The sequence below is a fragment of the Gordonia sp. (in: high G+C Gram-positive bacteria) genome (assembly GCF_049647785.1).
Taxonomy (GTDB): Bacteria; Actinomycetota; Actinomycetes; order Mycobacteriales; family Mycobacteriaceae; genus Gordonia.
Genome location: NZ_JBARYI010000081.1, coordinates 1 through 55,052 on the forward strand (window position 1 = coordinate 1; position 55,052 = coordinate 55,052).

At 62.7% G+C, this 55,052-nt stretch carries 61 protein-coding genes (1 of these 61 running past the window's edge); 35 read left to right on the plus strand and 26 right to left on the minus strand.

All coding sequences use genetic code 11. From position 1 onward, the window contains the following. The 5 genes from WBA38_RS13450 to WBA38_RS13470 all read left to right on the plus strand — a co-directional run. Window positions 1–365 (plus strand): HNH endonuclease signature motif containing protein (locus tag WBA38_RS13450; RefSeq protein WP_424322895.1); only part of this gene is annotated, 365 nt, incomplete at its 5' end. 279 nt (window positions 366–644) lie between these two features. Next, on the plus strand, window positions 645–1,307 hold the full coding sequence (locus WBA38_RS13455; protein ID WP_424322896.1) for a M23 family metallopeptidase: 663 nt from the start codon (window positions 645–647) through the stop codon (window positions 1,305–1,307). A 112-nt stretch (window positions 1,308–1,419) separates the two neighbouring features. After that, window positions 1,420–1,989: a YdeI/OmpD-associated family protein gene (locus WBA38_RS13460; protein ID WP_424322897.1), complete on the plus strand. Its 570-nt coding sequence runs from the start codon at window positions 1,420–1,422 to the stop codon at window positions 1,987–1,989. 175 nt (window positions 1,990–2,164) lie between these two features. After that, window positions 2,165–3,457, plus strand: a complete 1,293-nt coding sequence (locus tag WBA38_RS13465; protein WP_424322898.1) for a glutaminase — start codon at window positions 2,165–2,167, stop codon at window positions 3,455–3,457. A 119-nt stretch (window positions 3,458–3,576) separates the two neighbouring features. Then, window positions 3,577–4,425 carry a 3-hydroxybutyryl-CoA dehydrogenase gene (locus WBA38_RS13470; RefSeq protein ID WP_424296618.1) on the plus strand — a complete coding sequence of 283 codons (849 nt, stop codon included), beginning with the start codon at window positions 3,577–3,579 and terminating at the stop codon, window positions 4,423–4,425. A gap of 72 nt (window positions 4,426–4,497) precedes the next feature. On the opposite strand, the gene WBA38_RS13475 is transcribed toward WBA38_RS13470, so the two are convergent. Next, window positions 4,498–5,715: a hypothetical protein gene (locus WBA38_RS13475; protein ID WP_424296620.1), complete on the minus strand. Its 1,218-nt coding sequence runs from the start codon at window positions 5,713–5,715 to the stop codon at window positions 4,498–4,500. Between the two features lie 174 nt (window positions 5,716–5,889). Here WBA38_RS13475 and WBA38_RS13480 point away from each other — a divergent pair, with 174 nt between their 5' ends. Continuing rightward, window positions 5,890–7,557 (plus strand): ABC-F family ATP-binding cassette domain-containing protein, encoded by a 1,668-nt coding sequence (locus WBA38_RS13480; protein ID WP_424322899.1) that lies wholly within the window; start codon window positions 5,890–5,892, stop codon window positions 7,555–7,557. A 77-nt stretch (window positions 7,558–7,634) separates the two neighbouring features. Here WBA38_RS13480 and WBA38_RS13485 read toward each other — a convergent pair whose 3' ends face one another. Together WBA38_RS13485 and WBA38_RS13490 are read right to left on the minus strand one after the other, a co-directional pair. Next, window positions 7,635–8,246 (minus strand): heme-binding beta-barrel domain-containing protein, encoded by a 612-nt coding sequence (locus WBA38_RS13485; RefSeq protein ID WP_424296624.1) that lies wholly within the window; start codon window positions 8,244–8,246, stop codon window positions 7,635–7,637. Between the two features lie 157 nt (window positions 8,247–8,403). Further along, window positions 8,404–8,871, minus strand: coding sequence for a MarR family winged helix-turn-helix transcriptional regulator (locus tag WBA38_RS13490; RefSeq protein WP_424296626.1), 468 nt, complete (start codon window positions 8,869–8,871; stop codon window positions 8,404–8,406). 127 nt (window positions 8,872–8,998) lie between these two features. Here WBA38_RS13490 and WBA38_RS13495 point away from each other — a divergent pair, with 127 nt between their 5' ends. Next, entirely contained in the window at window positions 8,999–9,346 is a 348-nt protein-coding gene (locus WBA38_RS13495; protein ID WP_424322900.1) for a hypothetical protein, read from the plus strand. Window positions 9,347–9,349: 3 nt separating this feature from the next. Here WBA38_RS13495 and WBA38_RS13500 read toward each other — a convergent pair whose 3' ends face one another. The 4 genes from WBA38_RS13500 to WBA38_RS13515 form a co-directional block, all read right to left on the minus strand. Beyond that, a complete protein-coding gene (locus WBA38_RS13500; protein WP_424322901.1) occupies window positions 9,350–10,384 on the minus strand; it encodes an NAD(P)-dependent alcohol dehydrogenase in 1,035 nt (344 codons plus the stop codon). A gap of 188 nt (window positions 10,385–10,572) precedes the next feature. Continuing rightward, window positions 10,573–12,243: an ABC transporter permease gene (locus WBA38_RS13505; protein WP_424322902.1), complete on the minus strand. Its 1,671-nt coding sequence runs from the start codon at window positions 12,241–12,243 to the stop codon at window positions 10,573–10,575. Between the two features lie 2 nt (window positions 12,244–12,245). Continuing rightward, a complete protein-coding gene (locus WBA38_RS13510; RefSeq protein WP_424296632.1) occupies window positions 12,246–13,286 on the minus strand; it encodes an extracellular solute-binding protein in 1,041 nt (346 codons plus the stop codon). Between the two features lie 49 nt (window positions 13,287–13,335). Continuing rightward, window positions 13,336–14,412, minus strand: coding sequence for an ABC transporter ATP-binding protein (locus tag WBA38_RS13515; protein WP_424296634.1), 1,077 nt, complete (start codon window positions 14,410–14,412; stop codon window positions 13,336–13,338). A gap of 84 nt (window positions 14,413–14,496) precedes the next feature. Between WBA38_RS13515 and WBA38_RS13520 the strand changes: the two genes are divergently transcribed. The 3 genes from WBA38_RS13520 (at window position 14,497) to WBA38_RS13530 (ending at window position 16,982) form a co-directional block, all read left to right on the plus strand. Next, window positions 14,497–15,285: a DUF1542 domain-containing protein gene (locus WBA38_RS13520; protein WP_424322903.1), complete on the plus strand. Its 789-nt coding sequence runs from the start codon at window positions 14,497–14,499 to the stop codon at window positions 15,283–15,285. Window positions 15,286–15,347: 62 nt separating this feature from the next. Then, on the plus strand, window positions 15,348–15,995 hold the full coding sequence (locus WBA38_RS13525; RefSeq protein WP_424322904.1) for a HEAT repeat domain-containing protein: 648 nt from the start codon (window positions 15,348–15,350) through the stop codon (window positions 15,993–15,995). Between the two features lie 3 nt (window positions 15,996–15,998). Then, entirely contained in the window at window positions 15,999–16,982 is a 984-nt protein-coding gene (locus WBA38_RS13530) for a MerR family transcriptional regulator (RefSeq protein WP_424322905.1), read from the plus strand. Here the strand turns inward: WBA38_RS13530 and WBA38_RS13535 are convergent. After that, window positions 16,961–18,061: a CapA family protein gene (locus tag WBA38_RS13535; protein ID WP_424322906.1), complete on the minus strand. Its 1,101-nt coding sequence runs from the start codon at window positions 18,059–18,061 to the stop codon at window positions 16,961–16,963. The two genes, WBA38_RS13530 and WBA38_RS13535, sit on opposite strands and share 22 nt — an antisense overlap. Window positions 18,062–18,251: 190 nt before the next feature. On the opposite strand from WBA38_RS13535, the gene WBA38_RS13540 reads away from it, so the two are divergent. The 4 genes from WBA38_RS13540 (at window position 18,252) to WBA38_RS13555 (ending at window position 21,200) form a co-directional block, all read left to right on the plus strand. After that, window positions 18,252–18,686, plus strand: coding sequence for a YciI family protein (locus tag WBA38_RS13540; protein WP_424296643.1), 435 nt, complete (start codon window positions 18,252–18,254; stop codon window positions 18,684–18,686). Further along, window positions 18,679–19,527, plus strand: coding sequence for a Cof-type HAD-IIB family hydrolase (locus WBA38_RS13545; RefSeq protein WP_424322907.1), 849 nt, complete (start codon window positions 18,679–18,681; stop codon window positions 19,525–19,527). Before WBA38_RS13540 ends, WBA38_RS13545 begins: the two co-directional genes overlap by 8 nt. Further along, window positions 19,524–20,183, plus strand: a complete 660-nt coding sequence (locus WBA38_RS13550; RefSeq protein WP_424322908.1) for a YoaK family protein — start codon at window positions 19,524–19,526, stop codon at window positions 20,181–20,183. The genes WBA38_RS13545 and WBA38_RS13550 overlap by 4 nt, the downstream gene beginning before the upstream one ends. A 72-nt stretch (window positions 20,184–20,255) precedes the next feature. Then, on the plus strand, window positions 20,256–21,200 hold the full coding sequence (locus WBA38_RS13555; protein WP_424322909.1) for a hypothetical protein: 945 nt from the start codon (window positions 20,256–20,258) through the stop codon (window positions 21,198–21,200). A 57-nt stretch (window positions 21,201–21,257) separates the two neighbouring features. On the opposite strand, the gene WBA38_RS13560 is transcribed toward WBA38_RS13555, so the two are convergent. The 4 genes from WBA38_RS13560 to WBA38_RS13575 all read right to left on the minus strand — a co-directional run bounded on the left by WBA38_RS13560 (window position 21,258) and on the right by WBA38_RS13575 (window position 25,134). Beyond that, window positions 21,258–22,046, minus strand: coding sequence for an amino acid ABC transporter ATP-binding protein (locus tag WBA38_RS13560; RefSeq protein ID WP_424296650.1), 789 nt, complete (start codon window positions 22,044–22,046; stop codon window positions 21,258–21,260). Window positions 22,047–22,051: 5 nt separating this feature from the next. Next, the gene (locus WBA38_RS13565; RefSeq protein ID WP_424296652.1) at window positions 22,052–23,797 is read right to left on the minus strand and encodes an ABC transporter substrate-binding protein/permease; all 1,746 of its coding nucleotides are present in this window, start codon (window positions 23,795–23,797) and stop codon (window positions 22,052–22,054) included. A 110-nt stretch (window positions 23,798–23,907) separates the two neighbouring features. Next, a complete protein-coding gene (locus WBA38_RS13570; protein WP_424296654.1) occupies window positions 23,908–24,243 on the minus strand; it encodes a histone-like nucleoid-structuring protein Lsr2 in 336 nt (111 codons plus the stop codon). 156 nt (window positions 24,244–24,399) lie between these two features. Then, entirely contained in the window at window positions 24,400–25,134 is a 735-nt protein-coding gene (locus WBA38_RS13575; RefSeq protein ID WP_424322910.1) for a hypothetical protein, read from the minus strand. 1 nt (window position 25,135) lies between these two features. Between WBA38_RS13575 and WBA38_RS13580 the strand changes: the two genes are divergently transcribed. The 5 genes from WBA38_RS13580 to WBA38_RS13600 all read left to right on the plus strand — a co-directional run bounded on the left by WBA38_RS13580 (window position 25,136) and on the right by WBA38_RS13600 (window position 29,910). Beyond that, window positions 25,136–25,993 (plus strand): rhodanese-related sulfurtransferase, encoded by an 858-nt coding sequence (locus WBA38_RS13580; protein WP_424296657.1) that lies wholly within the window; start codon window positions 25,136–25,138, stop codon window positions 25,991–25,993. After that, a complete protein-coding gene (locus WBA38_RS13585; RefSeq protein ID WP_424296659.1) occupies window positions 25,990–27,078 on the plus strand; it encodes a CobW family GTP-binding protein in 1,089 nt (362 codons plus the stop codon). Before WBA38_RS13580 ends, WBA38_RS13585 begins: the two co-directional genes overlap by 4 nt. Window positions 27,079–27,255: 177 nt before the next feature. Then, complete coding sequence (locus WBA38_RS13590) at window positions 27,256–28,350, plus strand: N-acetylmuramoyl-L-alanine amidase (RefSeq protein WP_424296661.1); 1,095 nt, start codon at window positions 27,256–27,258, stop codon at window positions 28,348–28,350. Window positions 28,351–28,369: 19 nt separating this feature from the next. Beyond that, entirely contained in the window at window positions 28,370–29,347 is a 978-nt protein-coding gene (locus WBA38_RS13595) for an SDR family oxidoreductase (protein ID WP_424296663.1), read from the plus strand. Further along, a complete protein-coding gene (locus WBA38_RS13600; protein ID WP_424296665.1) occupies window positions 29,344–29,910 on the plus strand; it encodes a nucleosidase in 567 nt (188 codons plus the stop codon). The genes WBA38_RS13595 and WBA38_RS13600 overlap by 4 nt, the downstream gene beginning before the upstream one ends. Window positions 29,911–29,925: 15 nt before the next feature. On the opposite strand, the gene WBA38_RS13605 is transcribed toward WBA38_RS13600, so the two are convergent. From WBA38_RS13605 to WBA38_RS13615, 3 genes are all read right to left on the minus strand, one after another. After that, window positions 29,926–30,828, minus strand: a complete 903-nt coding sequence (locus WBA38_RS13605) for a DUF6542 domain-containing protein (RefSeq protein ID WP_424296667.1) — start codon at window positions 30,826–30,828, stop codon at window positions 29,926–29,928. Between the two features lie 64 nt (window positions 30,829–30,892). After that, window positions 30,893–31,966 carry a DNA recombination protein RmuC gene (locus tag WBA38_RS13610; protein WP_424322911.1) on the minus strand — a complete coding sequence of 358 codons (1,074 nt, stop codon included), beginning with the start codon at window positions 31,964–31,966 and terminating at the stop codon, window positions 30,893–30,895. Window positions 31,967–32,044: 78 nt separating this feature from the next. Then, a complete protein-coding gene (locus WBA38_RS13615; protein WP_424296671.1) occupies window positions 32,045–32,590 on the minus strand; it encodes a methylated-DNA--[protein]-cysteine S-methyltransferase in 546 nt (181 codons plus the stop codon). Between the two features lie 149 nt (window positions 32,591–32,739). On the opposite strand from WBA38_RS13615, the gene WBA38_RS13620 reads away from it, so the two are divergent. Further along, window positions 32,740–34,017 carry an AI-2E family transporter gene (locus WBA38_RS13620; RefSeq protein ID WP_424296673.1) on the plus strand — a complete coding sequence of 426 codons (1,278 nt, stop codon included), beginning with the start codon at window positions 32,740–32,742 and terminating at the stop codon, window positions 34,015–34,017. Between the two features lie 6 nt (window positions 34,018–34,023). Then, window positions 34,024–35,103, plus strand: a complete 1,080-nt coding sequence (gene ychF, locus WBA38_RS13625; protein WP_424322912.1) for a redox-regulated ATPase YchF — start codon at window positions 34,024–34,026, stop codon at window positions 35,101–35,103. Between the two features lie 69 nt (window positions 35,104–35,172). On the opposite strand, the gene WBA38_RS13630 is transcribed toward ychF, so the two are convergent. After that, complete coding sequence (locus WBA38_RS13630; protein WP_188712414.1) at window positions 35,173–35,835, minus strand: FadR/GntR family transcriptional regulator; 663 nt, start codon at window positions 35,833–35,835, stop codon at window positions 35,173–35,175. 188 nt (window positions 35,836–36,023) lie between these two features. Between WBA38_RS13630 and WBA38_RS13635 the strand changes: the two genes are divergently transcribed. Next, window positions 36,024–37,265: an MFS transporter gene (locus tag WBA38_RS13635; RefSeq protein ID WP_188712413.1), complete on the plus strand. Its 1,242-nt coding sequence runs from the start codon at window positions 36,024–36,026 to the stop codon at window positions 37,263–37,265. After that, window positions 37,258–38,052 carry an ABC transporter ATP-binding protein gene (locus WBA38_RS13640; protein WP_424322913.1) on the plus strand — a complete coding sequence of 265 codons (795 nt, stop codon included), beginning with the start codon at window positions 37,258–37,260 and terminating at the stop codon, window positions 38,050–38,052. Before WBA38_RS13635 ends, WBA38_RS13640 begins: the two co-directional genes overlap by 8 nt. An 83-nt stretch (window positions 38,053–38,135) precedes the next feature. On the opposite strand, the gene WBA38_RS13645 is transcribed toward WBA38_RS13640, so the two are convergent. The 4 genes from WBA38_RS13645 to WBA38_RS13660 all read right to left on the minus strand — a co-directional run bounded on the left by WBA38_RS13645 (window position 38,136) and on the right by WBA38_RS13660 (window position 42,440). Then, on the minus strand, window positions 38,136–38,918 hold the full coding sequence (locus WBA38_RS13645) for a MerR family transcriptional regulator (protein WP_424322914.1): 783 nt from the start codon (window positions 38,916–38,918) through the stop codon (window positions 38,136–38,138). 41 nt (window positions 38,919–38,959) lie between these two features. Then, the gene (locus tag WBA38_RS13650; protein WP_424322915.1) at window positions 38,960–39,868 is read right to left on the minus strand and encodes a DUF2268 domain-containing protein; all 909 of its coding nucleotides are present in this window, start codon (window positions 39,866–39,868) and stop codon (window positions 38,960–38,962) included. Between the two features lie 217 nt (window positions 39,869–40,085). Continuing rightward, window positions 40,086–41,075: a Clp protease N-terminal domain-containing protein gene (locus WBA38_RS13655; protein WP_424322916.1), complete on the minus strand. Its 990-nt coding sequence runs from the start codon at window positions 41,073–41,075 to the stop codon at window positions 40,086–40,088. Window positions 41,076–41,492: 417 nt separating this feature from the next. After that, window positions 41,493–42,440: an alpha/beta hydrolase family protein gene (locus WBA38_RS13660; protein ID WP_424322917.1), complete on the minus strand. Its 948-nt coding sequence runs from the start codon at window positions 42,438–42,440 to the stop codon at window positions 41,493–41,495. Between the two features lie 221 nt (window positions 42,441–42,661). On the opposite strand from WBA38_RS13660, the gene WBA38_RS13665 reads away from it, so the two are divergent. From WBA38_RS13665 to WBA38_RS13680, 4 genes are all read left to right on the plus strand, one after another. Then, a complete protein-coding gene (locus WBA38_RS13665; protein WP_424322918.1) occupies window positions 42,662–43,201 on the plus strand; it encodes a hypothetical protein in 540 nt (179 codons plus the stop codon). 122 nt (window positions 43,202–43,323) lie between these two features. Continuing rightward, the gene (locus WBA38_RS13670) at window positions 43,324–44,193 is read left to right on the plus strand and encodes an AraC family transcriptional regulator (protein ID WP_424297468.1); all 870 of its coding nucleotides are present in this window, start codon (window positions 43,324–43,326) and stop codon (window positions 44,191–44,193) included. A gap of 324 nt (window positions 44,194–44,517) precedes the next feature. Further along, complete coding sequence (locus WBA38_RS13675) at window positions 44,518–45,141, plus strand: hypothetical protein (RefSeq protein WP_424322919.1); 624 nt, start codon at window positions 44,518–44,520, stop codon at window positions 45,139–45,141. Between the two features lie 144 nt (window positions 45,142–45,285). Further along, window positions 45,286–46,038, plus strand: a complete 753-nt coding sequence (locus tag WBA38_RS13680) for an SDR family NAD(P)-dependent oxidoreductase (protein WP_424297471.1) — start codon at window positions 45,286–45,288, stop codon at window positions 46,036–46,038. A gap of 17 nt (window positions 46,039–46,055) precedes the next feature. On the opposite strand, the gene WBA38_RS13685 is transcribed toward WBA38_RS13680, so the two are convergent. Beyond that, entirely contained in the window at window positions 46,056–46,436 is a 381-nt protein-coding gene (locus WBA38_RS13685; RefSeq protein ID WP_424322920.1) for a hypothetical protein, read from the minus strand. A gap of 118 nt (window positions 46,437–46,554) precedes the next feature. Here WBA38_RS13685 and WBA38_RS13690 point away from each other — a divergent pair, with 118 nt between their 5' ends. Both WBA38_RS13690 and WBA38_RS13695 read left to right on the plus strand, forming a co-directional pair. Next, complete coding sequence (locus WBA38_RS13690) at window positions 46,555–47,319, plus strand: ArsR/SmtB family transcription factor (RefSeq protein WP_424322954.1); 765 nt, start codon at window positions 46,555–46,557, stop codon at window positions 47,317–47,319. Continuing rightward, window positions 47,316–47,627, plus strand: coding sequence for a hypothetical protein (locus WBA38_RS13695; RefSeq protein ID WP_424322921.1), 312 nt, complete (start codon window positions 47,316–47,318; stop codon window positions 47,625–47,627). Before WBA38_RS13690 ends, WBA38_RS13695 begins: the two co-directional genes overlap by 4 nt. Before the next feature lie 15 nt (window positions 47,628–47,642). Here WBA38_RS13695 and WBA38_RS13700 read toward each other — a convergent pair whose 3' ends face one another. Beyond that, window positions 47,643–48,080: a VOC family protein gene (locus WBA38_RS13700; protein ID WP_424322922.1), complete on the minus strand. Its 438-nt coding sequence runs from the start codon at window positions 48,078–48,080 to the stop codon at window positions 47,643–47,645. Window positions 48,081–48,161: 81 nt separating this feature from the next. On the opposite strand from WBA38_RS13700, the gene WBA38_RS13705 reads away from it, so the two are divergent. From WBA38_RS13705 to WBA38_RS13725, 5 genes are all read left to right on the plus strand, one after another. Next, window positions 48,162–49,073: an alpha/beta hydrolase gene (locus WBA38_RS13705; protein WP_424322923.1), complete on the plus strand. Its 912-nt coding sequence runs from the start codon at window positions 48,162–48,164 to the stop codon at window positions 49,071–49,073. A gap of 74 nt (window positions 49,074–49,147) precedes the next feature. Next, window positions 49,148–50,227, plus strand: coding sequence for an arabinofuranosidase (locus WBA38_RS13710; protein ID WP_424322924.1), 1,080 nt, complete (start codon window positions 49,148–49,150; stop codon window positions 50,225–50,227). A gap of 29 nt (window positions 50,228–50,256) precedes the next feature. Next, window positions 50,257–50,613 (plus strand): zinc ribbon domain-containing protein YjdM, encoded by a 357-nt coding sequence (locus tag WBA38_RS13715; protein ID WP_424322925.1) that lies wholly within the window; start codon window positions 50,257–50,259, stop codon window positions 50,611–50,613. 22 nt (window positions 50,614–50,635) lie between these two features. After that, the gene (locus tag WBA38_RS13720; protein WP_424322926.1) at window positions 50,636–51,199 is read left to right on the plus strand and encodes a dihydrofolate reductase family protein; all 564 of its coding nucleotides are present in this window, start codon (window positions 50,636–50,638) and stop codon (window positions 51,197–51,199) included. An 84-nt stretch (window positions 51,200–51,283) separates the two neighbouring features. Continuing rightward, a complete protein-coding gene (locus WBA38_RS13725) occupies window positions 51,284–51,586 on the plus strand; it encodes a YiaA/YiaB family inner membrane protein (protein WP_424322927.1) in 303 nt (100 codons plus the stop codon). A gap of 64 nt (window positions 51,587–51,650) precedes the next feature. Here WBA38_RS13725 and WBA38_RS13730 read toward each other — a convergent pair whose 3' ends face one another. Continuing rightward, window positions 51,651–52,277 carry a DUF2461 domain-containing protein gene (locus tag WBA38_RS13730; protein ID WP_424322928.1) on the minus strand — a complete coding sequence of 209 codons (627 nt, stop codon included), beginning with the start codon at window positions 52,275–52,277 and terminating at the stop codon, window positions 51,651–51,653. A gap of 121 nt (window positions 52,278–52,398) precedes the next feature. Between WBA38_RS13730 and WBA38_RS13735 the strand changes: the two genes are divergently transcribed. Next, window positions 52,399–52,860 (plus strand): carboxymuconolactone decarboxylase family protein, encoded by a 462-nt coding sequence (locus tag WBA38_RS13735; protein ID WP_424322929.1) that lies wholly within the window; start codon window positions 52,399–52,401, stop codon window positions 52,858–52,860. A gap of 20 nt (window positions 52,861–52,880) precedes the next feature. Here the strand turns inward: WBA38_RS13735 and WBA38_RS13740 are convergent, their stop codons facing one another. The 3 genes in view from WBA38_RS13740 to WBA38_RS13750 are tightly spaced (at most 15 nt apart) and all read right to left on the minus strand, a layout consistent with a single transcriptional unit that may run on beyond the window. Beyond that, window positions 52,881–53,540 (minus strand): tetratricopeptide repeat protein, encoded by a 660-nt coding sequence (locus tag WBA38_RS13740; RefSeq protein WP_424322930.1) that lies wholly within the window; start codon window positions 53,538–53,540, stop codon window positions 52,881–52,883. 15 nt (window positions 53,541–53,555) lie between these two features. Further along, window positions 53,556–54,374 carry an ABC transporter permease gene (locus WBA38_RS13745; RefSeq protein ID WP_424293195.1) on the minus strand — a complete coding sequence of 273 codons (819 nt, stop codon included), beginning with the start codon at window positions 54,372–54,374 and terminating at the stop codon, window positions 53,556–53,558. Then, window positions 54,374–55,052, minus strand: the 3' portion of a protein-coding gene (locus WBA38_RS13750; protein WP_424293194.1) for an ABC transporter ATP-binding protein. It continues 230 nt past the right edge of the window; only the last 679 of its 909 coding nucleotides appear in the window; its start codon lies beyond the right edge, outside the window; its stop codon occupies window positions 54,374–54,376. The genes WBA38_RS13745 and WBA38_RS13750 overlap by 1 nt, the downstream gene beginning before the upstream one ends.

Sequence of the window (55,052 nt, forward strand, 5' to 3'; positions counted from 1 at the left end):
TTTTCGCCCGCGACCGCGGGTGCACCGCACGCCGGTGTAATGCCCCGTTCGCCCGGACCGAGGCGCACCATTTCCCGGATTGGGCCGATGGTGGTCCCACGGATGTGGACCATTTGGGTGCCGCGTGTGGGCGGCACAACCGCAGCGTGGGCAAGACCGTCGGGGCGTGGGAAACCAAACTCGTTGTGGACGGCCCCGCCCGGGGCCGGGTCGCTTGGCGGCCCCGCCAGCCGGGGCGCCCGGCGGTGTGGCGGGTCAACCCGACCCACCACGCGGAGTTGTTGCCGGTGAACGGCCCGCACGGCCCGCCGGCTCCGGAGGATTCTCGGCTCGAGGCCCACCTCGAGCGCCTGTTGGGGGCGTAACCTGCCCGACCAGCCGGACACCCCGGCCGGTCGGGGGTTTCGTCGTGCCCGGATGGTCCACCGTGCACTCGGTGTCGTCCTGTGGCCGGTTCCCAGCCGTTGCCACGTCCCCGGTACGAAGGGCGGTGCAGGGCCTCGGTCGGCGAGCGTCGTCGCCGCCCTTTGTTGTCTCTGCTCAGAAGATTAGGTAACCTCGCCGTGTCTTTGTCGATTCCAAATCGTTACCAAATTCGAACGGACGTGATTGTGCCGCAGTACCGCGTGAACGCTGTCAACTCTATGAACCCCGCTGCCGGCCAGCCCGCGCGCCGCGGCCGCCATCGCGTGGCCCGGACCGGGATGTCCATGCCGATCCGTGTCGGCGCGGTGGCCGCGTTCGCCGGTGCCGTCGGACTGGCCACCGTCTCGGCCGGTGAGGCCGCGGCGAAGCCGGCGAAGAAGTCGGAGGCACCGATTGTGCTGCCCGGGAACATCACGTTGCCGGAGAACCTGGAACTGCCGAAGGAACTCGACGACGCGGTCCGCGGTCTGGCGGTGCCGAATGTTTCCTTCCCCGGCCGTGCGGTGAAGCCGGCGTCGGGCACCGTCACCTCGCACTATGGCCCTCGCTGGGGCACGCACCACAACGGCGTCGACATCGCAGCCAAGATCGGCACCCCGGTCTACGCGGTGACTGACGGCGTCGTGCTTGAATCCGGCCCGGCCTCGGGTTACGGGCTGTGGATCCGTGTCAAGCAGGACGACGGCACCACCGGCATTTTCGGTCACGTCAACGAGAGCTTTGTGCACAAGGGGCAGCGGGTGATCGCCGGTCAGAAGATCGCCACCGTGGGCAACCGCGGCAACTCGACGGGCCCCCACCTGCACTACGAAGTCTGGAACGCACAGGGTAATCCGGTCAATCCGCAGGCTTGGCTGTCCAAGCGCGGCGTCGGCCTCTAAAGGCAGACGACCTCCATTCCCAAGGAGTGCTTGCGGCATTCGTCCGAATCCTCCCATGGGCACCCCATAGCGACGAGTCGTCACGACCGCAGGCGAGTGGCAGTATCGCAGGATGGACCGCGACGGGATCCTCGCCTTCACTGACGGTGACGAGTGGGAAGCGTGGCTCGACGAGCACCACGCGGACCGGTCGGATGCCTGGTTGCGGATCGCGAAGAGTCGATCGGCCATGCCCGGTCTAACAATCGGGGACGCTCTTGACGGTGCCCTGTGCTTCGGGTGGATTGACGGGCAGCGCCGCGCGAACGACGACGACTCCTTCCTCCAGCGGTATTCGCCGCGGCGGGCAACGAGTTCGTGGTCGAAGATCAACGTCGGCAAATTCGAGGCCCTCGCGGCTGCGGGTCGGGTACGTCCGGCGGGATTCGCGGAGGTGGAGCGCGCCATGGCCGACGGCCGGTGGGACGCCGCCTACGAGTCGCAGCGGACGGCGGAACCACCGGACGATCTGGTCGCGGCACTCGCGGCTAGCCCGATGGCGGCCTCGGCGTTCGACGCGTTGGGCCGGTCGGATCGGTACGCGATCATCCTGGAGATCCTGAAGGCGCGGACACCGCGACGGCGGGCCGAGGTGATCGGGCAGGCGGTCGTCAGCCTGGCAGCTACGCGAGCATGTCCTTGACTATCTATCGGGACCCTTGTCGCCGAGCAGCACGGGGAACACCAGCAGGTTGTACCCGCAGAGTCGGCAGCCCTGGCCCGCCCGGCTTCAGTTGTCGCACCAGATGTGGTTGTCGCACTTTGGCGCGACAACCACAACCGGTGCGATAACTGGGGTCGCGCCGTACGCTGCGATCGTGCGATCACCAATCCCTGATTACCTCGCGTCAGCACTTTCCTCGGTCGAACCGGATCACTCCGGTGCCACTGCCGACTACATTCCGGAACTGCGCGACGCCGACCCCGATCGACTCGCTGTCGCAGTCTGTACCGAGGACGGCCAGATGTACTCGCAGGGCGACTGCGAGGTGGAGTTCAGCATCCAGTCGATCTCCAAGCCCTTCGTCTATGCGCTGGCCCTCGCAGACCGCGGATTCGACGAGGTGCTGGGCAAGGTCGGCGTGGAACCCAGCGGTGACGCGTTCAACGAGATGTCGTTCGACACGGAGTTCGGGCGACCGCTCAATCCGATGATCAACGCGGGTGCCATAGCGACTCACTCGCTAGTTGGCCGACACGATGCGACGGCAGATCAGCAGGTGGAACGGATCGTCGACGGTCTCAGCGCCTTTGCCGGTCGTCGACTGGAAGTCGACGAGTCGGTATTCGAGTCGGAGATCAGCACCTCGTTCCGCAATCGGGCATTGGCAAACATGTTGCGGGCCAACGGGACCATCCACGATGATCCGCTCATTGCTGTCGCGGGCTACACGCGGCAGTGCTCACTTCTGGTGACCGTCGAAGATCTTGCGCGGATGGCGGCGACACTCTCGAACCGAGGCGTCAACCCGGTGACCGGTGCACCGGTGGTCCCCGCGGCGGTCGTCAGGCAAACGCTCAGCGTGATGGCGACGTGCGGCATGTACGACGGTGCCGGTGATTGGATGACGAGGGTCGGTGTCCCGGCCAAGAGTGGCGTGGCGGGCGGCATGATCGGCGCGTTGCCGGGACAAGCAGGTATCGCAACCTTTTCTCCGCGCCTGGACAAGCATGGCAACAGCGTGCGCGGGGCCGAACTCTTCCAACGCTTCACGTCAGAGATGGGCATGCATCTGATGGACGTAGCGCCCCCCGGACTGGCTGCCGTCCGTGGCCGCCGAATTGTCGGTGAAGGCGACGAGGCGATAACGATAGTTTCGCTGCAGGGCAACCTTGCTTTTGCCGGAGCGGAACGCTTCCTTCGGAACCTCGTCGAAGAGCCGCTAACCACCAAACGGGTAGGAATCGGAATCGTCCGAGTCGGGTCAATCGCGGACGTTGGTCGCCGCATGATTCTCGAAGCTATTCGGCGACTCACACTCGACGGCCACGACGTCTACCTCATTGATGCCGACGGACTCCTGCCCGATCCCGACCCGGGCCATGGTGGACGAGTGACTATTGTGAACGCACCCGGCGACATTCTGCGGATTAACGGGCTTGACCTGTGATGAATGTTGCAACGCTCGGGGCAGGATTCGAAATGCCAGGTGATTGACCACTATTCTGTTCAATCGACAGCAATGAATCCGGGCACTGATTTTCTGGCCCGCTCAGTTTGGAGTTATTTGTGAATCTCATTGGCGTGATCGGCGGAGGCACCATGGGTGCCGGTATTGCTGAAGTGTGTGCAAAGGCCGGAAGCGACGTGCTGGTTCTAGAAACCAAGCAGGAATTCGCTGACGCAGCGACCGCGCGAATCACCAAGTCGATCAGCCGCGGCGTCGCCAAGGGCAAGATCTCGCAGGAAGACGCCGACGCAGCCATCGGCCGCGTCAAGGTGACCCTCGACGTCAACGAGTTCGCAGACCGCGAGCTGGTCATCGAGGCGGCCCCCGAGGTCGAGGCCATCAAGCACGACATCTTCGCCAAGCTCGACGCCGTCGTGAAGCCGGAGACGATCCTCGCCACCAACACCTCGTCGATCCCGATCATCAAGATCGCCGCAGCCACGGCGCATCCCGAGCGCGTCGTTGGCGTGCACTTCTTCAACCCCGTCCCGGTGATGCCGCTCGTCGAGATCATCTCCGCCCTGACCACCGCACCGGAAACGGCCGCCGCTGTCACCGAGTACGCGGGAACCGTCCTCGGCAAGACCACCGTCCAGGCTGGCGACCGTTCGGGCTTCATCGTGAACGCCCTGCTGATTCCGTACCTGTGCCAGGCCATCCGCATGTACGACTCCGGCTACGCCAGTGCCGAGGACATCGACGCAGCAATGAAGGGCGGCTGCGGCTACCCGATGGGCCCGCTGACGCTGTGCGACACCGTCGGCCTCGACATCTGCCTCGCTGCCGCGGAGTCGCTGTACGCGGAGTTCGCTGAGCCGCACTTCGCGCCGCCAGCACTGCTGCGTCGTATGGTCGACGCCGGTCGTCTGGGCCGCAAGACCGGTCGTGGGTTCTACGACTACAGCTAGAGCGCAAGTACGCAAAAACACCGGTGGCGGGAGATGGTTATCCATTTCCCGCCACCGGTGTTTTGACTGTCGTTACGCGGCGGCGTCGATTTCGATGGGCACGTCGGCCGGGGCCGCGTCCGAACCTGTGCTCGGGGTTGTGTCCGCACTCGGTGCAGGCGCGTCGTCGACGGGTGTCGACACAGTTGGGTCCGTCGGCGCACCAGGGTCAGTCGGCATAGGCAGCTCGGGAGCGACCGGCGCCTCGGCTGGCACCTGCGGCGCGGGATCTGCCGCCAACTCGGGTACATCTGCCGTCCGCGACAGAGCATTCGGGTTTACCGACGACGTCGACTGCGGGCTCAGCAAATCACCCGTCGACAGTTCTGGGATCGTCACCCCGGGGATGGGAGTCTTGAACTGGCCGACCGACAGTGACGGGATCAAACTGCTGATGTTGTCGAGCTTCCCGAAGTTCGAGAAGTCGAGGGCGGGCACACCCAGGTAGTTGACGTTGCCCTTCAAAATGCCGTTCGTAATGGTCGGGAACAGGACCAGTTGACCGCCGAGCCAGCCGAGCGCGATAGCTCCGGGATATGCCGACAGCGGTGAGAACGCGTAGTCGGACGTCAGTTTCACCAGTTCAGTACCGCCGAGGGTGATTCGAGCGAAGTCGTCGGTCAGGATCCGCGAGAGCGGCTTGCCAGCGACGACTTCCTTGATCAGGCCGAGCAGATCCTTGTCTCCGGTGAGTAACCCAATCAGAGCGAGGGGATTGGTGACGCCGAGCGAAACCTCACCGGCATCGGTGCGATAGTCGGCGTCAACCGTGCCAAGCAGGTTGAGGCACATGCCATCGGTGGACGATGTCGCGAACGCGACGACTCCGATGCATGAGGCTTGGCCGGTGGGGATCTTGAATCCCTTGAACCCGAGAATGTCGAAGATCGTGATGTCGGTGGTCGCAATTGCTAGGCCCCCGAGAGCGAAGGCGTTTGCGGACTCGCCCTTGTCTGCGGCGGCAATGGCAAAGCCGGGGCCGATCGCGGTGGCGCTGCTATCGCCGAACTCGTTCTTGACGAAATTCCAGCCGCCGTTGCCGATGAGGAGTTTGATGATGCCCTCTGGGTCCGCAGCGATTCCGCCCAACATCGCGGTCGACGAGGCGAGCATCGGGTCTGCGACGGTAGTCCGCTGGGGCTCAGGCTGCGTGACCGATGGGACCAACGTTGCACCTGCAACGAGCGCGGCGCTGGCCGCGGCGGCTGTGGCTGCGGCTGCAGATTGGCGGAGGCGAGAACGAGTGGCCAAAGCGAACTCCAAGTGGCGTGGGTCGGGCAAGAATATTGACGACGCCCCAATGTAATTGCGGTCACAGGCGTATGAGGATCGATCCGATCATCAATGGCACGGAGTTGATGTTGAGGATGGTGTACGTGGCACTGAATGCGCGGCGGCGCTAGTTCGAGTGGGACCATAGGACGCATGACTGCAACTCTCGTCGCGAAAGACCTCTCCGGCGGGTACGCGCATCGTGTTTTGTTCGACCACCTCGACCTGACGGTCGCGCCGGGCGACGTCATCGGCGTGGTGGGTGCCAACGGCGCAGGCAAGAGCACCCTGCTTCGCGTGTTGGCTGGCGATCTCGCGCCGCTGGAGGGCACAGTGACGTGCTCGCCGTCGGATGCCTTCGTCGGCTGGCTGCCCCAGGAACACCAGCGTATTGAGGGCGAGACCGTCGGCCAGTACGTCGCACGTCGCACCGGGTGCGCGGCGGCGACCGATGCGATGAACGCGGCCGCCGATGCGCTTGCCGACGAGGCGTCCGGGTCTGTCGACCCTGCGGATTTCTACGCCGTGGCCCTTGATCATTGGCTGGCGACCGGAGCTGCAGACCTCGATGAGCGACTACCCGCTGTGCTCGCGGACCTGGGCCTCGATGGGGTGACGTTGGGCGGCGATCCGGCGTCGGCGCTGATGACGGGCCTGTCGGGCGGCCAGGCGGCTCGGGTCGGCTTAGCGGCCCTGCTGTGTTCGCGCTTCGACATTGTGCTGCTCGACGAGCCGACCAACGACCTCGATCTTGAGGGGCTGGTCCGGCTGGAAGAGGTGGTTGGCGGTATGCGCGGCGGGGTGGTGTTGGTGAGCCACGACCGGGAGTTCCTGGCCCGTAGCGTCACCAAAGTGCTGGAGTTAGATTTGGCGCAAAATACCAACACGCTCTTCGGTGGCGGGTACGAAAGCTACCTGGAAGAGCGCGAGGTGGCCCGCAGGCATAAGCGTGAAGCATACGAGGAGTTCGCGGATAAGAAGGCCGACTTGGTCTCGCGTGCCCGGACTCAACGTGAATGGTCCAGCCAGGGTGTCCGCAACGCGATGAAGAAAAACCCGGACAACGACAAAGTCCGACGCCGCGCCGCCACCGAGTCGAGTGAAAAGCAGGCGCAGAAGGTGCGGCAGATGGAAAGCCGGATCGCGCGGTTGGACGAGGTCGCCGAGCCCCGAAAGGAATGGGTGCTGGAGTTTACGATCGGTGCCGCACCCCGATCGAGTTCGGTTGTTTCGACGTTGAACAATGCGGTCCGTCGGCAGGGTGACTTTACCCTCGGGCCAGTGTCGTTACAGGTCAACGCGGGTGACCGGATCGGGATTACGGGCCCGAACGGGGCCGGTAAGTCGACCTTGCTTGGGTTAATTTTGGGTCGCACAACCCCAGACGACGGTACCGCCCAGCTGGGTAGCAGCGTCGCGATCGGCGAGATCGATCAGGCCCGGGGACTCTTCTCGGGTGAGGAAATGCTCGCCGACCGGTTTGAAAGTCTGGTCCCCGACTTCACCACCGAGGAAGTTCGCACGCTGCTCGCTAAATTCGGGCTCCGGGCCGATCACGTTCAACGACCGGTGGGGGAGCTCTCGCCGGGGGAGCGGACTCGGGTCGCGCTCGCGCTCCTTCAGGCGCGCGGCACCAACGTGCTGGTTCTCGATGAGCCGACCAACCACCTGGACCTCCCGGCGATCGAGCAGCTTGAGCAGGCACTGGAGGCGTACACCGGGGCGCTCCTGCTCGTCACTCACGACCGCCGAATGCTCGAGAACGTGCGCGTCGGCCGTCGGTGGCACGTCGAGCGCGGCCAGGTTACGGAGCTCGCGTAGCCGTAGAAGTGGCACTGCCGCCGATTGTGACCCGGATGAGGTCACGATCGGCGGCATGGAACGCCAAATCTCACGGATCAGTTGAATTCAGATCCCGGATGGAAGCGCTTCACGCGGCGCAGGGTGTTCTCGTCGGTGTGGTGCATTTCCCCGCCGGTCGCGGCCAGACGCATCAGCAGGTCTGAGTTGTACGAGAAGGTGTCGTCGTCGATGATCGTGAAGTTGCTGGTGAAGCTCTTGATCTCAGCGCGCTCCATCAGGTACTTGTTCTGCAGGATGCCATAGCTTGGGTCACCGGGGCTGGCATTGAAGTGGAGGACGGTGTCGTGCGGGCCGGCATCACTGCCCGCCTGGATCGCGATACCGCGACCAAAAACGACCGTGCGCATGACCTGACCGTTGATTTTGTCCCAGAGCAGGAAACCGATCTCGTCGTGGAACGGATCCATGCCTTCTTCGCCGTGCCGCCACGCGGTCATCGAATAGTTCAGGCCCCACAGGGTCTGCTGTCCGTTCTCCTGAACCGGGATCGGCTTGAACGTTGCGCGCTCGAAGTACGACGTCTTACTCGTCTCGTCGTCTTTGTTGTGGTACGAGAGGTCGACGCCCGTGTCGCCTTCCCAGATGCCGACCAGCGGGGTCAACGGGCCGAGCTTCTGCGGTCCGCGGATTGCGGTGTCGGTACTCATGATTTCTCCAATCACTGGTTCTCAGGACCGGGTGCCGTCGACGCGGCGGCACCGGAACGCAACGATGGCGCACGGTTCCCTGCGTGACCGCAATCATTGCCTACGTCAAGTCTTGCACAATGCAAGACTTGATTCGGTCAAATCACGCGGTGTGACACTAGAGCGGCAAATGTCGTCGCAGATCGTCGTTTTTGCCCTCTTCGCTGAGAACTGAATGGAGGTCGCGCAAAGCTTGTGCGCAGTCGGCGCGAGCTTCGGGAGTGAGATGGCTGAGTGCTGCGGCGAGTTCGGTCCGTCGCCGGTCGTTGACCTGCCTGACCACTTTGCGTCCGGTGTCGGTCAGTTCCAGTCGCACGATGCTGCGGTGACTGGGATCGCTGCCACGAACCAGATGACCCGACGTGTGGAGTCGGTCGGCGAGTCTGGTGATCGACGATCCGACCACGCCAAGCGCCCGTGCGCAGTCGGTCGAACTGGCGGGTCCGATTTCGTGGAGGGTCAACAGCAGACGGAATTGGGGGAGTGACATGTCGACGTGGTCGACGCTGCGCAGTGCTAGGCCGACGAGATCGCGGGTGGCGGTTTCGAAATCATCGACTTCGTCGGCGCTGACGTGCTGAGGCATTTGCCGAGTATGTCAGTGCGAGCTCCTCCACGTTGAATTTCCCGTCCCAGTCCTCGACGGTTCCGTCCTCGATGGTCCGGTCCCCGATACTGCTGACCGGGAGCTCCATGTCGTGGAGAATCGGCACATGAGTTACACGTTGTCATTTTGGTCAGGTGACGATGCGGCGGACTGCATGGACACCTATCGTCGGCTCAATACGGGTGAGCGCGTCGAACACGTCGCGCTGGTCGACAAGGCTGGCGTTGAGCGGGCACTCAGCGGGATCGACGGCTGGAGGTGGTCGCAGAGTCTGCTTTACCCGCCGGGCAGTCACCTCGAGGGAAGCCCGGTGTTCGACATCTTCGTCGACACTCAAGCGGTGACCTGCACTGGCTACGGTGTCGAGGCCGCAGACATCAACACGGTCATCGACGTGATGCGCGAGCTGGGCTTCCGACTCTACGATCCACAGACCAACGAGCGTTTCGCGTAACTCCTACGGCGTGAGAATGGCTCGGCCGGCGATAGCTCCGGCCTCCAGGTCGTCAAAGGCGCGCTGAAAGTCTGCTAGCGGATACAGCGTGTGTTCGACGGTGAGCTTGCCTTGTGCTGCCAGCGCGATGACTTCGATGAGGTCGGCGCGGGTGCCGCCGTACGACTTCCGAATGTCGACACCCCACGGGATGACACCGGTGTTCGCTTCGGCTCCGAGGTCGATTTTTCCGCCGCCGAGTCCCACCAGGCGGAGCGCGCCTTCCGGTGCGACGACGCCGCGCGCGAGGTCGACGGTTTGCTGCACGCCGACGAAGTCGAAGACGGCGTCGGCTCCGTACCCGTCGGATTCGGCGAGGATGGCCGCAGCGGCGGCGTCGGATTTAAGGACGAGGTCGGCCCCGTGTTTGCGGGCGAGTGCGAGTTTGTCGTCGGCCATGTCGACGGCGATGATTCGGGCGCCGGTGCTGGCGGCGAGAATTTGGACGGCCATGTGGCCAAGCCCGCCGACACCGATCACGACAGCCGTGGAACCGGGCGTCAACCAGTCGCGGGCCGAACTGATGGCCCGCATTGGAGTGAGGGCGGCGTCGGCTAGCGGACCGGCGCTCACCGGGTCGAGTTTGCCGAGCGGCATGGCATGGCGCGCTGGCACGATCATGTATTCGGCCATGGCCCCGTCGGGACCGAGTCCAGGGGTGGGCGGGTACATGTACCGGCCGCCGCTGATGCAGGCGTTGTCGCGTCCCAGGATGCACGGTCGGCACTGGCCGCAGCTCCAGATCAGGTTCACCAAGACCGCACTGCCAATGTCGAGGCCCGTCACGTCGGGACCGACCGCATCGATCCAGCCCGCGCCCTCATGTCCGAGCGTGGGGTCGGGGCCCGGCCACGGTACTGGCAAATGCAAAATGTGCAGATCGGAGTGGCACAGGCCTGCGCCAGCGACCTTGACTCGCACCTCGCCCGGACCAGGTTCGGGCTTCTCGACCTCGACCATTTCGAGGGTTCCCGGTGAAGTCAGCTTCACTGCGCGCATCGTTGGTTCCTAACGTGTGACGGTTGAGAAATACGTTACGACGAGGTGCCGACAAAGAGTGGGGCATACGTCGAGATGAGTGGAGGAACGTCTCGAAACAAGCCCCACGGGGATCGTGACTCCGGAACCTTGCAGAGGATCCATCTGACCCTGGACGCTTAGCGATCGCTGTGGAGAATGGCGAGCGCCTATTTCCGGACCGTCGACCGAGCAAGGAGAATCGCCGGAATCGCACCGATCAGCAGGAGAGCTAACCCGTACGGACTGGCAGCGGTGAAGTCGAGTACTTCGCCGTTGGTGGTCGCCCATAGGGCCGTGGCGAGGGAGTGCTCGCCGGTGGGACGAAGTAACAGCGTCGTGGTCAGTTCCTTGCCTGCATCAAGTCCGACGAGGAGGGCACCCGTTCCGATCGCGGGTAGCGCAAGCGGCATGGTGACCCGCGTGAACGTCTCGAACGGCCCCTTTCCGAGGGACCGTGACATGTCGTCGAACGCCGGAGCGGCCTGCCCGAATCCGACCTGCTGCGATCCGACGGCAAGCGGCAGGAACAGGACGACGTAGCCGATGACCAGCAGGGTGGACGTCTGATAGAGCGGGAACATCCACCGCACCGAGATGAACACCAGCGACAGTGCCATGATGACGCCCGGCAGCGCGTGCGCCACCCAGGTGGAACGCTCGATCAGTGTCGAGATGCGGCCGGGGTAGCGCGCGGCGAGCAGGCTGACCGGAATGGCGCACAGGGTGGCGAGGACGGCCGCCGACAGTGCCCACTTCGCCGTGTTACCTGCCGCATTCCCGAGTTCGGCCCAATCGATAGAGATGCCACTGCCGGTCAGGTGATTGATGATGCCGCTTCCGGTCACCCAGAGAGGCACCGCGAGGGCACCAGCTACGACCGCCGCGCAGAGCGCTGTCCACAGTGGCGTGCTGTAGCCGAGTTTCCAGCGCAGCGGAGGCCGCGGGGTCCCGCTGCCAGTGCGGACCGGGCGCCGCTTACCGCGCAGCACGCGATCGAGCAGGAGGAGTCCAATCGCTCCGACCGCCAGCACTACGGCCAGTGCGCGAGCCGACTCCGGCATCCCCAACACGGTCTGCTGTTGGACGATGACCGTCGTCAAAGTTTGGTAGTTGAGCATCTGTAGCGCACCGAATTCGGCGAGCAGATGCAAGCCGATAATCAGCATGCCGGTGGCGATCGCCGGGCGTAATTGAGGCAGGGTCACGCGGAGGAACGCGGCCACCGGGCCACGCCCCAGAGCTCGGGCTGCTTCCTCCTGCGCGGGGTCGAGTCTGCGCAATGCGGTTAGCGTCGGCAGGAAAACGTAGGGAAATAGGGTGAGGGTCAGAATGGCTGTCGCGCCACCGAGCCCAAAGATCAGGGTCGAGCCGGGGAAGTAACGGTAGCTAAACGCCACCCACGCATACGATCCGACAAAGGTCGGCACGCCGAGGGGCAAGGTAAGCAGTACCGTCCACACGCGCGGCATCGGCAGGGTGGTGCGGGCGATGAGCACGGCCAAGCCAACACCAAGGATCACAGTGAATCCGCAAACCAGGACGAGCAGTTTGAGCGTGTTCCAAATCAGCGGCACGGTCGACGGATTGTCGAGTTCGTCGAGCAGGAGCGTAAAGCTAAAACCAGCGCGGAACAGCAAATAGGCGGCGGGCGCGATGGCCGCCACGGCCACCAGAATGCCTGGAACAACCAGGGCGATGGGCGGTCGGCCCCGTCGAATCCGCGACTGCTTACTTGCGGCGTCGACGTCCAGTTCCAGCCCGTCGGTGCCAAGCACCGATACCGGTTCCAATGCCGCGATGGCGTTGGAACCGGTATCGGGGTCTTGGGGAAGGGTCACCGTCAGATGATGCCGCTCTGCTTCAGCAAGTCATTCGCTTCGGCGGTGTTTTGCAGCGACGCCTGATCGAAGACAGGGAAGGTCAACGACTTGAGATCGGGCAGGCCGTAGCTGCTCTTGACGCCGGGCGTCAGTGGGAACTGCGGACTGTTCTCGGCGAGGACCTTCTGGCCACCGTCAGCGGCGACGATCCACTTCAAGAACTGGGCTGCTTCCTTCTGCTTGGAACTCGACTTCAGGACGCCGGCACCCGAGGCCAGCATGAGCGCACCGGCGTCGTCGTTGTTCATGAAGTGCACGCGCGAGGTCACATTGGCCTCGCCGCCCTTGTCCTTGGCCATGATGTACCAGTAGTAGTGGTTCGACAGGCCGAAGGGATGTTGACCGGCCTCGACGCTGTCGCGGACCTTCCCGTTCGACTGCTCGTTGACGCCGTTTTCCTTGATGCCCTTGAGCCATTCGAGGGTCCGGTCCTTGCCGATCGTGTTGATCAGGTAGGCCGTTGTCGACTTGAATGCGCCAGACGGGGCGTACGCGAACTTGCCCTTCCACTCCGGCTTCGTCAGATCGAGGATCGACGGAGGGAGGTCGCCTTCCTTGATCAGCTTGGGATCGAAGAACATTACGCGCGCGCGGGCCGCCCACGGAACCCAGTTGCCGGTCGACGGCACGAACCGCTGGTCCGGGACCGCAAGGACCGACTTGTCGACGGGGCTGAGCAGGCCGTTCTTGTCGAGCCCGGCCATGGCGCCCGGCTCCTCGGTGATGATCAGGTCGGCCTTGGAACGATCGCCTTCTTCGACGATCTGTCCGGTCATCTCGGCGTCCTTGCCCGCACGCACGTTGACCTTGATACCGCTCGACGCCTCAAACGCCTGCGCGAGACTCTTCGCAGTTTCCTCATGCTGACCCGAATACAAGGTCAGTGTGTTGGCGTCGCTGTCGTCGTTGCTCGATGAGCATGCAGTCAACGTAAACGCGGTGGCCAGTGCCGTGGTGGCAGCGACAATTCGCCAGGTCAGCCGCTTTGCTGGGTCAGCCATGGGTCCTCTGTTTCTTTCTGGTGACGATCGGTTGCAGTGTGGTGTGGCGTTAGGACGCGGCGGCGTCCGTGAGATCGGATTCGACGACGCTCACGCGGACGGTGCTACCGGGAGCCGGCAGATCGCGACCCTCCATGCGTGCGACGATCCCGGTGCCGTCGATCAGCGACAGTCGTGCCAGACCGTCGTGACCGAAGAAGCTGGTGGAGGCGACGGTCGCCGGAATGCCATCGGCGGTCAGGGTGAACTGCTCGGGCCGCAGGACCAGGGTTTCGCCGAAAACTGCCGAACGGTCAACGCGGAGTCTGCCCAGCGGGGAGTCGACGATCGCGGTCTTGTCGGTGCTCCCTAAGTCGACCAACGTGCAGGGCAACTCGACCGAATCGCCAAGGAACGCCGCCGCCGAGGGGTCGACGGGCTTCGCATACAACTCGTTGGGTGGCGCGCAGGCGATCACGCGGCCGTCGCGCATCATGGCGACGTGATCGGCAAGCGAGAGAGCCTCGCTCTGATCGTGGGTCACCAAGACGGAGGTCGCGTTGATGCTCCGCAATAGTTCGCGGACTTCCTCTCTGAGGTCCACGCGCAGGGAAGCATCGAGTGCGGAGAACGGTTCGTCGAGCAGAAGGACCGTCGGGGCGGGGGCCAGCGCTCGGGCCAAAGCCACACGCTGCTGCTGCCCGCCGGACAGTTCGTCGGGGCTGCGGTTCCCGTATCCGGCCATCCCGACCAGATGCAGCATTTCTTCGACGCGTTCACTGCGGTGGCGTCGGGCGGCGGTGCTAAACCGGGAACCGATGCCGCCGGGGAGTCCGTAGGCGATATTTGCGGCAACCGACAGATGCGGGAACAGCGCACCTTCTTGCGCGACGATGCCGACGCTTCGCTTTTCGGGCCGGACAAAAGTGCCGGGACCCGCGACGATCGTGCCGTTGATGGACACTTCGCCACCGTCGGGGCGATCGAAACCGGCGAGAATTCGAAGCAGGGTGGTCTTGCCGCTACCGGAGGCGCCGAGGATGGCAGTGAAGCTACCCTCGCGCACGTCGAGGTCAACGCCGCGGAGCGCATGCACCGGCTGGGGTGACGCGGGAAAGACCCGTGTAACTCCTCTGACACTCAACATAAGGCAAGGCTACGCTACCGATAATCCGAGTTGCGCGTTAGGTAGGTCACCCTTGGTTTGCCAAGAATCCGTACCCTGGATGGAGTGCCAGACTTTTTCATTATCGTCCTCATCGCGTTGATCGCCGTCGGTATCTATTTCATGGTCCGCGGACGAAGCAACGGTGCCCAAGCTGCCCAAGCCCGACTCGACGACGCCAAGGCCGACGCCCGGCAGGCCATCGAGCGACTCGGTGGGCAGGTCTACTCCCTCAATCCCGGCGACGACGCCTCGGCCAGGCAATCGCTCGCCGACGCAGGTGAACGCTTCACCGCAGCCGGATCGCAGATAGAGCAGGCGGCAACACCTGGTCAGGCGTTACTCGCTAAACAGACTGCGATTGAAGGGCTCTATTACATTCGGGCGGCGCGCACCGCGCTCAATCTCGACCCGGGTCCGCCGATCCCTGAACTCGAAGGCCAACGCGCAGCGGGTTCGGTCACCGAAGCCCGTGCCGTCGAGTTTGAAGGCCGCGAAGTGCAAGCATCGCCCAAGCCGTCCGACGCGACGCCAAATTACTATCCGGGTGGCCGCGTCGCTGGCCGACCTGTTCCCGCAGGCTGGTACTCCGAACCCTGGTGGAAACCCGCCCTCATCGGCGGTGCCTGGGGCATCGGCTCTGCCCTCCTGTTCAGTTCTCTGTTCTCCGGGATGGCAGGCATCCCCGCGGGTGTCTCCGACGGCAACTTCGCTGGTGGCGACATGAGTGACGGCGGTGGAGACTACGGCGACGGGGGAGCCTACGGCGACTTCGGCGATTTCGGTGGCGGCGACTTCGGCGGGGGCGACTTCGGCGATTTCGGTGGCGGCGATTTCGGGGGCTTCGACTTCTAGCTCACGACGCTTGACCCTGACACCGTGACAGGGTCTTGACTGCCTCTTAGGAGGTGGTCACGATGACCAGAACACCCAAGGCTCAAACCTCAACGATCGTTGTGGGCCTGCGGGCCACAAATGCGCAACTCCGGCTCCGCGCCGCCCTGGCGTCGGGAACCTCTCCCGACCCGGAGTTCGTCGCAGCGTTGATCGAACGAAGCGCCGTGGAACCGGACTTCTTTGTCCGCGACATGTTGACCTGGGCCCTCACCCGCCATGACCCCAACGACGTGGTGCCTTTGCTGATTGGTGAGCTTCGTTCGTCGCCGCCGCAGGCCCGCAGTCAGGCGCTACACACACTGTCGAAGATTGGTGACAGCTCGATATGGGGATCCGTGCCGAGTAGTTTGCTCACCGACCGCGACGACGAAGTCGCGCGGGCCGCGTGGCGGGCTGCCGTCGCGCTCGCCCCAGAATCGTCGGAGGTGGCTGCCATACTGGTCACACAGTTGGGGCGAGGAAACGATGAAATGCAGCGCAGTCTCAGTCGTGCATTTGTCGGCATCGGCCACGACTCGCTCAACCTCATACTGCGGGCGCAAAGCTCAGACGATCCGGACGTTCGGGCTCACGCGGTGGCGACGGAAGCGCTGATGCGCGACCCCGACACCGGCTTCGCAGACAGTCTCCACGAAGCTCGACGCACGGTGGCACTAAAGGGACGGTGAGAGATGCGGATTGGTGAGGTGGCCCGTCGCTCCGGGGTGAGCGCCCGAATGCTTCGGCACTACGAAACCCTCGGCCTGGTAACCCCAACCGGACGGACCTCGTCCGGCTATCGGGATTACCTTCCCGCTGATCTCGCCCGGATCTTCCACGTAGAGAGCCTGCGTTCGATGGGACTGTCGCTGCGCGAGGTTGGCCGTGCACTCGACGACCCCGACTTCGCCCCCGACGCGCTCGTGACCCAACTCGCGGAACGGACCGCCGCGCAGATTGCCGAAGGCGAACAACTTCTTCGGCGACTCAATGCGATCGCCGAACGTGGCCTCGACGACTGGGACAACGTGCTGTCGACAATTGCACTGTTGGAGGCGTTGTCGTCGCCTAACGCCGGACGACGACAACGCGCTGCGCTCACCGCCACCGGCCGAACGGCCCCAACCTCAGCGCTAGTGGAGTCGTTGCTGCACGAAGACGAGCCCAATGTCGCCGGGGCGCTCCGGTGGGCCCTGGTCCGGGCAGGTGACGCAGTTCCGTTGCTCGCCGAAGCCGCACGACGCTCAGATGTGCGCGAACGTACTCGTGCGGTCCTCGCCTTAACGGAGATCGCAGGACCGGCGTCAACTGCTGCCCTGACGGTTTCGGTGTCCGACCCCAACCACGAAATTCGGGCTTCGGCCGCTCTCGAACTGTGCCGCCGGGGCCAGCCTCCACCCCCTGACGTCCTCATCGGGCTGATCGTCGACGGCATCCGCGATGTGGACGCAGCCGATGCACTCGCCGTCGCCGCAAATTCTGAACTCCCCGAGCAGACCGTTGCGTTCGCGCTTATCGCCAAGTTGTCCGACGCGAACCCGGGGGTGCGGCGGCGAATTACCCAGGCTCTGGGTGAACTCCCCGGTGCAGCGGCGCAGGCCGCACTGGCCGCCCTCGTAGACGACGAAGACGAGCAAGTAGCGCGGACCGCAGCCTACCTGCGACGACCGTCCTGATCGGCAGGTACCGCAACAAAGTTGGTGCCGATGGTGCCGTTTAACTTGGGCGAGAGTGAATTGATGAAGCCGAGAACGTCGGTGCGTTCGGCACCCGTATACGGCGTGGGCTGGTAGTCGTTGATCGCCTCGGTGGTCGACAACCGCATGGGGATCACCCGGAACGACGACCCAGCCACCTTGTTGTTTCGCACGTCAAACCGTGTCTGCACCACCATGGTTCGCTTGTCGGTCGGATTGGTGTTGCCCCCGAACGCGAAGTTGCCGAGCGAGTACGCGATCAGCTTGCCCTTGTATGTGGACATGGACTGCAGGACGTGGGGGTGCGTGCCAATCACAGCGTCGGCACCGTTATCGATCGCGAACGCCGCAAGCTCGCGCTGCACGTCGTACGGTTCATGCTGGGATTCGATTCCCCAATGGAAGAACGGGATCACCACCTGGGCCCCATGAGCGCGCAGCTCTTGGAAATCACTGGCGATCTTGCCGCGGATGTCGGGGGTATCGAGCCAGGTCTGATAGCCGACGAGGCCGACTTTCACGCCCTTCACATTTCGGATCAGCGAGTAGTCGTAATCCGAGCCCTCTGATTCGGACCCGGTACCGAAGTACTCGACACCGGCGTCTTGCAGTGCTTTCGTGGTGTCGTCGAATCCGGGGCGGAGGTAGTCGTAGGTGTGGTTGTTGGCGAGGGTCACCGCGTCAATACCGCCAGCCGACAGTGTCTTGGCGAGGGCAGGTTCGCCGCTGAAGTGGTAGTTTTCGCCTTCGCCCTTGTAGCGCTCGGTGGTGGCGGAGGTGAGGGCCACCTCGAAGTTCGCCACAGTCAGATCGTCGTTGTCGAAGTACTGCTTCACATTTCGGAAGAAGTAGTCGGGGGCCTTCCCGTTATCGGCCCACACCTGCGGCAGGGTATTGCCGCCGAAATCTCTGTCGGTGCCGAGAATATTATCGCCGGTCCAACTGATTGTGATGGTCTGGTTCACTGGTGCGGGAGCCGACGATTTCGGGTCCGTTTCGGAGGGAGGGGCCGTGCATGCAGTCAAGGTCAGCGCACTGCTGAGAAGCAGGGTCGCCACACGGGGGAGGGAAGATCGGTTGAACACTCCGCCCATCCAATCCCACAGCCAGGCATTGTGGCAGTCGGGTAATCGGATGAAGAATGTTCTCCCGACCGTGTCGATTTCTGGTCTCCCCGTTCAACGTGCTCATTCGCGGCCCAATCGGGCCTTCGTCATCACATCCGCACCATTATCGGAGGAGTAGAAAATGAAGTACATGCTGATTATGCGAGTCAACGACGACGCCGCGTTGGCCGCAGGTGAGGAAATCCCGTTCGAGGAAATGATCAACCGGATGGGCGCCTACAACGATGCACTCGTCGACGCGGGTGTGCTCCTCGCCGCCGACGGACTGTCGGACCCGTCGGAGGGGTTCGTTGTCGACTTCGCGACCGATGATCCCATCGTCACCGACGGCCCATACGGCGAGATTCACGAACTGTTCAACGGTTTCTGGATCCTGGAAGTGGCCAGTCGTGAGGAAGCCGCAGAATGGGCGCGCCGCTGCCCGCTGGGTCCCGGCACCAAACTTGAGGTGCGCCGGGTGACCGACGAGAGTGACTTTGCCGATTTCGCCGATAACGATTACATCCAGAAGGAAGCCGAGCGGCGGGCAGAGCTTGGCGAGTCAAGGCATGGTTGATCGGCTCCCGCGCGGGGAGATCACAGCGAAGGAATTGGCTCTCGCCGACATAAAACTGGTCGTCGCCGACATGGACGGCACGCTCCTCAACGAAGCAGGTCTGGTACCCGACAGGTTCTGGCCGCTCCTCGCCGAACTCACCAAGCGCGGTATCGCCTTCGTTCCGGCGAGCGGACGTCAGTACTACACGCTGCTCGATCTCTTCGACCGCCATCCGGGCATGCTTTCGTACGTCGCCGAGAACGGCAGCATGGTGATGCACGACGGCGCGCTATTGTCGTCGTCCAATGTCGATCCCGCACTTGTCCGCACCGTCGTCGAGACGGTACGTACCACCAGCGAAGATCGGCTGCGGTTGATTGTGCACCGCGTCGACGGTGCGTTCATCGAATCCGAAGACGCCGACTTCCTGGCGCATGCACGGCAGTATTGCGTCCGGCTCGACGCGGTTGAAGACCAGTTGGCGATCCCCGGTGACGTCGTCAAACTTGCCATTTACGATTTCGCCGACGCCGAGCACGCAGCGTCGAGCATCTTTGGGCCGCTCGTCGGTGAACACCAGTTGGCAGTCTCGGGGCAGCACTGGATCGATATCACCGCACCGGGAACGCACAAAGCGCAGGGTGTGCAGGCACTGCAACGACTGCTCGGGGTCGGTCCGGAGAACACGATGGTCTTTGGCGACTACCTGAATGACTTGGAGATGCTTGACGCCGCGGACTTCTTCTTCGCGATGGCCAACGCGCACGCCGCCGTGGCCGAACGCGCCCGTTTCCGCGCACCCAGTAATGCCGATGAAGGAGTGTTGACCATCCTGCGACGACTGTTGGCAAGCCGGTGAGGTCTGCTCGTCGCCGCGAAGTTGCCCTGGCGGTGACCCTATCGAGCGTGGCCGGCTATCTCGATGCCGTCGGTTTCATCGAACTCAAAGGCCACTTTGTGTCATTCATGAGCGGCAATACCACCGACCTCGCCGCGCAACTCGGCACCGGGTACCTCACGAGTATCTGGCTCGTTGCGGGCTTGCTGATTAGCTTCATGGCTGGCGTGGTGATCGGTGCGGTCGCCGCCCGCTTCGGCGATGGGCGCATCACGGTTCTGGTGACCACCACGATTCTCCTGGTGCTGACATGTGTGATTGCCGTTGTTACCGACCCGGCGACTGCCGCCGCAGCCGGGCTACCGGCGGCGATGGGCGCGATGAATGCGGTCTTCCTCAATAACGGCGAAGTCAGCATTGGCCTCACCTATATGACGGGCACCCTGGTGAAGGCTGGGCAACAGTTCGTCGAAGGACTGGCGGGCGGCAAGAAATGGCTGTGGCTGCGCAATCTGTCCCTGTGGACGGCGCTGGCTGCTGGCGGAGTGATCGGTGCCCTCATGCACCGACTCATCGGTGGCGGTTGGGCAATGTGGCTCGCGACCGGAATCGTCGCGGTGGTCACTGCCGCCACCATTGTGATTCGTCAGATCGAGTCCGTCTCCCAAGAACCCTGACGGGGATAACTCGGGCGGGGGACTGCTCTGGCGGGGACAACTGCAACGGGGCCACCTCGTAGCATGAGTGCCATGCCAGCCGACTCTGCCGATCTCGCCGCTCGACTCCTCGACGCTCATGTGGCGCAGCAGCGTCGGCAATTGACCGACCCGCACGAGTTCGCGGCGCTGGTAGACGAGGAAATTACTGCCTTTCTCGACGTTGCCGACCACTTGCCGTTGGAGACCGCTGTGTCCCGCGATTTGATCAAGGCGGTTGCACGCAAGTATGCGATCGCGTTCCCCGTCGACGGCGAGATCCCCGGTCTCGTCGGTGCCGTCGCTGAACGGCTCTACCAGTATTCGGCCGACCACGACACGCGACTTCAGGAAGTGCTCGACCGCCGCCGTTTCGAGGAACTCGCGACCGGAATCGCCGACCTCGGACTGTCGCGTCGCATCGTGGAACGAGTATTGACGAGTCCGGCCTCAGAGGACGCGTGCGTTGAGGCCGTGCAGCGAGCCGTTGATCCGTCGCGTTTGCCCGGCAAACTCGCGGGCATCGTCGAGACTCTGGTGGAACGGGTTGCGCGTCGCGGCACACGGTATGTGCTGGCGGTCAACAGCGCTGAGTCCGATCACCTCATTCTCGACGCGGCCCGAGAAATGTGGTTGTGGCTTGCCAGCACTGATGAGCAGGCCGACCAGGTGCGTGACATTCTCAGCGATGGGGACGTCGAGGACACCATCGTGTTGGTGTTTGAGTTCTGGCGATCGTTCCGCGAAACCCCGTACTTCGGTGCTCTGCTCGATGAGGGCATCGACGAAGTCTTCGACACCTACGGGCAGACTCCGCTCTCGGAAATCCTCGACGAACTCGGTATCGCACGGACCGACCTCGTCGAGGAGGCTATGCGGTTTGGTCCGCCGGTGATTACTCAACTCGACAGCGACGGCATCGTTGAATCGGCCCTGCGCCGCCGGCTGGCCCCGTTTTATGCCTCCGACGAATTCGCCGCCATTCTCGCGTCGGACTAACAGCCTCTTTCTATTTCTGTGACGATTCGACCCGCGGGTTGCGCCGCTCGCCGCGACCTACAGCACCTGCGACAAAAAGGTTTTGAGTCGATCGCTGTGGGCATCGGTAAAGATCTGCTCGGGAACGCCCGATTCGACGACGACTCCCTCGTCCATAAACACCACGTGGTCGGATACATCGCGGGCATAGCCCATCTCGTGAGTCACGACGATCATGGTCATGCCCTGCTGCGACAGCTCGGTCATTAACGCCAACACGCCCTTGACGAGTTCGGGGTCCAAGGCGCTCGTGGCCTCATCGAAGAACATGATCTCCGGGTTCATCGCGAGTGCGCGCGCGATGGCAACGCGCTGTTGCTGGCCACCGGAGAGAGTCGATGGCCGGGCATCGGCCTTGTGCGCCAATCCGACAGCCTCAAGCTGAGCCAGCGCGAGGGCGCGTGCCTCGTCTTTTCCGAGGCCGAGGAGCTTGCGGGGCCCCAGTTCGACATTCTGCGCAACGGTGCGGTGCGGGAACAAATTGAACTGTTGAAACACCATGCCGATGCGTCGACGCAGCGCGTCGGGGTTTTCCTTCAACACGCTGACGCCATCAATCAAGATGTCGCCTTGCTGCGGCTCATGGAGTCGGTTGAGCACGCGGAGCAGCGTTGATTTGCCGGAGCCAGACGGGCCAATCACGGTGGTCGTGGATCCGGCGTCGACGTGCAGGTCGACGCCGCGGAGCACGTGATTGTCGCCGAACGACAGGTGCAGGTCTTTGCCGGTGAGCGAAACGGCTTTGCGCGTTACCGCAGCTGGCGGGGGAGTCGCGGGATCGGGTGTTGAACTCGGGGATGTGCTCATGGGGCTCACGCCTTTCCAATGCGCAGTCGGCGGTCGATGTAGTTCACCAGGTGCGTCAGCGGGACGGTCATCACCAGGTACAGCAGGCCAGCGGCCAGCAGCGGCGTTAGATTGCCGCTGTTGGCGTTAAAGTCCTTACCAACGGCGAAGAGGTCGCGCTGCAACAAAGTGAGGCCAAGGAAGTAGATCAGTGACGAGTCTTTGATCAGCACAATGAACTGGTTAACCAGCGCGGGGAGCACGCGTCGAACACCCTGCGGAACAATCACCAGCCACATGGACCGGTTGTGGGAGAAACCGAGGGCCCGCGCCGCCTCCATTTGACCGGGCTCCACACTCTGAATACCCGACCGAAAGATCTCGCCGATATAGGCCGCAGCCAGCAATGCCAGCGCCACCGAGCCCAGCCAGAAGGGATTACCGCCGGTGAGGTTCTTCACCACCGGACCAAAGCCAAGCCCGACGATCAAGATAACGACAACGGCAGGCAGCCCCCGGAAAATGTCGGTGTAAACGCGCGCGGGCCACCGCAGCCAGCGGGTGCGAGCCATTCCCGCCAACGCCAACAGCATTCCGCCGATGGTCCCGAGAATGCCCGATGTGATGGCGATTTTCAGGGTGTTGATGAGACCGGTGGAGAGCAGTTCGGGAAGTGCCTTTCGGAACTGCTCCCCATTGAGGAAGGTGGCGCGCAACTGCTGCCACGTTCCCTTCGATTCGACGGCGGTCTCGGTTTTCGGCTTGTTCGCGTTTGCTGCCGCAATGGCGGCGAAGTCGGGTAGCTGCGGCATTGGCGCCGCCTTCGATCCGGGCTTCCAACCTTCCGGTAACTGTCGGGGCGCCCAGTCGCTGTAAAGCCGGGCCCACGTGCCGTCCGCGATGATCGCGTCGAGACCGCTGTTGAGGGCATCGCGCAGTCCGGGATTATTTTTCGCGACAGCCCACGCTGTGAAGTTGTTGATGCTGAAAGTGTTTTCCAAGATCTTCATGCCGTCAGCGGGCTGAACCGTCCCCTCGGCCTGCTGACTGGGGGCCACCCACGCGTCAATTTGCCCGGACTTGAGATTTGCGTATGCGGTCGCATAGTCGGGGTACTTCACTGGATCGAACTTCAAGATGTTGGTGACGTAGTCGTCCTGGACGGTGCCTTGGACGACGCCGATGCGCGTGCCCGCATTGAGGTCGGTGAAACCTTTGATCGCACCGTTCGAGGGGCCGACCAGTGCGAAGTAGCCGAAGTCGTAACCGTTGGTGAAATCGACCGTCTGACGACGCTCGTCGGTCGTGGTGATCGACGACGACCCCACGTCGAAGCGTCCCCCGGCGACCTGAGCGAGCAAACTTGAGAACTCGGTCCCGATGAACTCCACCTTCAAGCCCAGCTTGGCGGCGATCGCCTTCAGCATTTCGTTGTCCATGCCCGTGTACTGCTGGGCGGAGTTGACGCAGATGCTTGGCGGGGCGTCACCGAGCGTCCCGACCACAATGGTGCCGGGCTTGGATAGCTTCAGCGTTGAGATGTCGATCGAGTCGACGGGCGCGGTGGTGGCGGTGGTGAACCGATCGGGAGCCTGTGCCGATGTTGCCAGATTGGTTGGCGCCGATGAAGCGCTCTGCACGCCGGGCGGTGCGCAGAGGCCGGAATCATCGGAGTCTGATGCGGAGCCGGAACACGAGGTGAGGACCGCGACCAAAAAGGCAATGGCTAGGAGTGGGAGCCATCGTCGGCGAACTGCGGAAAGCAGGGTCATGGGTCAGAAGGGTAATCGTGCGGGGCATCGAATCGGGAATTAAAACCAGGTAGATAGAAATGCGACTGCCCCCGAGGAGTCCTCGGGGGCAGTCGCGGGGAAGTGATCTATCAGTTCGCAGCGTTGTACGCGGCGACGATGTCGGCGGGGATGCGACCGCGGTCACTCACGGTGTAGCCGTTTTCCGTTGCCCACTTACGAACCGCTCGCGTATCGATTCCGGAGCGGCCACCCGCGGGTGCCGAACGGCGCGTGGCGCCGCCGCGGCTACTGGGACGCGACACGGCAACGTACGTCGCAACAAGATTGCGGAACTCTTCCGCATGCTCGGGTGAGGTATCGAACTCGAGGTTTTTCCCATCCAAGCTCCACTGCACGGTCTCGAACTCGTCGAGCTCGGCACCGTCGAGATCGTCGACGATCTGGATAACGGTCTTCTTGGCCATGTGTACTTCTCCTCCGGGAGCGCTGGTAACGGGTGCAGCGGTAAAATGAGTAGCGAGATTTCGTGCTGGGGGTCATTCAAGCATCGATAACTATTCTTCTCGACAGACTACACGTCATCGAATATTTGTCAGAGACAAGTTCTTCAATTGGTTTGTTCAGCGGGCAGAAGTTGAAGTGGCGGGACTTAAACCCAAAAGCGATTTCGGTGCTCGTTCATCTCCTCGAATGTTCGAGTAGCCATCAGAGGTAATAGCGAATCCTGTGCCTGAACTTGACTCAATGCAGTACAGATCGCTGGAGTCGGCCAAGCACGCGAACCGATCAACGACGATTGAGTTGCCAGCGGGCAAGATGGTCGATCGGAACAGCACCGGATAGCTATTTGAGCAGGCCCCCTCTTTGGGGCCGTTTGCATCCACGACCGCATAGTCGCGCGCCCAGTCACATTTCTCGGGGGCATCACCTGGCCGCTGCCGCGCCCCGTCGATCTTTTCGCTGACGCACACCAGCGCGTTGGCACCGTTGTTGCCAGTGGAACAACGAATACTGCGATCTTCGGTCGAGAAGTGATAGCCCGAAGCCGCAGACACTTCGCCGCTGACTGATGTGGAACCGACTTGGAACTGCGAGTTACTACTTCGCGGGGCGGCCCGGATCACGCGCGCCATACTCCACGGAGACGTCGGTTCGTCGGCCTTGCCGGTGACTGACGCCGAGGTCGGGGCCAAGGACGGCGCTGCCGACTCGGTGAGGAGGGCATCGGTGCCGGGGATCACGATCTTGCTGGGCGCAGCATCGGTGTTCAGCACGCCGCATGAGGTCAATGTGACGGCAGCAATACTGCCGAGGGCAATCAAGGCAACACGCATTCGGGGTCCGTACTCTGGCATTGTGTCGACTCCCAAGATTGTGCTGTTCTACGTCTTCGCGCCGCTGCCCGATCCGGAAGCTATCCGACTGTGGCAGCAGAGCGTCTGCGAGTCCGCTGGGCTTCGCGGCAGAATCATCGTGTCACCCCACGGCATCAATGCCACAGTCGGTGGCGATATCCGCGATGTCAAGCGCTACGTGCGTGCCACGCGCAGTTATCCAGCCTTCAAGCATGCTGATATTAAGTGGTCCGACGGTGTGGGCGAGGACTTTCCGCGGTTGAGCGTAAAAGTGCGCCCGGAAATCGTCACCTTTGGTGCGCCCGGGGAACTGAAGGTCGACGAGTCGGGCGTGGTGGGCGGCGGCACACGTTTGGCACCCGAACAACTCCACGAATTGCTTGATGCGCGTGGCGATGACGTTGTATTTCTCGACGGACGAAACAAGATCGAAGCAGAAATTGGTCGTTTTCGTGACGCGATCGTCCCGGATGTCGAGACCACCCGCGACTTCATTCCGTTGATTGAAAGCGGTGCCCTCGACCATCTCAAGTCGCGACCGATCGTGACGTATTGCACGGGCGGAGTGCGTTGTGAAGTACTTAGCGCACTGATGGCAGCACGCGGGTTTGATGAGGTTTATCAACTCGACGGTGGAATCGTGCGCTACGGCGAAAAATACGGCGATCGCGGCAATTGGGAGGGCTCGCTGTATGTATTCGACAAGCGGATGAAGATCGACTTTGGTGCCGATACGGCGGTAATCGGCAAATGCGTGCGGTGTGGATCACCGACCAGCGAAGTGATCAACTATCCCGACGGTGACGGCCGGGAACTCGCCGTCGTCTGCATTGACTGCCAGGCCGAACTAGCCCAATGAGGAAGGGGCCTCTGCCCGTAGTCGTGTTGGCGGGTTTCCTCGGTGCGGGAAAGACGACTCTCCTCAATCACGTTCTTCGTCATGCGGGGGGCCGCCGCATCGGGGTGCTGGTAAATGACTTTGGGTCGATCAACATCGATGCCCTGCTGGTGTCGGGCCAATCCGGTGGCACCATGAGCCTCGAAAATGGGTGCATGTGCTGCACCACCGATGCTGCCGACCTCACCGAAACCTTGGCCTCGATGGCGGCGCCCGGTAACGGGCTCGACGCCATCCTGATTGAAGCCAGCGGGATTGCCGAACCGAAAGCGCTGGTGCGGATGGTGCTAGCCGCCCGAAGCGAGGACGTCGCTTACGGGGGACTGGTTTACGTTATTGACGCGGCCAACTATGCCGAAACCATCGTCGAACATCCGCAAGTGGTTGAGCATTTGGCGATCGCCGATCTGGTGGTCTGCAACAAGATCGACCTGCTCCCCGACGGTGTCGACGTCGTCGAATTCGTGGAGACCGTGCGCGCGGCGAACCCGACAGCGCCAATCTTGCCGGTGACCGATGCCGCGATCGATCCGGAGCTGCTCTTCGAACCGTCCGAAGCGGTGGTCGTGGATGACACCCGACCCCGGCAACTGACGTTCGATGACCTGTTCTCCGATGATCCGCACGAACACTCACATAGTGCGGCCGACCCTCACCTGCACTCGGCATTCGATTCGGCTGCTCTGCAAACGCCTTTGCCGGTGGACCCGCGGGCGCTCGCTCGCTTTCTTGAGCGTCCGCCCGAGGGCGCCTACCGCATCAAGGGCACGGTGTTCGTTGACCTGCCCGACCACCGGCACTTGGCGTACACGGTCCAATCGGTCGGTGGCTTTATTCGCGTCGACACTGGGCCGTGGTCTGGTCGCGAAAGGGCGACTTCGCTAGTGGTGATCGGGGCCGGACTCGATGCGGAACGGGCGCGTGAAGCGCTCGAAGCGACGGTGCGGCCACCGGATCCAGCTGATGTGAACGGCATCTTGCATCTCACCCGACACGCCTACTCGCCGCCGGAGCGTTCACGCGCTGAGGACTTAGCGGATGGCTAATTTTCTGTTTCTGCGGATCACGGGAACCTAACGATTTCTGGCCTGTGAGCCTCCGGGTTTGCCGTCGGGTCTCAACCACTGGTTGACTGTTACCAAAGTTGTCCGTGTGACAGATGATGCTATTCCTTCGGAAGGAGAGTGGTGTGTGCCCGTGGGCCAACACACCCAACCCGCCCCATGCGCTTTTCAGCTGAGAAACCGACTGCTTCGTTTCCGCTCGCTAGGGCCCCTCGGCGCACGCTGATCGCGTCGTCCATTTTGGCTTCGTCGGCGATGGTCGGCGCGCTGTTGGCCGTCACGCCCGCCGCAGCGGCACCGAAGACCACGGAACTTGCAGGCAAGACGGTGTTCCTGGACCCGGGACACCAAGGGTCAGCCGCCGGACACAACCTGTCAAAGCAGGTCAACGACGGTCGTGGCGGGACGAAGGATTGCCAGACCACCGGTGCCACGGCCCTCGGCGGAGTGCCTGAGCACACCATCAACTGGAACGTCGCCCAGGTGGTGAAGGCCGCGCTCGAAAGCAAGGGCGCCAAGGTCGTCATGAGCCGCAACGACGACACCGGCTGGGGTGGCTGCGTCGACGAACGCGCCGCCGCCGCCAGCAAGTCCGGCGCGGACCTGGCCGTCAGCATCCACGCGGACTCCACGAGCACCGGCTCCGACGCCAAAAACAAGGGCTTCCACCTGATTGTGCCGACCCTGCCGATCCCCGACAAGGCTGTCGACGCAGCGCAGGGGAACGAAGGTCGCAAGGCGTCCAACACGATTCGTGACGCCATGTCGGGCGCAGGCTTCGCGCCAGCCAACTACCTCGGGGCCGTCAACGGCGTCGTCACCCGTCCAGATATCGCCGCCGTCAACCTGACTCGGGTGCCCGCAGCCTTCGTCGAAATGGGCAACCTGTCAGACCCAGCAGAGGCCGCCGTCCTGTCGTCGCCGGCCGGTGCCACCAAGTACGCGGTCGCCATCACCACGGGCATCACCAACTACCTGGGTGGCAAGGCCGCCGCAGCCAACCCGACCGCGCCCGCACCGGAACCGGGTGCAGCGCCGAACCCGACCGCGCCCAACGATCCGTCCGCATCCGACCTGTCCGACGTCAAGGGCGTTGAGGCGATCGGCCCACTGATCGACAAGCTCAGCAAAGCCAAGAGCCCTCAGGAAGCACAGCGAATTCTGATGACCGAAGGGCAAGACGTGTCCGCTGAGGTCCTCAAGGCGGTCCTGGCTGTCGTCTACGCAGTGTTCGGCGGAAAGCTACCCGTCTAGTTCCACTAGTCTGTGTGTCATGGGTCTCATGACATCGCTGAAACTGCCCGCGCTGCAGACCATTCGGGAACTCTTCGTCGTGCCGACGCCGGTGCCGTCACTGCGTGGTCGCAAGGTGTTGATTACCGGTGCGGCCAGCGGCATCGGGCGTGCCACCGCGCTGGCATCGGCCGCGGCCGGAGCGGAAGTGGTACTCACCGATATTCAATCAGGTCCGCTCGACGACGTAGTCGCCGAAATTCTCGATCATGGCGGCACCGTGCTTTATCACCGTGCGGGCGACGTCTCCGACTACGAGTGGGTGGCAGCGTTTGCGCGTGAGGTCGATGCCGAGGTCGGCGTCATGGATGTGGTCATGAATATTGCGGGAATCTCCGTTTGGGGGACTGTCGAAAACCTTGAGCATAAGCATTGGAAAAAGGCCGTCGACATCAACCTGATGGGCCCCATCCACATAATTGAGAGCTTTGTTCCCCAGATGGTTCGCAATGGTCGTGGCGGGCAGCTCGTGAATGTCTCGTCGGCTGCGGGGATCCTGGCCTTGCCCTGGCATGCCGCCTACAGTGCGAGCAAGTTTGGGATCCGCGGAGTCTCGGAGGTTCTCCGGTTTGATTTGCGACGCCACAACATCGGGGTGTCCCTGGTGTGTCCGGGTGGTGTCGCCACACCGTTGGTCGAGACAGTGGACATCGTCGGCCTCGACCGAAGCAACAGTGCCATCCAGAAGGAAATCGCCGGGTTCCATAAAGTCGCGGTGACGCCCGAGAAGGCGGCATCGGCCATCCTTCGAGGCATTACCAAAAACAAATTTATGGTCTACACGTCTTTCGACATCCGCTTCGGGTACTGGTGGGCTCGCAAGTTCGCGCTTCCGTATGAGGTCGTCATGCGGATCGCCAACAACCGCTTTGACTACCTCTCGCGGATCAGCAACCTCGGTGTCGGCGACGGCACCGCAGCGGGGTCCGATTCGACGGTCGCACGGCGCAGCGAGTGAGGGGGCCACACCAACCCGGGGTCCTGGTGGTTTCGGCGACGCCTGCCGAAGCTGTGCACGTGCCACCCGGGACCGACCTGCTGATCACCGGCATCGGCAAAGTACGAGCCGCCACCGCCCTTACCAAACGGCTGATCACCGGCGACTACCGTCGGGTCATCAACATTGGCACGGCGGGTGCCCTTCGCGACGGTCGCAGTGGGCTCTACTTGCCGTCCCGCGTGATCGAGCACGACATCAGCGCTGCTGAACTGACCGCGATGGGTTATCCGTTGGTCGACGAGTGGGAGATTCTCGGTGGTGACGGGAGCATCCTTGCGACCGGTGACACCTTCGTTTCCGATCCGGTGCACCGTGACGTGATCGCCGAACGGGCCGACCTCGTCGATATGGAGGGTGCCGCCTTCGCTCAAGTTTGCGACGACTTCGCCGTGCTGTTTCGCGTGGTCAAAGTCGTCACAGACAACGCCGATGAATCAGCGATGGATTGGCCGACGGCTATCGAACACGCGGCCCGAGACCTCGGGGCGTGGTTGGCCGAAACGGATTTCGGCGAGCTGTAGCTACTAGCTGGACGACTAGCGGTCGTCGGCGCCGGCGGTGAGATCTTCGATGTGTGCCTTGTCGCGCATCTGACCTGCTGTGCGACGTGCTCCCTTGGTATCCCGAGCGGGGATGGTCTGTGGCGCGGCCCGACGACGCGGTGGCGTGCCAGCTGCAGTTGCGCTCGCCTGGGCCGATCTGGGCTGAGCTGGCTGCGCTGCCGCCGGTCGGGGAGCGGACTTGCGGGGCGCGGCCCGACGAGGTGCGGGTTCCGATTCCGGGCGACGCCGAACGGGTGGCTTTGCCGGTGTGGCGTCAGTGGATGTCGGCCGGCTCGTTGCTGGCCGCTTAGCTTTTGTCGGGGTCCCTTGGGTGGGCGATCCAGTCTTCGCCGCTGGCTTCTTTGCGGTGGTCGCAGTTTTTGTTGGCGTCTTCTTTGCGGGGGTGGCCTTCTTGGCTACCCCGGCCGGGCGTTTGGAGCCCTTCCCAAAGAACGGTTGCCCGCTTGGTCGGGCGGCGAACCAGCGCACCAAAACCACTGTCAGCGTGGCGAGGAAGGCGAGGAGAATCCAGGGGAAGCTTGAGGCGATCGGTAGGACCACCTTGAAAACGATGGCCCGCAGGCCCTGCGAATCGCCGGAATCCAGGACAAAGAGAGTCGCGATGCCGACGGCGAAAGCGACCAGGGGTGGCTGAGCGGCGGCCGTGAAGAGGGCGCGCTGGCGCACCAAAAGTGCGGCGAGGATGCAGCCGACCAAGTAGCAGAGTTTGAACGATCGGCCGAGGGTCGACGCGCTTTCGGCGTCGATAACGGCACCGATGGTGGTGATGCCGACCGCGATAAGGACAGCACCCCACCAGGGGACTCCCCGGACGGTAGGCAATACCGACCGCTGATCGGCGGGTACGGCAGGGCCGGCTAACAGGCGCGAAAACACCCTTCAACGGTACCTTCCACTGCGCTGAACCCCGGGATCCAAAGCCGTGAGTTTGCTGAATTCTCTAGCGCGGTGACATGGATCTCACTGCAGTATCGACATTTGGGACACCGTCGGTAATGCGGGACGACCGGTTTGTCGGGCCGGAGAGGGCCTCGAGTTCAGCTAGTTTGCGGGCGGTGACGCCCAGTCGGGTGTCGATGGCGCCCACTGTCGAGTTGTACGACTCAACTGCCCGCCGCAGTGATACCCCGGTCTTCTCCAGGTGCGCGAGAACTTGATCGATGCGTTGGTACAGCGACCGACCGAGCTGATGAATCGTCTCGGCGTCTTCGGCGAGCGCATACTGTCGCCACCCGAGGGCGACAGTCCTCAGCAGGGCTATCAGCGTGCTGGGGGTGGCCAGCACAACGTCGCGGTCGAAGGCGTAGTCGAGGAGTCCGGGGTCACCGCGAAGTGCGGCCTCCAGCACTCCGTCGCCGGGCAAGAACAGTACGACGAACTCGGGTGAGGTCGGCTGGGCCGACCAGTATGCCTTCGATGCCAGGGTGTTGACGTGGGCGCGCACAGCCTGCGCATGGCGGGCGAGGGGTTCGCGGTTGTCGCCAGACGGCACCGCCATCGCATCCAGGTATTGCTGCATCGGGACTTTGGCATCGACCACAATGCGTCGCCCGCCAGCGAGGTTCACCACCAGGTCCGGTCGGACGATTCGGTCGGCATCGGATTGTCCATGGACTTGCGTCGAGAAGTCGCAGTGTCGCGACATACCCGATAACTCGACAATCCGCTCAAGTTGGATTTCGCCCCAGCGGCCACGGACTTGCGGGGCGTGGAGGGCGCCGGCCAACTGGCTGGTCTGTTGCTGTAGGCGCTGCGAAGTCGCGTAGACGCCACGCATCTGCTCGGACAGGCCCGCGTAAGCGTGCGCGCGACCGGCCTCAGTGCGTCGCAGTTCCTCGGATAGGCGCCCCAGGGTGTCGCGCAGCGGGCCGACGACAAGGTCGACCTCGCTGCCGACCGATGGGCCAGGTGGCGGCTGGTTGCCGTGTGCCCGTGCGGCCGCTGACCGAGCCATCCACCCAAGGACCGCACCAATGATTAGGCAGACCGGGCCAATGATTGCTGCTGGTGTCATGCCCACATCATGGCGGTTGACTCTGACAACTTTGGTCGGCCGTCGTCCTACTTCACATCGCGGGTATCGCCGACCGGATCAGAAGCCGTGTTTGTCGCGAGCGGCAGCCAGGGATTCGGCTTCTCGGCGGAGCAGGTCTTCTTTGAGTTCCAAGCCGTAGCGGTACCCGCCGAGACTGCCATCGGTTCGCATGACGCGATGGCACGGAACAAATAGCGCGGCGGCATTGCGGACACAGCATTGTGCGGCCCCGCGAACTGCTGTCGGGCGCCCGGCAAGTTCAGCGAGTTGTCGGTAGGTCACCGGAGTGCCAGCGCGTACCTTCCGGAGTGCCACCCAAGCGTCGGTGATAAACGGCCCAGCCTGCTGCCGCACCTGAATGTGTGACGGCGCCGTCGTGTGGCCGTCGTAGTACTGGAGAACCGCTTCGGTAACCGGACCTCCTGGCTTCTCGAATAGGTCGGTGGTGCGCAAATCCGGGTGGATCAAGCTTTCGAGGTATTCAAGTGAATGAGTCCAGCCGGAGGCGTAGACAGTGTGGTCGTCGTCGAAGATGGCGGTGAATGGGCCGTCTTCGGTCGGGACGGTTGCCCAGCCGAGAGAAGGTGCAACTGCGGTGGTCATCGTTCCTCCTGTGCCTGTGGGACCGCTTCCAAATGGACGCGGTCTTGAATTGGACGCACCGGATGCCAGTTCGGTTCCAACGTCATCCACAGGGACCCGCAAGCGCGTCTCAGGCTACGAATGCGGTGGGTGTGTGTGAGGATTGGCGGGTGAACGACGAAACGGGTGAATCGAATGCCTCGCCGAAAACTGAGCCACCGGTCCCTGAAGCGACAGAAGTGCTGAGTAACCCGGTTACCGGCAAGCCGTACCCAACCAGGGGACGAGTGTTCCGAACCGGTCTTCGGTCCACTTCAGTCATCTGCTTGCAGATGCTTTTGGTCCTGGTGTTCCTGTATGCACTGCTGCTGGTGCTGGGAAAGCTGTGGGTAATTCTTCTTCCGGTTGTCCTCGGTATCGTTCTCGCTACCGTGCTCTGGCCGCCGGTTCGGTGGTTGCGGGCTCACGGTGTCCCCGCTGCCTTAGCCACCATCTTGGTAGTTATCGGTGCCATGGTCGTCATCGGCGGCGTTATTGGCTTGATTGTTCCGTCGTTGATTTCGCAGGTCCCGGATCTGGCCAACGAGGCGATCAAGGGCATCCGCAAGTTGCAAGACTGGGCTCAGGGGCCGCCGCTCAACATCGGTGACGATCAGATCAACGACTTCGTCGACGCGATCACCCAAAAGCTTCAGCAGAGTGCCACCACCATCGCCAGCGGTGTGTTCAACGGTGTCGGCGTCGCCACGTCGGCTCTCGTCACATTGTTCACAACCATCGTGCTGGTGTTCTTCTTCTTGAAGGACGGGCCCAAGTTCCTTCCGTGGATTCACCGGACGATGGGTGTCGGCGGTGCCGCTCATGTCAGCGAAGTGCTCCGACGCATGTGGGACACCCTCGGCGGCTTTATCCGGACGCAGGCGCTGGTGAGCTTTGTTGACGCTTCACTGATCGGCATCGGTTTGATAGTCCTCAACGTGCCGTTGGCTGGCCCGTTGATTGTCATCACCTTCATGGGTGGCTTCATCCCCATTGTCGGTGCGTTCGTCGCCGGTGCGCTCGCGGTGTTGATCGCGTTGGTCTCGAATGGCTTGACGTCCGCACTGATTGTGCTGGCCATCATCCTGGTGGTGCAGCAAATCGAGGGCAACGTCCTTCAGCCGTGGCTGCAAGCGAAGTCGATGAATCTGCACGCGGTGATCGTGCTGCTGTCGGTGACGCTTGGTGCCTCGCTGTTCGGGATTACTGGCGCGTTCTTGGCAGTTCCTGCGGCATCCTGCTTGACCGTTGCGTTCCGGTACATGCTTGAGCAGATTGGGCACGCTGCGGGCGATGAGATTGCCGCCGAGGACGAACTCGCACGCGCGGCAGCACGCGCATCCAACAGCGGTCGAGGCAAGCGCAGAATCAGCCTGGGTAGGTCCGCCACCAAATCGCAGATAGACTGACCTCCCGTGAGTCTTACCCTCGGAATTGTCGGCCTGCCCAACGTTGGAAAGTCGACCCTTTTTAACGCCCTAACCCGTAACGATGTGCTCGCCGCGAACTACCCGTTCGCGACGATCGAGCCGAATATCGGCATCGTCGAACTGCCGGATGCGCGGCTTAACCGCCTCGCCGAAATCTTCGGCAGTGAGCGGATCTTGCCCGCCGTCGTGTCTTTCGTCGACATCGCCGGAATCGTGAAGGGCGCTTCGGAGGGGGAGGGCATGGGTAACCAGTTCCTCGCCAACATCCGCGAGGCTGACGCGATCTGCCAGGTCGTTCGGGTATTCGCCGACGACGACGTCGTGCATGTCGACGGTCGCGTCGATCCGCGCGCGGACATTGAAGTCATCGAGACCGAGCTGATTTTGGCTGACCTCCAGACGTTGGAGAAGGCAATTCCGCGTCTGGAGAAGGAAGCCAAGAAGAACAAGGACCAGGCCAGCGTGCTCGCTGCTGCGCAGGGCGCGCAGGCGATCCTTGACTCGGGCAAGACGATGTTCTCGGCGAAAGACGACTTTGATCTGTCGTCGGTCCGTGAACTGCACTTGCTTACCGCAAAGCCGTTCCTCTACGTATTCAATGCTGACGAAGCCGTCCTCACCGACGATGCCCGCAAGCAGGAACTGCGCGATGCCGTCGCGCCCGCAGACTGCGTCTTCTTGGACGCCAAGGTGGAAAGTGAACTCCTTGAGCTCGAAGAAGAGGATGCTCAGGAACTTCTTGACTCGATCGGTCAGGACGAGCCCGGTTTGCGCCAGCTGGCCCGCGCTGGCTTCCACACCCTCGGCCTACAGACCTACTTGACGGCCGGACCGAAGGAAGCGCGCGCCTGGACCATCCGTCAGGGCGATACCGCACCGAAGGCTGCGGGTGTTATCCACACGGACTTCGAAAAGGGTTTCATCAAGGCCGAAATCGTCTCCTTCGCCGATCTCGATGAGAACGGCTCCATGAACGCGGCCAAGGCTGCCGGCAAGGTCCGCATGGAGGGCAAGGACTACGTCATGGTCGACGGCGACGTCGTGGAGTTTCGGTTTGCGCTTTAACCTCTGGTGGCATGGCCGCGGCCTCCCCGCTAGTCGGCTTCGGTCAGCAACACACCCGCCCGTCATCTCTCACGCCACCTTCAAGGTGAGCAGGTGCTTTCGCGCCAGTGCTGATGCTGTCTGACCGTCGCGGTCGGCGATGGCGTCGAGGATGTCCTGGTGTGCGTGCTGGTCGGCATCGCTGCCAAACTCGCCGCGCAGTCGCAACATGTCGATCATGGCTTGGCGGCTGCGCGGAGTGAAGCTATCGAACAGGTCGACGAGGATCGGGTTGTGTGCCGCCGCAATGATCGCTCGATGAAAGGCGATGTCCGCGTCAACGTGCATGTCGATGTCAGTTCGCTGTGCGTCACGTTTATCCGCGGCGTGCCGTATCGCGCGTAGCTCAGCGGGGGAGCGCCGCTCGGCCGCGAGAGCCGCAGCTTCGACTTCGATGGCGATGCGCGCTTCGATCACCGAGTTGATGTCTGCCTTGCGCAGCGCTGTGCTCCAGTCCTCGACGACATCGAGCGCAGCTACGAAGACGCCAGCTCCTTGTCGCGTAGCCAGCACGCCCTGGCCCGCTAGACGGCGAATCGCTTCGCGCACAGTCGACCTGCCGACCCCGAGCTGCGGGCCGAGAGTGTTCTCCCCGGGGAGCTTTGATCCCAGTGGCCACTCGCCAGCCCGAATCCGATCGAGGAGCAGATCTGCCGCTTGCTCTGCGAGCGGGGTGCGTTGCACCTGTGCCATGAAGCCTCCACTTCGCTACTTGTCTGAGAAGTTGTGTAGAGTCTAGCCCATGCCCCAGCGACTCCTCCTTCGCCGCCGCGCCAGGAACTGACCCGACCAGACACCTGCGCGCGGAGTGGCTCACCCTTGCTGGTCTCCCTCACTTCTTGCGCGCCGTGTCTCTGCGCGCTCTGGATCGAAAGAAGCACATGAGCACGACCTCTTCCTCTCCTCGAACCCGCAACCGGCTGGGCCTGTGGGCACTGACCGCCACCCATGCAGCGAATGACTTCTACACCGGCGCAGTGGCAGCGCTGCTGCCGTTCTTCGTGCTCCACGCGGAGTACTCCTATGCCGCAGTTGCAGGCATCACGCTTGCTGCGACCGCACTGTCGAGCGTTGCCCAGCCGATGTTCGGATACCTCAGCGACCGCTACGGGATGCGCTGGATGAGCCTGGCTGGCCTTCTTGCCGCCGGCGCTGGCATCGCCTTGAGTGGCATCTTCGCCGACTCGTATGCGGCCGTGTGGATCGTTGTGGCGATCTCCGGCATCGGCGTCGCCGCGTACCACCCGGCAGCGACAATGGAAGCCCGCGAGCTCGGCGGCGGTACCAGCGGATCGATGAGCCTGTTCTCCGTCGGCGGGAACGTCGGCGTGGCCCTGGCACCGTCGGCCGTGATTCTCGTCGTGGGAACCTTCGGGCTGTCTGGCTCGGGCTTCCTTATCATCCCGGCAGTCGTGCTGGGGCTGGTCTACGTACTGGTCTCGTGGCGACACCTGTTCTCGCGGACGGTGGCTGCCGAGCGGGCACCTGCCGTTACAAAGGTTTCGATCCCCGACGACTGGCGAGCCTTCCTGTGGCTCAGCGCGGTGCTGGCCACCTGGTCGGTCGCCTACGTCGGCACCTCGACCTTCATCTCGCTCTACTCGATCCAGCGATTTGATGTCACCACTGGCCTCGCCTCGATCGCGCTGTCGGTGTTCCCGGCGGCCGGCGCAGTGGGAACCCTCGCCGGCGGCTGGCTCGCGGACCGCGTCGGACGACTGCGCGTCGTCCGTACCGGCTATCTGCTGGCGGCTATCTCCACCATCGCGATCGTGCTCGCACCGTCCCCTGTGGTGGTGATCATCGCGACGGCGATCCTGGGCACCAGCCTGTTCCTGCCATTCGCTGCGCAGATCACGCTGTCGCACTCGTACCTGCCGAACAGGATCGGCATGGCCAGCGGTGTCACGCTGGGACTGACTCTCTCACTGGGAGGCCTGGTCAGCCCGCTGCTGGGATCCATCGCGGACCAGACGAGCGTCCAGTCAGTCTTCGTTATCGTCGCTGTACTGCTGGTAGCTGGCTTCGCGCTCTCGTTCATCCTTAAGGAGCGCCGGAGCGGCCCCGTCCAGAGTCTTCAGCAGCAGGACCAGAGCAGCGAACTGGAGAACGTCAATGACTGACCAGGAGATCCTCCGCCTTGAAGCTGTGGACTTTGTGCGGGAATCCCGTCAGATTCTCACCGGCATCAACCTGACGGTTCGTGCGGGGGAGCGATGGGCGCTGATCGGCCCTAACGGAGCTGGCAAGAGCACCATCCTGAGCATGTGTGGCGCGGTGAAGCACCCGACCCGCGGCAGCGTCCATGTGCTGGGACGTAAGCTCGGCCGAGTCGACATCCGGGAGCTGCGCGAGCACATCGGACATGTCAATCCCCGCCACCCGCTCAGCTCTCCGCTCACAGTTCGGCAGGTGATTCTCACCGGCGCAACGGGCACGACCGAGCTCATGCCGCGCTGGACTCCCGACCCCGTCACCCAAGCCCGTGTTGACGAGCTGACCGAGATGCTCGGACTCGCAGGGCTCGAAACGGCAACCTGGCCGACGATGTCACAGGGCGAGCGAGGGCGGGCTCTCATCGCGCGTGCCCTGCTCCCGGACCCACCGCTTCTGCTACTGGACGAGCCCTCCACAGGACTGGACGTCGCGGCGCGCGAGCAGTTCCTCAGCACCGTGGACCAACTGCACCGGTCCCGCCCGCAACTTTCCACCATTCTGGTGACGCATCACTTGGAGGAGCTGCCCACAACGACAACGCATGCGATGCTGATCAAGGGCGGTCAGGTGCATGCTGCTGGACGAGCCCGAGAGGTCTTGACGACCGAACTGGTGAGCGAGTGCTTCGACCATCCGATCGAGATCGAACACCGCGCTGGCCGCTGGCAGGCACGAGCGCTGGTGAGGGCCTGAATGGTCAGGATGCGCATGGCCGTTGACTCTGCGTATCCAGAGGTTGGTATCTGCGGCGACGTGGTGGAGTTTAGATTCTCAAATTAACCTCTGAGGTCATCCGCAGGAGAAGGCTTTAGTCCTCGCACGTGAAGTCGCAACGCGTTTGCAGCGAAACCTGCGGCCTCCGGGGTTCCGAAGGCGACATGGAAGTCGGGGTTAGTTTCGTACTGGTCCGCGAGACCTCGGATCATGTCGACGGACTTCGCGGTGTCTCCCGCGTAAGTCGGAGTTCCCGGAATCTCTTTGAACCACTCCACGTGAACGGCCGCGTGCTCCTGCGCTATCGCGGAGTCCAGTTCATGCCCTTCCTGCTGGATCACACGCCACCGGGTGAGTAGGGCGTCGGCTCTGACTTTCCATGCCTTTTGTTGCTGGACCGATTTTCCGTGCCACCACCGATTCGATGCGTCGAATGCGTCGCGGCCCCAGCGCTCGACGACCTCAACCTCATATCGGTCGTTGAATCCCTCGAGCATGACATCCATGCGAGGTTCGCGGCCCTGGCGACGCATGGACAAGGTGTGTTCCACCGCGTTGATGCGTCGATTCAGAGAGTCGCGTTCCCTAGCGAGATGCTCCAAGTGCCCTGTGAGCGCTTGGACTTCCACCTCAGGAGTTGTGGGCGCATCAAGTACGCCCGCGATGCCGGCCAGCGGCATGCCCGTCTCTCGCAGCAGCAGGATTCGTTGCAGACGGGAGACTGCGTCGGGCCCGTAGTACCGGTAGCCATTGGACCCGACGCGGTCTGGTTCGAGCAGCCCGATCTGGTGGTAGTGGCGCAGTGTTCGCCCGCTGATGCCCGCACGTTCTGCGAGCTCGTGCACGGTCCACTCCACGGACTGCCTCCAGTTGGTTGACGTCGTTCTCATTCTTCCCGATTGAGACGCAAGCCGAGCTGAGGCGCGGCGACGCGCAGAACCTCGTCCACAGGCACGGCAATGCTTTGTGCCGCAGTGGCTCCCGTGGCATCGAGATAGGCACGAACAAGTCGAATGCCGGCAGCGTAGCCAGCACCCGTAGGCAGGCCGACAGGTTCTGCGCCGAGCAAGCGCGCACTCGCGTCACCATGCACCCACGCCGTGAAGTTCTGCATGCCAGTGATGTGCAGCCCGCTTGCGACCTTCGCAAGGACGTCGTCATCATTGTGGATGCTCTCGCTGACGAAATGCGTGTACCCGCGGTCACCGTACATCTCCGCAGCGAACACATCCGCAAGCCCCTCCGAGATCACCTGTTCACCTACGGTGACCGTCATCGGGTCCCATACGACTCCGCCCGGCGAGTACCGCACATTGTGGTGCAGTTCATGAACGGCAATCGCTTCGAGCCGTTCCAGAACCTGATGCGTGGGCCAGACGGTGATGGTGATGTAGCCGCTGATTCCGCCGAATGCAGACAGCCCTTCGATCTCGTCGACGAAGTGCTTGTTGGCGGGATCGCCTACCACGAGGAGAACCTGCAGATCGGGCACCTCGATGCCCGGGGCAGCTGCCCGGAGTGCTGCGGCTCCGGACTCGAGTGCCGTAGTGATGCGGTTCCAGGCGTCTGCCTCGACGAGACGCCCGAGGGCCCCCAGGATCGGTTCGGTTGTGCCCTCCCAGTCGAAGCCGAAGTTCTGTCGGTGCACGGTGGCCATGTCGACCCCTCCCGGGATGAAGTGGTACATCCCAGCTAGGGGAGACCACATCTCACGGACCAGATCGGCGCGGTCATCGGGTGTCGCTGCGAGCACTCGGCGCATGCTCGACGCGCTGTCAATCACTGAAATAGTCATAGCAAGAGACGGTAAACCTTGCCGTTACGACAAGGTCAAACCTGGGCAGTAGCGAACTTCTCCAGAGGTTGGTATCTGTGGCGACGTGGTGGTGGAATTCAGGTTCAACGTGTAGTCGCGTTCCGCTTCAATGTCTCGCTCGAGTGCCCGGATCTCCCTGTGGAGATCCGGGCACTCGATCTATGTGCGACCAGCAGGCGAGTCGCCGCGCCTGGGACTAGCGAAATGTTCGGCTGATCGCGCTGCCGGTCTGGAACAGGGTGATCCACACCAGGAACTTCTGGACTGGACGCAGCGGCCATGCGACAAGTCCTCGCCACCCTTGGCGTCGCGACCAGGACCTGCTGATCCGCAGCTGTGTGCCACCGGTCGCGTTCGCCAAGGTGAATTCAGTCAGAATCGAATTACTCTGCGCGACGTCGGGATAGCCAAAGCTCCATGCGATCCTGTCCGGTTGGTGAATTGCGATGAGCTCAACACTGCGTCGACGAAACTGAGGTTTGATCTTCACAGGTTTGCCGTCTGGATAGATTGCGGGTGCCGTGCCCTCCCAGACCGTACCCGGCGTCGCTTCTTGACCGGTCTGGTCGAGGGTGCCGATGCTCGGTTCCCACTCGGGGATACGTGCGGGATCTGTGAGGAACGCCCACACTTCGTCCAGTGGTGCGGATATGAAAGTCTCAATCGTTCCCGTGGTCCGCCCCTTCACTTTCGCTGCGAAGGGCATGGACTTCATAGAGGGCGAGTCGGCCCGATCGAGGCGTTCGATGAGTGCATCGGATGTCGTGCCAAGGCGGCCGAGGATATCCGTGATCAGGCCGCTGGGCTCTGCGACGAGTTCCCGGAGAACGGCGGCAGCGTCGCCCGACTTGCCTTTGCTGCTGGATTTCGCGATGAGGTCCCGAGCGCGACGAGTCCACTCGTACCCATCCGTCTCATGGAACACGATGCGCCCGGCCTCGGGGAACGACGCCTCGATGCCGAGTGAAGTCAGCTGTGCATCACGTTGGTCCTCGACAGCGAGACGGGCGCTGTCAATGTCGATACCCAGCTCGCGCAGTGCGCGGCCGGCAGACTGGTCGTTGATGACCAATGCGAGGAACAGGTGGTCGATGTCGGCTTCGCGGAGCCCGAGCCGGGATGCTTCCTCCATGGCGGCCAGGGAAAGCGATTGGCTGGTCTGAGCGGCGCGGACGAGTTTGTTCATCTGTTCCTCCTGGGTGTCGAGATCGCGGGGTCAATTCTTTTGGAGTGCTTCTTGTGGGCAGCTTGTCGCGTCACTCCGAGCGCGTCGGCGATCTCCTGCCAACTCATGCCCGAACGCAACGCGGCCTCGACCTGCCGAAGTTCCAAGGTGTCCGCGAGCACGCGCAAGGACGCTACGGCCCGCAATCCTGCTTTCGGGTCGCTGGTATCGGCTGCTACTGCTGCGATCCGCGGAGACTCCATGCCGTCAACCTATGTTGCTAAGTGACGGTCTGTCAACCTGGGTTGCTACCTCGCTCGGCGGGCTCGATGATCGCAGCCAGAAGAGGGGTGGCGCTTCGGCGAATTCGCCGGGTTCTGAGAGGTTTGTACGTGTGGCGACGTGGTCGAGTTCCGGTTTAACGTCTAGCTTGCCGACCTACTCCTCGGTGAGTTCGGATTGTTCCTCGGACGAGTATTCGGCGATTAGGTCGATCACTCTCGTGTACGCGGGACTGCCCTTCTGGACGAGCGACACGTGACCTTCGCCGTCGAGGAGCAGAAGGCGTCCGGCACCGCCGCGGCGTTCGACTTCGGCGATGTACCGGGTCGAATTGTGGGGGCGAACGACGGTATCCGCGGTGCCGTGCACTGCGGCTACCGGCATCGTCGGGTCAATGTTCTTGATCGGGTCGACGGCGTCCCACCGCTCCGGCTTCGCCGACGGCGGGGCACCCATCGCGCCAATGATGTGGTTGTTGCCGTCCTTCGCGGTCTGCCGCATGTCCAACGGACCGGCTAGGGACACGACGCGAGTCGGCCGGAAACGCGGCCGTGATCCGACCTCATCGTCTTCCAGCTTATGGCGGGTACCGGCCCACATCGCGAGTTGGCCGCCCGCGGAATGTCCGACGACCAGTTCATCCCTCACCGTGATCTGCGGGAACTTCTTGTCCAGGTCGATGATGTGGTCGAGGGCCCGGGCCACGTCGCGGAACGTCGTAGGCCAGCCTCCACCGCGGCCGAGCCGCCGGTACTCGACGTTGTAGACGGCCATTCCGCGACCGGCGAGATCCATCGCGAGCTCATCGAAGACGTTGGCACCGATCTGAGATCGCCACCCGCCTCCGTGGATCAGCACGACCAACGGGATGGTGTCCACGGCCTGCCTGCCGGCCGGGAGGTAAAAGTCCGCCCAATTTTGATCTGGGTCCTGGTCTGTGCCGGTCAGATAGTGGATGCGATTGCGTTGAGTCTCGGAGAAGGTCGCGACCTGCTCCGACGACGGTGCGGCAGGCGCCATGTCGGGACTTGTCGAGCAGGCACTCACGACCGCCATGGCAGTGATAGCTGCGGCGAGCGCACGAGGAGAGGAATAACGGGCCATCGAAGTCCGATCGGGAGGTTGGTCCGGATTTTCGTCACTGTAGCAGTGGGCGGTGCCGGTTCGCCGCAACGATTCGCGTGGCCGAAGGGCATGATCGAGGCTGCGATAGCTTCCCTTGTTTCCCGCAGTAACCACTGTTTCCCGGAGTGACGACGGTCCCGAGGCTCCCAAACCAGGTCACATGCGAAACTAGGTGCGACTCGACCCACGAAGGGAACCTGTTGAACGACAGCACGGAACAGACCGGCATGGAGATCTACGGTGCCTGGGGCGCGCTAGTGCCGTCGCAGACTCGTGCGCAACTCGCGGTCGTCGGCAGCGGCGACGAATACCTCATCATCTACCGGACTGGGGAATCGTCGTGGCAGCCGCTCGCGTCCGCCTTCGACGAAGAGGCCGCCAAGCGGGCGGGCCTGCTGATCGCCAAGATGACGAAGATGCCCGAGCATCTGCGCATCGGTGGTGACACGATCTCCTCTGGTGCTGACACCGACCACCCCGGGGTGGAGTGGGTGGTGCCGACGCAGATCGTCGACGATCCGGACCCCATTGTTCGCATCACCGGTCCGGGCACCGACCGACTCTGGGTGCTGCCGAGCACCGACGGCGAGGTCTTCGGCTTACTGAACCCGGACGGCGACCCGCGTGAACTCGCAGAGTTTGCGACTGCAGAGGCAGCTGACGTGTTCATTTCGGTGATCGACGCGCTGTTTGCGCTCTCCGGCAGTCGTGCCTATGCGGAGGGCAAGAGCGAGAGCTAGCTCTCCGAAAACTGCTGGTCCCCGAGAGCGACTGGGGTGGCAGCGGATAGCCGATCAAACCGGGCCCGGATAGTCGGGCGCGAGGTGCGCCACTTCGATGAAAGTGGAAGCCGAAGGGAGCGATGATGATTGACATCCTCAACCGGCTCGTCGACGACATCGAGCAGCACCTCGGGGACGAAGTCGACGTTGACGGCCTCGCAGCATCGATGGGAACGACGGGCTACCACCTCCGCCGGATGTTCTCGTCCCTGTCTGGGATGCCGGTGTCGGAGTACGTGCGACGCCGTCGAATGACGGTAGCTGCGGCCGACGTTACCGGGGATGAGGGTCTACTCACGATCGCGGTGCGCTATGGGTATGGCTCGGTCGAAGCATTTGGTCGAGCATTTCGCGCAGTGCACGGTGTCAGTCACGGCGATGTCCGCCGCGATGGCGGCCCCCTTCGTAGCCAACCGCACATCAGGTTCCGCCTGACCGTCGAAGGGAACAACCCCATGGATGCCCGAATTACCGAACGACCAGCCTTCCGACTCATCGGCCACGCCGCGCGCGTGCCGCTCGTTTATGAAGGAGTCAACCCGCATATTCAACAGCACATTGCAGCCTTGCCCAGCTCGGCACATGAGCGGCTCAAAGAACTCAGTTCGTCGGAGCCTGCGGGACTCCTCCAGGTCAGCGCTGATGTTGATCCAGATGCTGTGGAAGGCAGCGAATTGACCTACCTGCACGGCGTAGCGGTCGACGCAGCTGACCCGGTGCCCGCCGAGTTGGACGTGATTGACGTCGAGGCAGGAGCTTGGGTGGTGTTCCGGACATCGGGGCCGTATCCGGAAGCGCTACAGGAATCGTATGCGGCATCGGCGACTGAATGGTTCCCGTCTAACCCCTGGCGCCTGCGGCCCGGTCCGTCGATTGTCGCTGTCCTCGAGCGCGCAGCCGATTTCAGTACTGCGACGTGTGAGCTCTGGTTCCCGATTGAACGTGCATGAGCGACGGTGGCTGCTGGGTTCCAACTCCGAGTAGTCCGAGCGTGTGCGTTGGGGTTGGACCTGCCCTCCGATACTTCCCGACGGTCACTGGGCACACATCAGTCCCAGCGGTCGCGGGATTCGTGCGATGCAACAAACGGTGTGCTTGGGAAACTGGACAATTTGCAGCCAGTCGGCGTTGAGGCCCGTGCCAACTATCGTGACCCGAATTCGCTGTATGCACAGAATTGTGTCCGCCGAAGGGGTGAATGCGCGGCGGTGTGGACAGTGATGGTGCCGGTGAGGCTATGTTTTGCACGTTGCCCTCCCAAACAAAGGACCACCATGGTTGCTATTGCTCGGACCCTTACGACTGCCTGCGTGGCAGCGGGCGCTCTCGTCTCGGTCGGCGTTGGATCGGCTGGCGCTGTGCCAGCCGCGGGCTCGCCGGTAGGGGCCGTCACATTCTCCGCGAAGAACCTCGGCCACTGTAAGGCCGAATTTTCCATCGTGAACAAGACCAACGTCACGAGCTACACGATTGACTGGCGAATTGACGATGAGGTGCCGGAAGGACGCGATATTGGTGTCGGGTTCCCCGTCTGGCGGACCGGCAGCCCCAATATGGCGTCGAAGGCTGACCTTCCCAGCTGGCCCGATGGCGGTGCCGGCCAGAACACTGACGCGAACCGGACCATGGTGTCCGACCGCGCACCCGTGACAGCAACCTACGTGCAAGATCTGAAGAGTCTGAACGGCTGGAATCCGGGCCTCCCGAACCCCAACGCGGCGACCCACAAGATTGCCTACCGCATGGTGCTCGGACCTCCCGGAAACAACGGGCAGACCGCTGATGGCATGCCTGAATGGCTTGGCAATCGGGAGTGGCGAAGCGTTACGGTGACCGGCTGCGCCCAGCCGGATCACGGTTCCCTGGGCACCGGCTCGCTGGATAGCCTGTTCGGGTGACCTGGCTGAAACCGCGACCACTAGAGTGCGGACTCGGACAGTGCCCGGTCATCCGACCGCGGCACTGTCCGTTCTTTGATGCGCCAGGTTTTGTCCACCATGTGGCGGTAAGTTTCGGTTAGGAGCCAACGAAAGGACACCGTCATGCGCTTGGAGAACAAGGTCGCGATCGTTACCGGAGGAGCGGGCGGGATCGGTCGCGGAATAGTCTCCAAGTTCCTCGACGAAGGTGCGAGCGTGCTCGTCGTCGACATTGTGCCGCAAGGCGACGGCGAAATGATCGTCGCCGAGATCGCGAACGGCCGCCCGGCGGTCTATCTCGACAAAGACATCTCGGTACAGGCCAATGCGGCGGTGATCGTCGACGCGGCAGTTGACGCATTCGGCAAGCTCGACATCCTTGTCAACAATGCACACGCTTCCAGGCAGGCCCCCATCCTGGAAACCACCCAGGAAATGTGGGACCTCTCCATGGGTAGCGGCATGTACGCGACCTTCCACCTCATGCAAGCCGCACACGCGCAGCTGGCCGAGAACAAGGGGGCCATCGTGAACTTCGCGTCGGGTGCTGGCCTGAAGGGGCTGCCGACACAGGTCACGTATGCCGCGGCCAAGGAAGCGATCCGCGCGATCACCCGCGTCGCAGCCAACGAATGGGCGTCCGACGGTATCCGGGTGAACCTGGTTTCGCCGGTCGCGCTGACACCGGGCATCGAGCAGTGGTCGGAAGCGTTCCCCAAAGACTACAAGCGCATGCTCGCTGGCATCCCGCTCGGCCGTCTCGGCAGCCCCGCCGACGACATCGCGCCCGTCGTCGTCTTCCTGGCGAGCGACGACGCCAGCTACATGACTGGCCAGACGCTCATGGTTGACGGCGGCTCCATCATGCTGCACTGACGGGCACGCCACTTTGCCTATGGTTGCACGCTGCGCAGGACTGCCTCGAGGGTAGTTTCCGGGGAATCGTTGAAACTGAACCGGACACCGGGCGCAAGTGCCACAACCGTGTTGATGACACATTCAAACACCGGCGTGTAATCGTTTGATGCACGCAATCCGGATCCGACTTCGACGACATCGAACTCGTGTCCGGCGAACGCTCGGCGCACACTGCTCTCTGCCGCGTCCACGTCGTCGGGCACAAGGCATTCGGTCACGTCGAAGCCGGCGTCGCGCAGGGCGGCCTGGGCTATGGCAATGCGTTCGAACAAGAGGTCTGCGTTTTGGCCGGGCCACGGCGAGAAGTCAACGACGTTGGGGTCGATCCCAATCTGCAGGAGCCGCAGTTTCGCCATGGCTCCATCATGCTGCACTGAAGGGCGATCCGTACGCGCTAATCATCGGTGCGAATGCCTGGCGGCCGACAACCCTTGAAATAGGCAAGTAAATACCTGCATAATGGGTCGTGTGGATATGGATCCGATCTTCAAGTCGTTGGCAGACTCGACCCGCCGACGGCTTCTAGACCGCCTGCGCGCGGAAAATGGACAGACTCTCGGTCAGTTGTGCGAGCAGTTAGACATGTCGCGGCAATCCGTGACACAGCACCTCGACGTTCTCGTACGGGCCAACCTCGTGACGGTCGTACGACGAGGGCGAGAGCGTCTTCACTACCTCAACCCGGCACCCATCCACGACATCGAGCAGCGCTGGATCGCAGCGTTCGACAAGCCCCGACTCGACGCGCTCGCCGACATCAAAGCCAGAGCAGAAGAGGACGCCATGATTCCGAACTATGTGTACGTGACTTACATCAAGGCAACGCCGGAGCAGGTGTGGAAGGCGTTGACCGACGCTGATCTCACCGCCGAGTACTGGGGTCATGCCAACGTCTCGGACTGGCAGCCGGGGTCAGCGTGGGAGCATCGTCGAACTGACGGTAGCGGCACCGTCGACGTCACCGGGGAAGTCCTCGAGGCTGAACCTCCAAGGCGTCTGGTGATCACTTTCGAGGACTCTCCGGAAGAGTCGACCCAACGGGCACCCTCCACGGTCACGTTCCTGGTGGAGTCTCACCAAGACATCGTCCGCCTCACCGTGACCCACGAGAATCTTCCGAACAAAGAAATGCTCAACGGCATCTCGAAGGGTTGGCCAGCCGTGCTGGCCAACCTCAAGTCGCTGCTCGAAACCGGCACCGTCCTACCTCAGGCGCCGTGGGAGATGGCAGATCGATGAGCGGATTATCCGGGTCAGGAGGAAAGTCATCAATGCTCGACACCACGCCGTTTCGCCTCTCCTACGACGAGTTCCTTGAGGCCGCTGAGCGTGTAGGTGTTGCTGACACTGTCGTAGAGCCACCCCGGGTGAATGGGCCCGTCCTCAGTGATCGTGAACTTGTCTCTAAGATCCCGGCCAGGCTGGTCTCGAACGATGCCCTGGTCGTTGACGAGATTCTGACTTTGAGTGACATCATCGGCGGCCTCGCCGAGTCCGAGATCCCCGGGCACACACAACAAATACTCGAACTCGTGTTGCACGACTGAGCGGCGTGCCTCAGATCAGTGAACCGCTTGCGCCAACCCAATTAGGATTCCCTCGGGGCCGCGTACGTAGCAAAGTCGGTAGACGTTTTCGTAATTGATTACGTCGGTGCTGACAAGTTCGGCACCATGTTTGGCCAGGCGGGCGAGGGTGTCGTCAATGTCGTCAACGGCGAACATCACCCGGAGGTAGCCGAGCGCATTCACCGGCGCGTTCCGGTGATCGGCGATCACCTCCGGTTCGATGTACCGCGACAGTTCGAGCTTGCCGCTGCCGTCTGGTGCGTTCATCATGGCGATCTCGACCCGCTGAAAACCTAGACCGGTCACTTGGCCAGCCCAGTCGCCTTCGATGGTCGCCCGGTTTTCGAGGTCAAGGCCCAGCTCGCGGAAGAAGGCGATGGCACCGTCTAGGTTCTCCACGACGATCCCGACGTTGTCCATACTGATGCCCATCAGGCAATCGTAAGAGCGTGTGCCGCAGATATCCACGACCAGCAGTCGAACAACGCACGCCGCACTCGTAAAGTGCACTTAATGCGACTTGGTCTCCACTCTCTAATTGATCCAGCGTTGCTACCACTCGTCGAAGAGTCGCGGGCTTTCTATGCCGATCGGACTCCGGGACGTGGGCCGACAACGTTGGACGAGCTTCACGCGGCCCGCGCGGGGAAGGCCGCTCCCGGAATCTGTTGGCCTGAGCCATCGACCGAGACCGTAAACGCAGGCGGCACGACCGTCGACGTTCGAATTCATCTGCCAACGGAGGTCCCACCCGCAGGCGTCGTGCTGGAGATGCACGCTGGCGGCTTCTACTTGGGTTCTGCGGCTGGCAGCGATACGCGGAATCGGCAGCTCGCGGATCGACTCGGAGTCGCTGTGGTTAGCGTCGACTATCGGCTCGCTCCGGAGCATCCCTGGCCCTCGGCGCCGGACGATTGTGAGACGGCGGCGCTCTGGCTTGTCGAGAACGCTCAGGCTAGGTTCGGGACTGCCAGACTGGCAATGCTTGGGCTCTCGGCCGGATCTACGCTGGTCGCCACGACTCTCATCCGCCTTCGCGAACGTGGCATCAACAACTACTGCGGTGCCGTCCTGGACTGCGGCACCTACGACCTTTCCGGTCAAACGCCAGCGGGGCGACTCATTGCTGATGAGTATTTCCTGCAGGCGTACCTGGGGGATTGTGCGGATCGAACCATCGCGGATGTTTCGCCGATCTACGCTGATTTGCGCGGTCTGCCGCCGGTTCATCTAGTAGTTGGGGCCGACGACATCCTGCTCGACGACAATCTGGCGATGGTCGGGCGACTTATGACGGCGGGTGTGGAGGTCGACCTCAACGTCTATCCGGAATCGCCGCACGCCTTCACCGCCCATCCGACATCGATGGCCGCGAAAGCACGGTCGGGGATGTACGACTGGTTGCGGATTCGAATCGCGGCTTAGCGTCGGGTAACGATTTGGGGCTGCTGTGACAGAAGGGGTTGATGATTCGAGTTGGATCGTCGACTCTGGGACACGTGTCTCCCATCGATCGGCCTCGTCTTGTCAGCACCTTCGTCGTCCTATTTGCCGCAATCGCACTGGTTGTGTCTTCGCCCGGCGTTGCGGCTGCCGAGCCGGCGCCATCTCCGGGGTGGAAGTACACGATGGTGGGCTTCAGCAATTCCAGCGTCCGCGACATGGACGTCTACACATCTAGCGACGGCACTGACTTCCAACTCCTGAAGAAGGCCGCCTACCGCCCGCCCGCCGGCGTGGTCCGCGACCCGAGCATTGTCCGGCACACCAACGGCCTGTACTACATCACCTACACGACCGGCGATACGAGCATTGGCTTCGCGAGCAGTCCTGACCTGGCGAATTGGACGCCGATGAAGAACTGGCCGCTCCCGTTCTGCTGCGCCTTCCTTCCCGGAACGGGCGACGGCAAGGGGCCGCTACCGCTACCCGGCGTTAACGGGTCGGCCGGATTCCGTGACGGACCGTCCCTGTCGCCGTTCACCACAAAGGCGTGGGCACCGGAATGGTTCGTCGACGGGAACACCGTGAACATCATCGTCTCCATGTCGGCCGGTGGCGGCTTTGTTCCGTACCTGATGACTGCGCTCAATTCGTCGCTCACCCTGTGGAGCTTTCCCGTGGCGCTCGACGGCATCGGTGCCGACCACATTGATACGACCATCGTGAAGGTCGGTTCCACCTACCATGCGTTCACGAAGAACGAGACCAAGAAGACGATCCAGCATGCGGTCGCGCCAACACTGCGCGGGCGGTATTCGTATGTGACCCCGGGAGATTGGGGCACCCTTGTCGAAGGCCCCGCCGTGACGCAATTGCCGAACGGCACGTGGCGGCTGTACCTCGATTCATACAAGGCCGGCGACTACGTCTACTCCGACAGTTCCGACGGTATGCGTACTTGGACCAAGCCCGCGAAGCTGACGAGCGTCTCCGGCACGGTCCGCCACTTTGGCATCATGCGTGAGCGCGCAACCGCACCGGCACCCGCGGCGCCGGCTGACGCGGCCCCACCCGCTGCCAGTGAGCCATCGACGTCCACTGAACCGTCCATACCGCTTGAGCAGCCAAATGCCTGACCGGGCCAAGATGTTGTAGCGTCGCACGCATGTCTGATCAGTTGCCGCCGTGCCCGGCGTGTGAAAGCGAGTACACCTACGATTCGGGTGCTCTCCTCGTCTGCTCGATGTGTGCTCACGAATGGTCGCCCAGCGAAGATGCTGACGTCGCAGCCGATGACGTCATCAAAGATGCCGTCGGCAATGTCCTCGAAGACGGCGACACGGTGACGATCGTCAAGAGCCTGAAGGTGAAGGGTGCCGGTGGCGGCGTCGTCAAGATTGGCACCAAGGTTCGCGGAATTCGTCTCATCGGCGAGGGCGTGGGCGACCACGACATTGATGCCAAGGTGCCTGGTTTCGGCCAGATGCAGCTTAAGTCGAGTGTTGTGAAAAAGGTTCTTTAACCTCCTGGAAAGGTGATTTCCGATGGGTACTTTGAGCTATTCGACGACGATGTCGCTCGACGGTTTCGTCGAAGACGCCGACGGTAGTTTTGAATGGTTTGCGCCCAGTCCGGAGATCTTCGCCGCGCACCTGGAGCGGATGACTGAGGTCTCAACGGAAGTGCTGGGGCGCAAAACCTTCGCGCTGATGCAGTACTGGGAAGACCTTCCCGCCGACGCCGACGTCTCGCCCGATGAGCAAGAGTTTGGTCGACGCTGGCGGGCAATTAAGAAGGTAGTGGCGTCGTCGACGCTGACGAACGCAGATCTGGGTAACGGGCGCTGTCGCCTCGTCGCGGATCTGCAGCTACCGGAGCTTGCTCGGATCGTTTCCGAGGCGGAGGGTTCCGTTGAGATCTTCGGACCAACCACCGCAGGGCCGGCGATGCGCGCCGGAATGATCGACGACTTCCACCTGTTTGTTGCGCCAAAAGTACTGGGTGGGGGACGACGCGCCCTCGTCGAAGGTGCGCTTCTTGACCTGGAACTCGTCGAGCAACGACGGTTCGACGGCGGCACCGTGTACCTGCATTACCGGTCCCGCTGAGGTCGCCTACCTGTGCGTAAGTGCGTGGCGAATCTGCGTAACTTTTCGGAGTTGCACGGCGGCCGCGCCGGACACCCTTAAGGCATGGATACACGAACAGTTCCCCAGTCCAACACGGCCGCTTTCTACGTTCAGTCGATGATTGCCTTCGGAGTCAGCATGGCCGCAGCGCTGATTGGGATGGCGTACCTGCCGATGGATGCATGGCAGCGCGGTTACATCGGCATCACCCTACTGTTCCTGGTGTCGAGCACATTCACGTTGTCGAAAGTGGTTCGCGACCGCCAGGAGCAGACGCATGTGATGGCGCGGATCGACGAGGCGCGCGTGGAGAAACTAATGGCCGACCACGACCCGTACGTCCCGCCGAAGATTGCCGGACTCTGACTCGTCAAACTAGAACAAGCCGCCCCGACCAATACCGGTCGGGGCGGCTTGCTGCTTGTGGCCGCTATCCGTGCTGCACCAGCCAGTCGAGTAGCGGGCGGGTTTCGCGCCAATGTTTGCGCACTTGGTCGGCCAGTTCGGGAGTGTGGATGATGTCGGCGAAACCATAGTTGCGGGTCACCGTCAGGGACCGGTGCCGGAGCAGTTCGATCCGTGGATGGTCCACGCTCCACCCGCGGGGAGCAGTCTTGAGTCGGTCACCACCGATCTCCCAGCCCTTACGCTTCAGGACCTCGAGGATGTGTTCGAGTTCGGCACCGTGGAGTTCCTCATCGATGGACCGGCGAATCCGCGCGAGACGTTCGGTGTCGGCGTGATAGAAACCGGAAGCGACTTTGACGCCGGGCGCTGCGATCTCGACGTAGTAGCCCGTCGCCGGAGCGACCGCGACGAATGCACCCTGGTGCGTCTTGTAAGGCGTCTTGTCTTTCGAAAAGCGGACGTCCCGGTTCGGGCGAAAGACTTTTGCCGCACCAAACATGTCGGCGAGATCATCGGTGAGCGCGACCATCGGGGCTGCCACGCTGCCGCGATAAGTGTCGCGGTGCGCATCCCAGAATACTTTGCTGTTGTCGGCTTCCAAGTCGTCGTAGAAGTCGAGGGCCGCTTCGGGAAAACCAGTAAACGCCATGCCGTCGACATTAGTCAGACGGTGCCGGTTCGGTATCGGCGGCAACCAACTCAGGGAGGACAAAAATTGTCGGACCCTCGGCGTAGCGTGCAAAGCATCAAGAATGGGAGGCCCAAACAAAATGGACCCTGATCTCGATCCGATGGCAGTCACTGTCAACCTGAGCAAGGAGCACCCGGCGCAGTACAAATTGCTGGCTGGCCTCGACGCCTCGGTGGCTTCGGCGCTCGACGCCGCAGGCCTCGATCCGCTGCTGGTTGAGTTGGTGAAGATCCGAGTGTCGCAGCTCAACGGCTGTGCGTTCTGCCTGCGAATGCACACCCGCGACGCCATAGCGAAAGGGGAGAGCGCCGACCGTCTCGCCGTGATCGCGGCGTGGTGGGAGTCCCAGTACTTCTCCGACCAGGAGCAGGCGGCGATCGCACTTGCCGAGGAAGTGACCCAGCTGCCGGTGCCAGAGCCCCAGGTGTGGGACAACGGCTCCCTCACCTCCGAGCAGATCTCGGCGATCAGTTGGCTGGCCATCGTGATGAATGCGTGGAACCGCCTCGCAATTCGGAGTCACTACCCGGTCGGGCCGTGACCCCTCGTTGGCGCTGTGAGCTAGCCGCGGGTAGTTAGCCGGGGAATCGGAGCGAGTCGAGGAAAGCGAACTAGTCGTCGGAGTTGCTGGAGTGTCTTCGCATCGGTATCGACCAGCCCAACATTGGGGTGGTAGGTAAAGATCGGTCCTTTGGCAGCGAGTTCCAACGCGGTCCGGGCCGCCGAGCGCACAGCAGCGTTATCGCCCCGGATTCGGCCGAGGCGAGCGAGGGCCACCTGCCGACGGAAATCCATGTCGGGAAGTGGCGCGATCCCCAACGGGAAGGCGAGCGCAGCATCCGCTTCGACGATGTCCGACGGCTCGCCGCGATCGAGGAGCAGTTCGGCGAACTTGATAGGTGCGGTGCAACTGGTGCTCTTGAGATCGGGGAAGTCGGCGAGCATCGTTCGGTAGTAATCGATCGCGCGGGCCGGATCCTCGAGTGTCCACGAATCGGCGAGGTGCTCTAACGCGGAGGCCGACTCAGAGTTGTCCTCTTCGTCCAATACCCGCAGCCACAGCTCACGAGCAGTTTCGACGTCGCCCGCCCGCTTCAGCGTCACCCCTTGGACCCGCAGGTACTGCGGGCGCTTGTATTTGCGGGCGCGCTGAAGTCGGACGTCGAACTCCGCCTCAACCTCGGGCGTCCACTCGGTAGAGCGAAACCAATCTCTGGCCACGTCGCCCCAACCCGACTACTTAACTTCGGACCGCATGATGCGGGCGATACCGAACCCGAGCGGCAGGAGAATCCAGATGCCGAAGGCCACAAGGACGTGTGCCCAGTCCGCCCCCGTCATCGGGGCACCGCTGAGCAACGGGGCACCAGCGCGATCGGTGTTGATCCATTCGGAGAGATTCTCGTTAATCCACGGCACCAGCGACGACACGAGGGACACCGCAATCGGAAGCACAAAGTAGGCGACGATCGCCGCGGGGGTGTTGAGGAAGAGCGCGGCGAAACCGAAGCCGACCAGCATTCCCAAGGCGTGGATCAGGAACATCTGGCCGATCTGCCCAACCGAAAGATTCCACGACCCGGCACCGTCAACAAACAACCCGGCCAGAACGTTCACGATGGCCGCGACGATCAACGCGAACACCACGGCACCGGCAGCAGCAATGAGCGAAGTCGCGAGCTTCGCAATAACGATCCGCTCGCGGCGGGGCTCCATCGTGAACGTGGCGAGCGCGGTCCGCTGACTCCACTCGGAAGTCACCAGCAAAATCGCCATCACCGGCAAAATGATGCCGATCGGGATACTCATCGAGGTGAAGAGGTCGCCGAACGAGAGCGGGTCGCCGATATCGGACGATGACGTCGGAGCATCCCGGTAGTGGTTGATATTCGCCAGCACCGAGACGGCAGCGATCAGAATTGTAAGGACACCCATGGCGATCAGTAGGCCCATGCTGGCACGGGTGTCGAATAGCTTCCGCATTTCCACACGGACTAGGCGCGACATGGGGATCCCCGGTGCACGGTTGTCGACTGCAGCAAACGTGGTGCTCATCAGATAGCTCCCTGGTTGATGGGCTCACGCTGAGTTTGCGCAGTGAGCTGCAAGAACATGGCTTCGAGTCCGGTGTTGTCGCCGGCTCGCAATTCGATGAGGGGTACCTGGTTGTCGAGCGCGACCCGTCCCACCTGCTCTGGTTCGGCCTCCACGTGGAAGCCGCCATCCTCAGCATCTCGGAGAGTGAAGCCCGCCGCCGCCAACGCTTGACCAAGCTTGGCGTCGTCACCGGATCGCACCCGAGTGCCAACCCCGGCCAGAAGCTCGTCCTTCGGGCCATGCGCCACAATCCGGCCATTGCCGATGACGATGAGATCGTCGGCGATGATCTCCAACTCGTGCAGCAGATGGCTCGACAGCAACACGGTGCCGCCACGATTGGCGTAGTCGCGCAGCAGCATGCGCATCCAGTGGATGCCCGCCGGATCCAAGCCGTTGACCGGCTCGTCCAAGATCAGAATCTGCGGGTTGCCGAGCAGGGCGTTCGCAATCCCGAGGCGCTGTCGCATACCGAGCGAGTAGTTGCGGACGCGTCGACTGCTCTCGCTGGGCGTCAAACCCACCATCGTGAGAACCTCGTCGACGCGCGAAGCGGGCAGACCCATCGTCATCGCCGAGAGGCGGAGAGTTTCCTTGCCACTGCGGCCGGCATGCTGCGCGGAGGCGTCGAGAAGA

Excerpts from the sequence above, each read along its gene's own strand:
- WBA38_RS13455 (WP_424322896.1), top strand. The coding sequence starts at position 645 with ATGAACCCCGCTGCCGGCCAGCCCGCGCGCCGCGGCCGCCATCGCGTG.
- WBA38_RS13460 (WP_424322897.1), top strand. The coding sequence starts at position 1,420 with ATGGACCGCGACGGGATCCTCGCCTTCACTGACGGTGACGAGTGGGAA.
- WBA38_RS13480 (WP_424322899.1), top strand. The coding sequence starts at position 5,890 with ATGACTGCAACTCTCGTCGCGAAAGACCTCTCCGGCGGGTACGCGCAT.
- WBA38_RS13485 (WP_424296624.1), bottom strand. The coding sequence starts at position 8,246 with ATGAGTACCGACACCGCAATCCGCGGACCGCAGAAGCTCGGCCCGTTG.
- WBA38_RS13490 (WP_424296626.1), bottom strand. The coding sequence starts at position 8,871 with ATGCCTCAGCACGTCAGCGCCGACGAAGTCGATGATTTCGAAACCGCC.
- WBA38_RS13495 (WP_424322900.1), top strand. The coding sequence starts at position 8,999 with ATGAGTTACACGTTGTCATTTTGGTCAGGTGACGATGCGGCGGACTGC.
- WBA38_RS13500 (WP_424322901.1), bottom strand. The coding sequence starts at position 10,384 with ATGCGCGCAGTGAAGCTGACTTCACCGGGAACCCTCGAAATGGTCGAG.
- WBA38_RS13510 (WP_424296632.1), bottom strand. The coding sequence starts at position 13,286 with ATGGCTGACCCAGCAAAGCGGCTGACCTGGCGAATTGTCGCTGCCACC.
- WBA38_RS13515 (WP_424296634.1), bottom strand. The coding sequence starts at position 14,412 with ATGTTGAGTGTCAGAGGAGTTACACGGGTCTTTCCCGCGTCACCCCAG.
- WBA38_RS13525 (WP_424322904.1), top strand. The coding sequence starts at position 15,348 with ATGACCAGAACACCCAAGGCTCAAACCTCAACGATCGTTGTGGGCCTG.
- WBA38_RS13530 (WP_424322905.1), top strand. The coding sequence starts at position 15,999 with ATGCGGATTGGTGAGGTGGCCCGTCGCTCCGGGGTGAGCGCCCGAATG.
- WBA38_RS13540 (WP_424296643.1), top strand. The coding sequence starts at position 18,252 with ATGAAGTACATGCTGATTATGCGAGTCAACGACGACGCCGCGTTGGCC.
- WBA38_RS13545 (WP_424322907.1), top strand. The coding sequence starts at position 18,679 with ATGGTTGATCGGCTCCCGCGCGGGGAGATCACAGCGAAGGAATTGGCT.
- WBA38_RS13555 (WP_424322909.1), top strand. The coding sequence starts at position 20,256 with ATGCCAGCCGACTCTGCCGATCTCGCCGCTCGACTCCTCGACGCTCAT.
- WBA38_RS13560 (WP_424296650.1), bottom strand. The coding sequence starts at position 22,046 with ATGAGCACATCCCCGAGTTCAACACCCGATCCCGCGACTCCCCCGCCA.
- WBA38_RS13565 (WP_424296652.1), bottom strand. The coding sequence starts at position 23,797 with ATGACCCTGCTTTCCGCAGTTCGCCGACGATGGCTCCCACTCCTAGCC.
- WBA38_RS13570 (WP_424296654.1), bottom strand. The coding sequence starts at position 24,243 with ATGGCCAAGAAGACCGTTATCCAGATCGTCGACGATCTCGACGGTGCC.
- WBA38_RS13575 (WP_424322910.1), bottom strand. The coding sequence starts at position 25,134 with ATGCCAGAGTACGGACCCCGAATGCGTGTTGCCTTGATTGCCCTCGGC.
- WBA38_RS13585 (WP_424296659.1), top strand. The coding sequence starts at position 25,990 with ATGAGGAAGGGGCCTCTGCCCGTAGTCGTGTTGGCGGGTTTCCTCGGT.
- WBA38_RS13590 (WP_424296661.1), top strand. The coding sequence starts at position 27,256 with ATGCGCTTTTCAGCTGAGAAACCGACTGCTTCGTTTCCGCTCGCTAGG.
- WBA38_RS13595 (WP_424296663.1), top strand. The coding sequence starts at position 28,370 with ATGGGTCTCATGACATCGCTGAAACTGCCCGCGCTGCAGACCATTCGG.
- WBA38_RS13610 (WP_424322911.1), bottom strand. The coding sequence starts at position 31,966 with ATGACACCAGCAGCAATCATTGGCCCGGTCTGCCTAATCATTGGTGCG.
- WBA38_RS13615 (WP_424296671.1), bottom strand. The coding sequence starts at position 32,590 with ATGACCACCGCAGTTGCACCTTCTCTCGGCTGGGCAACCGTCCCGACC.
- WBA38_RS13630 (WP_188712414.1), bottom strand. The coding sequence starts at position 35,835 with ATGGCACAGGTGCAACGCACCCCGCTCGCAGAGCAAGCGGCAGATCTG.
- WBA38_RS13635 (WP_188712413.1), top strand. The coding sequence starts at position 36,024 with ATGAGCACGACCTCTTCCTCTCCTCGAACCCGCAACCGGCTGGGCCTG.
- WBA38_RS13640 (WP_424322913.1), top strand. The coding sequence starts at position 37,258 with ATGACTGACCAGGAGATCCTCCGCCTTGAAGCTGTGGACTTTGTGCGG.
- WBA38_RS13650 (WP_424322915.1), bottom strand. The coding sequence starts at position 39,868 with ATGACTATTTCAGTGATTGACAGCGCGTCGAGCATGCGCCGAGTGCTC.
- WBA38_RS13655 (WP_424322916.1), bottom strand. The coding sequence starts at position 41,075 with ATGAACAAACTCGTCCGCGCCGCTCAGACCAGCCAATCGCTTTCCCTG.
- WBA38_RS13660 (WP_424322917.1), bottom strand. The coding sequence starts at position 42,440 with ATGGCCCGTTATTCCTCTCCTCGTGCGCTCGCCGCAGCTATCACTGCC.
- WBA38_RS13670 (WP_424297468.1), top strand. The coding sequence starts at position 43,324 with ATGATGATTGACATCCTCAACCGGCTCGTCGACGACATCGAGCAGCAC.
- WBA38_RS13675 (WP_424322919.1), top strand. The coding sequence starts at position 44,518 with ATGGTTGCTATTGCTCGGACCCTTACGACTGCCTGCGTGGCAGCGGGC.
- WBA38_RS13680 (WP_424297471.1), top strand. The coding sequence starts at position 45,286 with ATGCGCTTGGAGAACAAGGTCGCGATCGTTACCGGAGGAGCGGGCGGG.
- WBA38_RS13685 (WP_424322920.1), bottom strand. The coding sequence starts at position 46,436 with ATGGCGAAACTGCGGCTCCTGCAGATTGGGATCGACCCCAACGTCGTT.
- WBA38_RS13690 (WP_424322954.1), top strand. The coding sequence starts at position 46,555 with ATGGATCCGATCTTCAAGTCGTTGGCAGACTCGACCCGCCGACGGCTT.
- WBA38_RS13695 (WP_424322921.1), top strand. The coding sequence starts at position 47,316 with ATGAGCGGATTATCCGGGTCAGGAGGAAAGTCATCAATGCTCGACACC.
- WBA38_RS13700 (WP_424322922.1), bottom strand. The coding sequence starts at position 48,080 with ATGGGCATCAGTATGGACAACGTCGGGATCGTCGTGGAGAACCTAGAC.
- WBA38_RS13705 (WP_424322923.1), top strand. The coding sequence starts at position 48,162 with ATGCGACTTGGTCTCCACTCTCTAATTGATCCAGCGTTGCTACCACTC.
- WBA38_RS13715 (WP_424322925.1), top strand. The coding sequence starts at position 50,257 with ATGTCTGATCAGTTGCCGCCGTGCCCGGCGTGTGAAAGCGAGTACACC.
- WBA38_RS13720 (WP_424322926.1), top strand. The coding sequence starts at position 50,636 with ATGGGTACTTTGAGCTATTCGACGACGATGTCGCTCGACGGTTTCGTC.
- WBA38_RS13725 (WP_424322927.1), top strand. The coding sequence starts at position 51,284 with ATGGATACACGAACAGTTCCCCAGTCCAACACGGCCGCTTTCTACGTT.
- WBA38_RS13730 (WP_424322928.1), bottom strand. The coding sequence starts at position 52,277 with ATGGCGTTTACTGGTTTTCCCGAAGCGGCCCTCGACTTCTACGACGAC.
- WBA38_RS13735 (WP_424322929.1), top strand. The coding sequence starts at position 52,399 with ATGGACCCTGATCTCGATCCGATGGCAGTCACTGTCAACCTGAGCAAG.
- WBA38_RS13745 (WP_424293195.1), bottom strand. The coding sequence starts at position 54,374 with ATGAGCACCACGTTTGCTGCAGTCGACAACCGTGCACCGGGGATCCCC.